Below are 55803 nucleotides of genomic sequence, written 5' to 3'. Positions count from 1 at the left end.
GCTGTTCCTGACGCACGGCCACGTCTTTGGCGCCGGCATGCACAACAGCGTCGACCACGTGCCCGCGCTGCCCGAGGGCTCCGCGCTCGTCTACGGCCACACGCACGTCAAGGTCAACGAGGAAAGCACCGCGCACCCGGGTCTGTGGCTCTTCAATCCCGGCAGCGTGAGCATCCCCAAGGACGGCACGCACAGCTATGGTATCTACGAGGGCGGCGCGTTCCGCCATGTGATCATGGAGGAGGACTAACCATGGCCGAGCACATGGCTCAGCAAAATGCCGAAGGTTCGCGCGACCTGTCCACGCTGGTCGATGCATCGGCCGAGTTACAACATCTGGTACAGACTATCTGGCGCCTGCGTCAGCCCGACGGCTGCCCGTGGGACCGCGAGCAGACGCACCAGAGCATTGGCAAGAACATGATCGAGGAGGCCTACGAGGCGCTCGACTGCATCGAGGCGGATGACGCGGCCCATCTTCGCGAGGAGCTGGGCGATGTGCTCATGCAAGTCGTGCTGCATGCGCAGATCGCGGCGGACGCCGGCGAGTTTACGCTGGCCGACGTGGCGCGCGATATCGACGCCAAGCTCATTCGCCGCCATCCGCACGTGTTTGGCGATGTGGATGCCGACAACTCCGATGAGGTGCTCAAGATTTGGGACGAGGTCAAACTTGCCGAGAAGGCCGCCAAGGACCAGGCCGTGGCGGCGGGCGATGCTGCGCCCGAGGGCCTGCTCGACGGCGTGCCCACGCATCTGCCGGCGCTGATGCAGGCTCAGAAGGTTTCGCGCAAGGCGGCTGCCGTGGGCTTTGAGTGGGAGACCGTCCAAGATGTGTGGGACGAGGTCGCCGAGGAACGTGCCGAGTTTGAGGCCGAGGAGCCCGGCTCGCCCGAGCGCGAGATGGAGTTTGGCGACCTGCTCTTTGCCCTGGTCAACGTTGCGCGCAAAGAGGGCATCGACGCCGAGAGCGCCCTGCGCGCGAGCACGGCCAAGTTCCGCCGCCGTTGGGCCGCAATGGAGCAGATGGCGGCCGATGCCCATGTTGATCTTGCCGAGCTTTCGACCCACGGGCTCAACGACCTGTGGGATGCCGCAAAGGCAGAGGAGTAGGACACGGTGTTGGTCGGCGGGGCGTAAGGGCGGCGCCCCGTCGACTTGCCCGTTGGCGACCACGCGCGCTCGAGTAATGGATTTGTCCTACGGCTCGTCCGGCTGGTCCGCCCGCGTGCTATAACTAAAGGACTTAGCGCAAACAAACCTCAACCGCACAAGGCGCACATGGATCAGATTTACGACAACAGGCACTATTCCGCCGGTTCGCGCGAACCGTCACCTCGCCGTGCGCATTCGGTGCAGCTTGGCGGGTCTGGTTATGCTGGCGCTGATCGCTCCAGGTATAGCTCGCCGGCGACTTCGCATCCCAATGCTCAGCCAAATAGTTCCTCGGACAGTCCGGTGCGCCCATCGCGTTCCAAGCATACGTCGCGCCCTTCGACCCAGGCGTCCGACAAGCCGCGCCGTCCCTCAAGCCGTCTTTCGGGCTCGGACTTTATGCACTACGCCAACGATAACGCGGTGGTCAAGGCAATCTATGATTTTACCCACGGTCCCCAGCGAGGGCTGTTTGTTGGCATTGTCGTCGCCCTGGCGCTCGTGAGCCTGTACTTCCCCGTGCGCGACCTGTATGTGGCAAAACGCTCGAGCGACATCTTGGCCAAGCAGGTCGAGATTCGCGAGCAATATAATGACGACCTGCAAAAAAGCGTCGACAAGCTGCTCTCGGAGGAGGGCATTAAGGACGCGGCGACCGAGGACCTGGGTCTGGTGATGCCCGGCGAGAAGAGGATTGAAGTGCAGGGCCTGGACGACGATTCCGATGCCTCGTCGAGCCAGAAGTCGTCGAACGCCAAGAAGGCCAGCGAAGTTGCCAAGGAAATCGAAGAGGTCGGCAAGGACGCGCCGTGGTACATCCAGACGCTCGACATGCTGTTTGGATTTAACGGCGTCGAGGGCCAGACAGTCGTGTCCAATGGCGAGTAGCGCCCGGAGGGGGGCCGCAATGACGAATTGCAAACGATATAAGGTGGCGGCGATTGACCTGGGAACGGTGTCGTCGCGACTGGTGCTGGCCCAGGTCGAGGACGGGGCGATCGTGGAATCGTCCAAGCATACCGAGATTACCGACTTGGGCGAGGGCGTGGACGCAACGGGGCGCTTTTGCGAGGCGGCCGTTGGGCGCGTGCTCGCTGCGTGCCGAATGTTTGTGGACGAGGCCCGTGCCTTTGGGGCCGCGTGCATCTGCACCACGTGCACGAGCGCCGCGCGCGATGCGTCCAATGCCGCGCTGCTGCTGGACGGCCTGCGCGAGCTGGGGCTCGAGCCGCAGGTGATTCCGGGCGAGGTCGAGGCGCGCCTGACGTTTTTTGGCGTGGCGCACGACTTTGCCGGCGAGCGCATCATTGTTGCCGATTCGGGTGGCGGATCCACGGAGCTCGCGACGGGCGTCTATGCGCCGGAGCGTGGGGTCTTTGCGCTGGAGGGAACGCGCTCGCTGGACATCGGTTGTCGCCGCGTGACGGAGCGGTTTTTCTCGGCGCTGCCGCCAACGGGCAGCGAGCTTGCCGCCGCTGGCGCGTGGGCAAACGAGCAGTTTGCGGGCTACTTTAAGAGCTTGCCGGTCGACTTTGAGCGAGCCGAGCGCCTGGTCGCGGTGGGTGGCACCGTCACCACGCTCGTTGCGCTCGTTCACGAGCTGGAGCCGTATGATTCGAGTTTTGTGCACCTGCGTGAGCTTTCGCTGGACCAGGTTTCGGCCGCTATCGAGCGCATGTCCTCGCTGGATGTCGCGGGCATCGCCGCGTTGCCAGGCGTGCAACCCAAGCGTGCGGGCGTGATCCTGGCTGGTGCTGTGGTGATTCGCGAGCTCATGCGAGCCGGCGGCTACGACGCGCTCACTGTAAGCGAGAACAGCCTGCTCGCCGGAATGGCCGCCACCATCAACGAGGTTCTCGACGGCGCGACCCCCACCATCGCCTGGACCCCCAGCCTCAGCGTCCTTTAACCATCCCCTCATAAGTTGCGGTGAAATAGTTCCTAAATGGGCTGATAAACTGCCAAAACAGGAACTATTCCACCGCAACTTCTTAGAGGCTTGACGGTGTCCAGAAGAAGCGAGCCCGCATCCCTTGGGGATACGGGCTCGAAAGCTCCATATGGTAGGGGCGGTGGGACTCGAACCCACAATCCTTGCGGCGAGAGATTTTAAGTCTCCTGCGTATGCCAATTCCGCCACGCCCCCGTAAGACTAGAAGTCTAGCACAAGCCGTCCGTTACGCGTTGACGGCCATCGAGTGTTGGCCCGACTTCTCGAGGAACTCTTGGAACTTTGCCTCGTCGCCCTTGTTTTGGTACTGCAGGGCCAGCAGGTACTCCAGTCGGCAGCGCTTGACCGGGTCGTTGCCGACATCCTCGAGCATGCGCTCCAGCTCGGGAATGTCGTTGTGGCGCTTGAGGATCATCGTGTCGTACATCAGCTGGCATTCGTGCGCGACTGCCTCGGCTTGGCCACCCTCAAAGCCCTTGATCTCGTGCAGCAGCTCCTTGGACTTTTTGCGGTCCTCCTGGCCAACGTAGTAGTTAAAGGCCTTGATCACCAGATCGACGCGCTGCATCTTGGGCAGGTTGAGCCCCAGCAGCAGGTCAAACATCTCGTCGGCGCGCTCGTGGTCCTCGCGCAGCAGATAGGAGTTCAGGCGCAGGTAGTCGCGGTTGTAGCGCGGGTACAGCATGCTGGTGAGTTTGCCGTCGAGCAAACGATCGAACTCGTCCCACTGTTTGGCGGCCATGAGCCGCTGCAGGCGTTTAAACGTGGTGCGTTTTTTGATGCTAAAGAGCAGCGACACGGCGATACAGATGACAACGACGACGGTCCAGAGTGTGCGGGAATCGGGCATATTGAGCTCCTCGGTCGCTCGTAAAACAAGCGGTATGACAAAACGTACTAGATGTATTATACGCAGCGTGCAAGCAAACTGGCACAAAAGTGCATCGAGGCCGAGCGCCATCGCTCGCTGCGGTACACTTACCTAAAGTAAACCATGAAGGGAGACATTACCTATGAAGAAGATCGTTTTGGCTTGCGGTGCTGGCGCTGCTACTTCCACGCTCGTTGCCCAGAAGGTCGCCACCATGCTCGACGCCAACGGTTACGCCGGCAAGTATGAGATCGTGCAGTGCGCCATTTCCGAGGCCAAGGACGCTTGCGACGAGGGCGCCGACCTGCTGATCGCCACCACCGTTGCCCCCGAGGGCCTCACCTGCCCGTACGTGAGCGGCGTGCCCTTTATGACCGGCATGAACCGCGTCGCTGCCGAGAAGGCCGTTCTCGACGTCATGGCTCAGTAGACGCTGCCTGTATGAACGAGCAGAACGCCAACCCGGTCGAGCTCTTTGGCATGCGCGTTGCCCATGTGGGCATTAACGCCACCGACCCGGCAGACGCCCTGGAGATCGCGGAGCTGTTCTCGACGATGATGGGCCTGCCCGTCAGCGAGACCCCGATTTCGTACTTTAACGACTCGCTGGTCGAGATCATGAAGCAGAACGGTCGTGGCGCCAAGGGCCACATAGGCTTTGCCGTCAACGACATCGATGCTGCCGAGAAGTGGTTTGCCGAGCACGGGCTCGAGGTCAACGAGGAGTCGCGCGTGCTGCTGCCCGACGGCGGCACCAAGCTTGTGTACTTTAAGCGCGAGTTCGCCGGCTTCGCCGTGCACCTGTGTCGCGAGTAGCGCGCAAGCTGCTATAACGAAAAAAGGGATAGGGCCGCATGGCCCTATCCCTTTTTTATGCCGAGGGGTCGACCTTTTGAGGGGACATGAAATCGGGGTCTAATACTTTTCCCGAGAAGTGAACGAGCAGAATTGGACCCCCGAAGCATCGACACTTTGAGGGTACCGTTTCCTGCGGTTTTGATGCTGGAATCCTGCGACTTTCCCGTCGAAAAATGTGGATGCTTCAGGGGTCCAAATACGCTCGTTCACTTCTCTGGAAAAGTATTAGACCTCGATTCACGAGGGGGCTTCCTACCGTGGCAGGCGAATCGTAAAGCGGCTGCCGACGCCCTCGACCGAGGTCACGCCAATGGCACCGCCATGGCTATCGACAATCCACTTAGCAATGGCAAGCCCCAGGCCCGAGCCCTGCGCGCCGGCATCGCGTGCGTTGTCGGCGCGGTAGAACCGTTCAAACACGTGAGCTGCGGACTCCTGGTTCATACCGATACCCTCGTCCTCAACACTTATGTCGATCGCGCCCGTGCCCGTATCGGGAGTTATGGCAAACGTGACGGTCGTTCCCGCGTTCGAATACTTGGCGGCGTTCTGCACGATCACGCGCAGAGCCTGCTTCACAAGCGCCACGTCGACAGGTGCGTCGCAGCGCGGATCGTTGGCAAATGCAGCGTCAAAAGCCAGCCGATACGTGTGCGCGGCGTCGATCATCTGCGATTCCCCGCACACCTCGCCGGCCAGTGCGGCCAGGTTGGTATGCGCACGCCGCAGGACCGTGCGCCCGGCATCGCCGCGTGCCAAAAACAGCAGCTGCTCCACAAGCTCCTGCATATGCTCGCTTTCGGCCTTGAGGGACGCGATGGATTCCGCCAGCACGTCCGGGTCGTCTTTGCCCCAGCGGTCGAGCATGTTTACGTAGCCCTGAATCACCGCGATGGGCGTGCGCAGCTCGTGGCTTGCATCGTTGACAAAGCGCATCTGCTGCAGCTTGGCCTCTTGCATCTGGCGCAGTAGCCGGTTGAGCGCGACCTCGATGCTTGCCAGGTCGGCGTCGCCGGTGGTGACGCTCGGCGAGTCGACACTCGCGCGCTCGATGGCCTGCTCCAGTGTTTCCATCTTGCCGCCGGAGAGTTGCATGCGGCCGAGTTCGTCCACGCGCAGGGCCAAGTCGTTGAGCGGTGCCATGGTGCGGCGTACGCGCCTCGCGCCGCCGAGCATGTTGAGCACGCTGATGACCTGCCAACCCACAACGACAAAGTAGAGAGGCCATAGCGCGACGAGGTCCTGCGCGAGAGGGAAAGTCTTGGTGGTACGCGCAAGCTCGACGGTATAGGTGAGCGTTGTCAGGTCCCAGTCGCGCGCGGGCTTCAGCGACATGCCGTGAACGGCGGCGCTGGGGATCCATCCTGCGGTAAACGCGCCTTCGGGCAGCGTCTGGTTGTATCCATAGACGAGGATCGCCGCCGCAATCACCATCAGCAGCAGATCGAGCCAGACGTAGCTCATCAGGCGGCGCCATATATAGCTCCAGTTGATGGCGCGGGCGATGGAGGTGACACGCTTGGCCTCGGCGTTACGCACGGCAGACATAGCCCACCCCGCGCACGGTCTGGATGATGCGGGCGCCGCCGGCGTCCTCGATCTTGGCACGCAGGTGCGCGATGTGCACGTCGACGTTGTTGGTGTCGCCCACGTATTCGTAGCCCAGCGCCTCGTGCGCGATGCGCTCGCGTGTGAGCACGGTTTCGGCATGTGTCATAAGCAGGGCGAGAACGTCGAACTCGCGGGCCGTGAGCGCGATGGGCGAGCCGCCGACCGTGACTTCGCGGCGGTCGGGGTCGAGCACGACCGAGCCCACGGTGAGCGCGGCGGGGGAGGGCGAGGCAGCGGTCTGGGCCGTGTCGCTGGCCGGGGGTATCGCAGCGGCGTTCTCGGCCGTGCCACCCGCCATACCCGCCCCGGCGCCGGCGCCGCCAACGCCCGAAGCCGCCCGCACGGCCTCCGCGCGCTTCAGCGCCACGCGAATCCGTGCGAACAGCTCCTCAATCGCAAACGGCTTGGTCAGGTAATCGTCGGCACCGGCATCGAGGCCGGCCACCTTGTCCATCACGGCATCGCGCGCGGTGACCATAATCACCGGCACATCCTTGTGCTTGCGGACACGCCGCAAGACCTCCATGCCGTTGAGCTGCGGCAACAGCACATCGAGCAGAATCAGATCGTAGTCGCGCTCCAGCGCTAGGTCCACGGCGGTGCGGCCGTCGGCGGCGTGCTCCACCTGGTAGCCCTCGTGCTCCAGCTCGAGCGTCACAAAGCGGGCGATTTTCTCCTCGTCCTCTACGATCAGGATCCGTGCCATGCGTGTCCCCGTCTGCGATTACTTGTCGTCGTTCAGGTTTTGCTTGATGTCGTCCGCGGCGTCGGCGGCGTGATTCATAAGGTTGTTGATGCTGCCGGGCACGTCGCCGTCGCTATCGATGCGGTAGCGCATGCCAAAGAACAGGCCAATCAGCATGAGCCATATCGTGGCGCCCCAGGCAAACAGGGCGACGATGGGGATCAGAATAGGGATGTTGAGGATGATGGCGTCGCGGCGCGTGGCGATAAACTTGGTGTCCAGGCTCAGGCGGAAGAGCTTTTTGAGGTACTCCCACACGCTGTCCATCTTCTTGGAAAAGTCAGTCTTTTCGCTCGACTTCTCGTAGGCTGCCTGCGCGGCGACCATCTCGGCCGAGGGTTCATCGACCGGCTCGGATTCGGTGGCGGCGTGCGCCGATGTGGTCTGGGTCTTGCCTTGCGACTCGAGCCAAATGATGGCATCCAGAACGTTGCCGTCGGTGGCGTCGAGCGCGGCCTTGGCATCGGTGTAGCTCACGTTGCACTTGGTGCGGATGGTTTCAACTTTTTCGAGGTCGTCCATGACCTGTCCTTTCGTTCGATGGGCACGACGCCAGGCGATCTGCCCGGGCGCGAGCGTTGCGTTCGGCGATCTGCGTTGCGCGGCGCCGCCCCGCCCTTGGTCGAACTTTATAGTGCAGGTTATAGATTAAGCGATTCTTGAGCCAAGATTAATGTTGGATGAGTTTTTGGGTGGTGTGGGGGAGGAAGAGGTGCCCTTCTGGGTAGCTAGCAGCGAGGTCTAATACTTTTCCCGAGAAGTGAACGAGCTAAAACGGACCCCCGAAGCATCGACACTTTAGAGGTGCCGTTTCCTGCGGTTTCGATGCTGAAATCCTGCGATTTTGCCGACGAAAAATGTGGATGCTTCAGGGGTCCAAAAACAGACGTTCACTTCGCGGAAAAGTATTAGACCTCGATAGCGGGGGATGGAGTGCCGGTGCAAAACGGCGTTAAGGGTTGGTCGAGCAGGTGGTTTCTCCATTGATGTCCGCACGACATGTGACACTTACCCTGCCGCCCTGCTCTGCCGCGGCGGCATGTACCCAAACAACGGCCCTCTAAGGAGTCCGATATTGATGAGTGATAACACCAAGCATCTCGCAAAGAAGTGCGTCAAGGACGTGGGGCCGTGCCTCGCGCTGTGCGTGGTCGGCGCAGCGGTCGCGCTGTTGGCTGTTCTGGGACCATTCGACGTGCTCCGAAGTGCCGGTTCTCTGCACGTTTGCATGGCCCTTGCCGGCGCTATTATGACCGGCGGCGTGCTCGATCTGGTTTTTTGGGTGCTTGACCCGTTTGGATGGAAGAACGAGGGGTAAGCCCTAAGGGATGGAAGGGCTGGAACGATTGGCTTAGTGATCGTGCAGAATGTGGGCTAGCTACTTACGGGGAAGCGGTGATCCGATGACGGTCTATGTGACGGGCGATATTCACGGCGGCCTCGACATGCAAAAGCTGCGCGACTGGGATCTTGGGGATAGTCTGACGAGCGAAGACTATCTGCTTGTCGCCGGCGACTTTGGCTTTCCGTGGGATTTCTCTGCCGAGGAATGCGCCGACATCGCCTGGCTGGAATCGCGTCCCTATACCGTGCTGTTCGTCGACGGCAACCACGAGCGTTTCGATCACTGGGCGGAGCGTCCCATGGAGCTGTGGCACGGTGGGCTAACGCAACGCCTGTCGGACACCTCTCCCATACGGCGCCTGACGCGCGGCGAGGTTTTTGAGCTCGACGGCTCAACGATCTTTACCATGGGCGGCGCCACGAGCGTGGATAAGGAATACCGCATTCCCTATTCCAGCTGGTGGCCACAGGAGCTGCCGGACGAGCGCAACTTTGAGGAGGCGCGGACAAAGCTCGACAGCGTGGGCTGGAAGGTTGACTACGTGGTCACCCATACCTGCTCTACGCGCATGCTTTCGCCCACGCTCTATCCTGCGCCCGGCTGGAATTGCCCCGACGTCGACCGACTTACAGCATTTTTCGATGAGCTGGAAGACCGCTTGGATTACAAGCGTTGGTACTACGGGCATTTTCATCGGGATGCCAACCCTGCCGAGCGCCATACCGTGCTCTACGACTGCATCGTTCGCTTGGGCGACGAACTCCAGCCCTGGGACGTTGCGTAGGGGCGAGGTATTTGGCTACTCGGCCGTTACGGTGATGTTCTCGCGGTGCGCGCGGATGACATTCCAGCTAAAGTGCTCGACCAACTGCTCGGCAGAGCGCGACGTGGTGTCCGGCGCGATGCCCGTTTGCCCGGCGAGCCATCCCATCAGTGCCTCGGGCGTGCCAAAGCGTGCGCGTAGCTCGCCCAGGTCCAGATCGCGGTCGCGCTTGGAAAGGCGGCGGCCGTCCGGCGACATGAGCAGCGGAATGTGCGCGTAATGCGGCGTGGGAAGTCCCAGCAGATGTTGCAGGTAGATTTGGCGGGGCGTGGAGCCCAGCAGGTCGCATCCGCGCACGACCTCGGTGACGCCCATGGCAGCGTCGTCGACCACCACGGCTAGCTGGTAGGCAAAAACGCCGTCGCTGCGGCGCACCAAAAAGTCGCCGCACTCGGTGGCGAGTGCCTCGCATTGGGCGCCGTACGTACGGTCCACGAATTCGATCACGTCGCCGGCGAGGTCATCGACGGTAGGCACGCGCAGACGCGTGGCCGGGGCGCGCAGAACGCTGCGGCGGGCGATCTCTTCGACAGAAAGGTTTCGACAGGCGCCGCGGTAGATGGGCGTGCCGTCGCTGGCATGCGGCGCGCTCGCGGCGTGGAGTTCGGCACGCGTACAAAAGCAGGGATAGGTGAGGTCGACGTCATTCAGCCGGCGCAAGGCGCTTTCGTACAGGTCCAGACGATCGTGCTGGTAGTAGGGGCCTTCGTCCCACTCAAGCCCTAGCCAGGCCAGGTCGTCAATCAATTGAGCGGCAAGTTCCGGGCGCTTGCAGCGATCGTCCAGGTCCTCGATGCGCAACACGATGCTGCCGCCCTGGCTGCGGGCCGAAAGCCACGAGCACAGGCAGCTGAACACGTTGCCCAGGTGCATGCGGCCCGAGGGCGACGGGGCAAAACGGCCTACGACAGGTACGGGAACGGAGGCGGGCGGCGTTGTTGGCGCGTTCGCGGCGGGCGTTGCTATGTTGCGTGCGTTGATATCCATGCGGACGAGTATAGCGCGGGGCGCGATGGGGAGGCGTCACTGTGGTCCGCAAGTTGTCGAGGCCCCGCATTGCGTATGGTGGGCCGCAGGCTCGATGCTTTGATTCCTGTCGATCAGCTCAGTACCTTAGACAACAGAAACCCCGGCAGCTCTTCGCAACTGCCGGGGTTTCCGCGGAAAAGGGGGACATGATCCTCGAGCGAACGGCAAAGGGGCAAACCAGTTTCGCTCAACTGCTTTATGCCCCTCGGCTGACGGCTCAATCAGCGCGTGCCGCGCCCACACAAAGCTGCTACACCTGTGACGGAGCTGTGAAGTGGTATCTATTGCTGGCGCGGGCCATGCCAAGGGTGTCCCTCATGACTAGTCATTTAAGAACGTCCCCAATGACTACCCAATGATTAGCTGCTGGCGGCAGGCATGACTTTCATCCCGTTTGGCGCTCCGGTCGCCTAGATGTTCGTCATGTGTACCCGCAAACGTGGGACAATGGCGCTGTTGGTTTTACAGACAAAGGATGTGCCTATGAACGCCCCCGTTGCCAATGCTTGTCGGCAGCGCTGCCCGTTTGCGCGATTTGCTTCCATTTGCGCACTCGTCGCGTGCGTGCTGCTGCTGTTGCCCGCCGTTGCACGTGCCGACGGGTATTCCATGACCCAAACCTATATCGGTGCCACGGTTGAAGCCGATGGGTCGCTGACCGTTGTCGAGGGACGCCAGTTTGATTTCGACGACGACATCAACGGCGTGTATTGGGATATCAATACGGGCACCAACCAACAGGGTGGTACGGCGGGTGTCGATGTGCTGAGCGTCGAGGAAGATGATGCCGCGTTTAGCAGGGTTGACTATGCAAACAAAGGCGACAACGGCGTCTATACGGTTGAGCAGTCCGACGGCGGCGTAAAGATCAAGGTGTTCAGCCCCCACGAGAGCGGCGACAGCGCGATCTATTACGTGAGCTACACCATGACCGGTGCGGTTATGAACTGGTCCGATACCGCCGAGCTCTACTGGAAGTTTGTGGGCGACGGCTGGTCTGCGGACTCCGATGACGTCGAGATGGAAGTTTACTTCGCAAATGCCGCTGCCGGAACGGCGGCCGTCAAGGGCGATAACTTCCGTGCGTGGGGCCACGGTCCGCTCACGGGCGGCGTGTCGCTCGACGCGGACGAGCCCATGGTCACCTATACCATACCCTGCGTGCATCAGGGCGAATTCGCCGAGGCGCGCATCGCCTTCCCCAGCGATTGGGTGCCGCAGCTCGCCGCCTCGGGCAAGGAACGCATGTCGACAATTCTGAGCGAGGAGAAGGCGTGGGCCGAGGAGGCCAACGCCCGCCGCGCTCACGCCCGCATGATCGCCAATGCACTTGCCGTGGTTAGCGTTGTCGCGGCGGTGGCCTTTACCGGCACAATCGTCGTGCTCAAGTTGCGCAAGCGCAAGCCCAAACCGCTGTTCCAGGACGAATACTTCCGCGACGTGCCCTCGGCCGACCATCCCGCCGTGCTTTCGGCCCTCATGAGCTGGAACGAGGTGCCCGATCAGGCATATATCGCCACGCTCATGAAGCTCACCGACGATCGCGTGATCAAGTTAGAGGAGGCAATCGCGACCAAGGGCAAGAAGGGCCTGCTCCGTCGCGAAAAAGAGGAGCAGACGTATCGTGTGACGGTGAGCGATGCGGGCTGGAAGTCGGCCAAGGGCATTGACCGCATGGTGCTCAAGGTCTTCTTTGCCGGTGCTAAGCCCGACGAGAACGGCGATCGCTCGCGCACGTTTGACGAGCTGCAACACTATGTTAAGCAGCACGCTACGCCCGTGGGCGACAAGCTCAAGGACTATCAGAGCACCGTTAAGGGCAAACTGGCCGATAGCGAGTACGTTGCCTCGGACGGCATTGTCGCAATGGTGTTTTGCCTGGTTCTTGGTACTCTGATCGCCTTTGTTCCCGTGGGATCCATCTTCTTTACCGACGGCGCACAGGTGAACATTGTCGCCGCGGTTATCTCGGTGCCGATTGTGCTGGTGGGTATTGGCGTGGGCCTTACGTTCCGCCGCCTTACGCCGGAGGGCGCCGAGGTGGCGGCTCGCTGCAAGGCGCTCAAGCATTGGCTCGAGGACTTCACGCGTCTAAAGGAAGCCGTCCCCGGCGATCTGGTGCTGTGGAATAAACTTCTGGTGATGGGTGCGGCGCTGGGCGTTTCCAAGGAAGTTCTGCGTCAGCTTGCCGAGGCCGTGCCGCCCGAGGTGCGCGAGGCCGACGGCTTCTACGACAATTACCCCTGCTACTGGTGGTACTACCATCACTACGGAAACCAGTCTCCGCTCGATTCGTTCGATGGCGTGTATCACGAGAGCATCCGTGAGCTGGCTTCGAGTTCCGATAGCTCGAGCGGCGGCGGCGGTGGTGGCTTCTCGGGCGGCGGGGGCGGCGGCGTCGGCGGAGGCGGCGGCGGAACGTTCTAGCGGTCCTAAATTATGGGATGGGCTTTTCTCGGCAGCCGTCGGGGAAAGCCCATCCCCTTTTTATGCGCCAAAATGCGCCGATCTTTTACTTTTGCCCACCGCTATTTGCAGACTCCTCTATAGGGTGATGCCAGCGAGGGTTTCGGTGACTCTTTTGTTCAAGACTGTCCCCGGCGACTAGTCATTTAAGAACGTCCCCAACGACTAGGTGTGGTTGCTGCCAAGGAGTGTCCCGGGGTGCCGGCACAAAGGGGACGTCCCTAACTGCCGGTTTTAGGCTGTCAGGTCGAGTTCGTAGAGGAAGCTTTCGCGCGGCATGTCGTGGCGGCGCTCTTCGCGGCTGGCGTGGTGCGTGGCCGTGCGCTTAAAGCCGTGCAGCTCGTAGAACTTCCACGAGCAGTTGGAGTCGGTATACAGGTGCGCTCTCGACGCTCCGCGCGAGGACAGGTGCGAGACCGCGGCATCGAGCAGAACCGAGCCAACGCCCAGGCCGTGGACATCGCGATCCACGGCAAGCAACGTGACCTCGTTGTCATGCGGCAGCGGGCTGCTCTCGAGCAGGCGGTTGTTGGTCCGAATGGTGGCGCGCACAAACGAGAGATACTCGGCACAGGCATCGGGCTCCAGCTCACGCATCTGCGACAGCAATGCGCGTTCGGTATCCATCCAATGCTCCTTAACGGTGGCGCCGCTGCTTTGCCCCGCACGTGCGAGTGCAATGCCGCGCGCCTGGCCGTCGATTACGGCGACCTGCGAAAACGTCGATGATGAAAGGCAATAGGCAAGATCGCACGCGGCCTCAAGGCGGTTGTACTTTTCGTTATCCGAATTGTTATGCCAAAGCTGCTGCAAGATCAGCGCGATGGCGTCGAAGTCTTCGGTATCAAACGGTCGGTAGAGAACCCGCGAGACCATAGTGCCTCTTTCTATTGCGGATGCATATCGAGCACAGTTCTACCATGCCGTTGGCATCTAATTATGGTGCCCCTGTGTTCCATCAACTCACCGTGTCTAGTGGCGCTCCTGCAACCCCCGCTCGCAAGCTTTTTCTGCACATGCGCCCGTTACGGGGTGCATCGATGCGCTCGATGCGCTACATTGAATCAGTATTTTCAATGCCGCTGCGCGAGCGCTGCAGATCGACGTATCACCGACTCACAGAGCACGGCGGCGTACCAGACAGGAGGACTGCATGGGATCTGATGTGAAGATCGCACGCGCGTTGATCTCGGTTACCGATAAGACGGGCGTCGTCGATTTCGCACGGACGCTGGTTGACGACTTTGGCGTCGAGATCATCTCTACGGGCGGCACGGCTCGTGCCATCGAGGACGCGGGCGTTCCCGTAACCCCCATCGAGGAGTTCACGGGCTATCCCGAGATGATGGACGGCCGCGTCAAGACGCTGCACCCCAAGGTTCACGGCGCGCTGCTGGCTCGCCGCGATTCCGAGCAGCACATGCAGGAGGCAGCTCAGCACGGCATTAAGCTGATCGACCTGGTCGTCGTCAACCTGTACGAGTTCGAGAAGACCGTCGCCAACCCCGAGGTCACCTTCGCGGATGCCATCGAGCACATCGATATCGGTGGCCCCTCCATGCTTCGCTCTGCCGCCAAGAACGCCGCGAGCGTTACCGTCATCTCCGACCCGGCCGACTATGATGCCGTCCTGGCCGAGATGCGCGAGACCGGTGGCTGCACCACGCTTTCCACCCGTCGTCGCCTGCAGGTGAAGGTCTACCAGACCACCGCCGCCTACGACACGGCTATCTCCCGTTGGCTTGCTGCCCAGGCAAGCGACGTGGCGGACACCTCTGCCAAACTCGAGGTCTCGCTGGAGAAGGTCGACGACCTGCGCTATGGCGAGAATCCTCAGCAGAAGGCTACGGTCTACCGCTTTGCCGATGGCTGCGAGAACTCCGCGAGCTCGCAGTTCCCGCTCGTGGGCTCCGAGCAGATTCAGGGCAAGCCGCTCAGCTACAACAACTATTTGGACGCCGATGCCGCTTGGAACCTGGTTCGCGAGTTCGACGAGCCTGCCTGCGTGATCCTCAAGCATCAGAACCCCTGCGGCTCCGCCGTTGCCGAGGATATCACGGCTGCCTACGACCGCGCCTTTGCCTGCGATCCCAAGAGCGCTTTCGGCGGCATCATCGCCTGCAACCGCGAGGTTCCCTTTGAGCTGGTTGAGCACTTTGCCGATCAGAACAAGCAGTTCGTCGAGGTCATCATCGCCCCGAGCTACACCGCCGAGGCGCTCGAGCGCATGGCCAAGCGCCCCAACCTGCGCGTGCTGGCTACCGGCGGCGTGGACCACGGCGCCAAGGTGGAGCTGCGCTCCATCGACGGCGGCATGCTGGTGCAGGAGGTCGACCACGTGATCGAGGACCCCGCGACCTTTACGTTCCCCACCGACCGCAAGCCCACCGATGCCGAGATGGCCGAGCTTGAGTTTGCCTGGAAGGTCTGCAAGGGCGTCAAGTCCAACGCCATCCTGGTCTCCAAGGGTAAGGCCGGCATTGGCATGGGCCCGGGCCAGCCCAACCGCGTTGACTCCGCACTGCTTGCCTGCGAGCGCGCCGAGGACTTCTGCGAGCGCGAGGGCGTGGAGAAGGGCGGCTTTGCCTGCGCAAGCGACGCGTTCTTCCCGTTCCGCGACAACGTCGACGTGCTTGCTGAGCACGGCGTGACCTGCATCATCCAGCCCGGCGGCTCCAAGCGCGACGACGAGAGCATCCAGGCCTGCAACGAGCATGGCATCGCAATGGTCTTCACGGGCGCCCGCCACTTCCGCCACTAATGATCGTTGCGCGGTTTTACCAAACCGCGTAACTGCTCGACGCTGCGCCGGCCCCAAGCACCTCATCTCGCCGCTCAAACCGTCGCTCGCGTACAGAAGTACGCGTCGCTCCTCTTTCGCGGCGACCTGAGGCACTTGGGTCCGGCTCGCTGGCTTATGCTCCACCAGCGGTATTTGCTCGCCCCGAGCTAAAGCTATCTATTGCCGTCCGTGCCGGTTGGTGCGGGCGGCTTTTTTGGGTATAACGGTGCGGTGTATGTTTTTGAGAAAGGTTGGATATGGCCGTTGTGGATGATGCCGAGCTGTTTGGCAATGCCGAGGACCAGCGTGCGTACGAGGACTTTTGCGCCAATCAGGAGGCGGTCGAGAAGTTTACGCTCGACAAGCCCGCGCTTGTCTGCCGTTGGCGCATGTCCAACAAAAAGGTGCCCATGCTCAACCGCCACATTCGTGCGCTGTCCGAGCGCCTGGTGCAGGGCGAGCCGCTCACCCATAACATGCTCAGCTGGGCCAAGCAGCACGTTGAGTGGTCGCTTGCCGAGGGCGATTACACCGCGCGCGACGGCGTGCTCATGCTGGTGATCGACGTTAACGGCAATGCCGCCATGACGGTGGGGGAGTACGAGCCGCTGGCCGATACTTCGGCCAAGGCGCTGCGTGCCCGCTCCGCCGAGGCCCGCTCCGAGGCCGACGAAACCGGCGTGGCGCCCGAGCTGCTCGCCGCCGTCAACAACGGCGAGCTGGTCTTTGTGGCACCGGCGGACGAGTGCCTGTGTGGCACGGCGACGCTTATCGAGCAGCTGGCCCAGACCAAGGGCATCCCGGTCACGCGCGTGGACATTCCCGCGCAGCTCAAGGGCGCGCTGTTCCTGGTGAGTGACGAGCACGGCGTGGTTCCTGCCGCCGAGACGGACGCCGCCGAGTCCGACGCCGCTACGGTTGCCTTCTTTGCCGAAGGCTACGAAAAGCTCCGTGCCTGCCGCTTCTAACCTCAAGGCGGGGTGGGCTTACTGAAGCGAGCGAGCGCGTTCGATGGCGTAGGCGAGCGACAGCTGCTCCATCTCCGGGGCGCATTTGTAGCTCAGTCCGGTGAGAGCTGTCACCTTATCGAGGCGGTACCGAATCGTGTTCGGGTGCTGGCTCGTCTGCTTGGCGGTTCGCTCGATACGTCGGTCGTTCTCGATGAATGCGGCGAGCGTGGATTCCAGTTCGCTGCCATGCTCACTGTCGTGCTCGCGTATCGGCGAGAGAATCGCCTCCGAGAACGATCGCATCTCCGGGGTTTCCGCAAAAGGCATCACGGTTTTCAGGATGCCGAGCTGCGTATAGCGGACGGGACCCTCGGCTCGTTGACAAGATAGGCGCTGTGCGTAAATCGCCTGTGAGATCGCCTGCGCCACCGCCTCGTCTCCAAACAGAATATCGCTGATGCCGAGCCCTTCCGCTCCGCCATCGATACCGCTAACCTCGACGAGCTCCGTGAGCGCCTGCACGATTCGCTCCACATCGAGCGTCTGCTCCGAGTCGCTTGTCGCTACGAATAGCAGACCTCCGTCATAGGGTGCCAGCATGTTGTGGCATCCGGCGAGGGTCGATTTTGAACAGAGACGTTCGATTTGCAAAAACGTACGCGGGTCGAGGGGCTCTGCAAACGATGCGAACAGGGCGACCGCTTCGTCCAGAAAGGCATATTCAGCGAGTCGGTGGCGGAGTTGATTCTGGGTAACGCTTCCGTGATCCTTGAGCGCAGCCGTCGCATCGTCCGTCAGAACCTTGCTGTTCTGGAAAAGTGGGTCGAGAGCGAGCCGCACCTGTCGTTCGTCAAGCCCGAGGCGGGTAGCACCGCACTTGTGTATTACGACTACGATATCGACTCCAGGACGTTCTGCACCGACATGATTAAGAAGTCCGGCGCGCTCGTCACCCCGGGCGATTGCTTCGAGGAGCCCAAGAGCATGCGTATCGGCTATGCATACTCCGATAACACCGACGACCTGCAGAAGGGCCTGGATGCCATCTCTGCGTACATGCGTACACTCGAGTAGAGGCTCAAGGTCGAAGTGATGGGGCCGATCGGTTTAGGACCGGTCGGCCCCTATTTTCTCTCAAGGCTACCGAACGCTTTTGTCACATTAGGTGCCCACGGGGTCGTATCGCTGCGACGCCGTGGGCATAATGGTGTGGAAGGTGCAAGTTGCGCGAAATGGGAGGACACATGGCGCTGATCTATGTCGTTGAGGACGACGAGCGCATTCGTCGTGAGCTTGTCGACATCCTTGCCCGCGCCGGGTTTGAAATCGAGGCCTGCGAATCGTTTGAGCATGTCTCGCGCGATATCCTTGCCGCCGCGCCCGACCTGGTGTTGCTCGACCTCACGCTTCCCGTCAAGGACGGCCAACATATCTGCCACGAGGTTCGCCGCGAATCCGAGGTTCCTATCATCGTCCTCACGTCGCGCACGACCGAGATCGACGAGGTCATGGCCATGACGCTTGGCGCGGACGACTTTGTTCCCAAGCCTTACAGCGCCCGTGTGCTCGTGGCGCACATCAATGCGTTGCTGCGCCGCACCGCGGCGGCGGGCGATCGCAGCACGCTCGTCCACAAGGGGCTGGAGCTCGACCTCGCCCGCTCCATGGTCACCAATACGGCAACCGGCGACAGTACCGAGCTCACCAAAAACGAGCTGCGTATCCTCTCGCTGCTCTTGGGCCGCGCGGGCAAGATTGTCTCGCGCTCGGCTATCATGCAGGACCTGTGGGACTCCGACGCCTTCGTGGACGACAATACGCTCACCGTCAATATCAACCGCCTGCGCACCACGCTCGAAAAAATCGGCATCAAGGGGTATTTGACGACGCATCGCGGCCAAGGCTATTCGGTCTAGGGGCCGGTTATGTCGTTTGCCAAGTTCTTTAAAGATGCACTGCTTCCCGTTGCCGTGTGGACCTGCGGCGTGCTGCTGAGCTGTTTTGTACTGACGGTCGCCGGCGCCCCGGCATCCATCGTGGTCGTGGCGGTCGGTGTGTCCTTTATCTTTGGCATGCTGGGCATCGTGATCGAGTACGTGCGCCGTCGTCGTTTTCTGTGCCAGCTGGAGCGCGCGGCAGAGGAGCTGGGGAGCCCCGCATGGGTGCAGGAGATGGTGCAATGCCCGACCTATGCCGAGGGCGAGCTCGAATATGAGGTCTTGCGCCGGGTGGGCAAAGCCGCTTGCGACGAGGTGGCGGAAGGCCGGCGCCAGACCGATGACTACCGCGACTATATCGAGAGCTGGGTCCACGAGGCCAAGCTGCCCCTGGCGGCGGCTCATCTGATTTTGGAAAACCTGGACGGCAGCGAAGACGACCTGTCGCGCGTGGATGACCTGGGTCGCGAGCTGGCTCGCGTGGAGCGCTATATCGATCAGGCGCTGTACTATGCGCGCTCGGAAGTCGTAGAGCGCGACTACCTGATTCGCCGCTGGGGTCTCAAGAGCTTGGTGACGGGCGCGATTAAAGCCAACGCGCGCGAGCTCATTGCGGCGCACGTGGCTCCGGTGTGCGAGAACCTCGACTTTGAGGTGTTCACCGACGAGAAATGGCTCGAGTTTATTCTGGGCCAGCTCATTCAGAACAGCATTAAATATGCGCGTGAGGACGGCGCGAAGATTGTGTTTTCGGGTGCGTTGCTGGACGAGGGCCTGGCAAGCGAGCGCATCGAGCTTACCGTCGCGGACAACGGCTGCGGCGTGAGCGCGGCTGACCTGCCGCGCGTGTTCGAGAAGGGCTTTACCGGCGATAACGGCCGCACCACCAAGAGCGCAACGGGCATCGGCCTCTACCTGGTGGCGCGCCTGTGTTCCAAGATGGGCATCGACGTCACCGCGGCATCCGACTCCGGCGAAGGCTTTGTTGTAACATTCGCTTTCTCGACCAACAAGTTCCAATACTTCGAGTAGTGCACGCGGCAGAAGTCCGCCCAAACAAAAACGTGCCGCCCCGAACAAAACGTGCCGCCCCGTTTGGGGCGGCACGCCATTTTTTATCAGAGAACTCGTTGAAGTAAGGCTGCGAAGGCCGCGGGGCCGGGAGGGGTTTCCTAAGGGCACATCCCGCAGCCGCAACGCGGCGAGGACGTGCCCTTAGGAAACCCCGCAGGCCCCGCGGCCGGTGGGAGCAACGCTACTTCACGACCAGAATGTCGCAGTCGGTGTTGCGCAGCAGGAATGTCGAAATCGAACCCAGGAGCGCATACTTGATCGAGGAAAGGCCACGAGCGCCGCAGAGCACCAGGTCGGGCTTGACCACGTCGAGCATCTCGTCCTTGAGCGTCTCGCGAATACGGCCGGCGCGAATCATGACTTCGACCTCGGGAATGTTGGGATTAGCCTTGGCCTCTTCGAGCTGCTTGGCGATGGAGTTCTTAAAGGCCTCCTCCAGGCCGTTGACCAGATCGACCGGATAGGAACCGGCGCTCTCGAGCGCCGTGGAATCGATGACGTGACCGATGATCAGCTTGGCGCCATTGTTTGCGGCGACCTTGATAGCGCGTGTGAGCACAAAATCCTGCTGCTCAGTACCGTCGAGTGAAACAAATACCTTGGTATAGCCCTCGTTCATGGTTTCCTCCTTGGTCTATCGCACGGGCGCGGGGCTCGTGCATCGGACGACGTGTTGGCCGCCGGACACTTTAGCTTGTTGCAGTTATACCCAAGGATTTCGGTTTGACCGCTCGCAATTCTGTGAACGGGCGAGATTTTTGGTAAGGGTGGGCGCGGCCGCGGCCGAACGGTTGATAATGGGACATCGCCCGCAACCGTCCGCAGAACAACTATCGGCGGGTGACAAACGAGGGGGTCCCTTTGGATATCATCGAGCTTCTAAAATCTGCCTTCATGGGCCTGGTCGAGGGCATCACCGAATGGCTGCCCGTTTCGTCGACGGGCCACATGATCTTGGTGGACGAGTTCGTCAAGATGAATGTGAGCGAGACATTCTGGAATATGTTCCTGGTCGTGATTCAGCTTGGCGCCATTTTGGCCGTCTGCGTTCTGTTCTTCTACGACTTAAATCCGTTCTCGCCCAGCAAGGGCAAGGAGGGTCGTCGCGACACCTGGGTGCTGTGGGGCAAGATTGTGCTTGGCTGTATTCCCGCCGCGGCGATCGGTCTGCCGCTCAACGACTGGATGGAGGAGCATTTCTATAACGCTCCCGTCGTGGCGCTGGCGCTCATCGTGTACGGCGTGTTGTTTATCGTGATTGAGAACTGGCGTGCGAGTAAGCGCGAGAACGCCGCTCTTGCCGATTCGTTTGGTTCGCGTGCTGTGGTGGCGGGCGGGCGTCCCGCCGGTGCACACTTCGCGGCGCCTGCGGCGGATATTACCGAAGACAATGACGATGACGAGGATTTGGACTTTGGATCCATCGCCACGCTCGAGGACCTGAGCTGGAAGACCGCATTGGGTATCGGTTGCTTCCAGGTGCTTTCGCTGATTCCGGGCACATCACGCTCCGGCTCTACCATTATCGGCGGCCTGCTGCTGGGCTGCACGCGCTCGGTGGCGTCCAAGTTCACGTTTTTCCTGGCCATTCCCGTTATGTTTGGCGCGAGCGCGCTCAAGCTGGTCAAGTACTTCGTTAAGGGCGGTACGTTTGGCACCAACGAGATTGCCATTCTGGGCGTGGGCTGCGTCGTGGCCTTTGTGGTTTCGCTTATTGCCATCAAGTGGCTCATGGGCTTCGTTCGCCGTCACGACTTTAAGTGCTTTGGCGTCTACCGCATTATTCTGGGCATCGTGGTGCTCGCGTACTTCTTTGTTCTGGAGCCTATGCTCGGCCTGTAACTTGGTTGACGCTGCGCGGCGGCCAGAGCGCTGCGCACGGAGTCGTGGTGTGATTTGCATCGGTGTCCGCGCGGCTCGGTATACTGGTACGGCTCAAACTATGGCGTCGCCCGCAGGCGCGCCGTCCGTCAGATGAGGAGTCGCCCATGACCCAGCCCTTGCCCTGGGAAAAGAACGCCGCGGTACCCGTGCCGCCCGCGCCGGAACCCGTGCCGCTCGATGCATACACCGCCCCCGCTGCGCCGGAGCCCGAGCTCGTTCCGCTCGACATCTACGACGCTCCCGCGCCGGCACCCAAGCCCGTCAAGCCGCTCGTCGACATCGACAGCCTTAATCCCGCCCAGCGCGAGGCCGTCCTGACCACCGAGGGCCCGTTGCTGGTCCTCGCCGGCGCAGGCTCGGGCAAGACTCGCGTCCTGACCTTCCGCATCGCGCATATGCTCGGCGACCTGGGTGTTAAGCCTTGGCAGGTTCTTGCCATCACGTTTACCAACAAAGCCGCGGCCGAGATGCGCGAGCGTCTGACGGCGCTCATTCCCAGCGGTACCCGCGGCATGTGGGTGTGCACCTTCCACGCCATGTGCGTGCGCATGCTGCGCGAGGACGCCGACCTGCTGGGTTACACCGGTCAGTTCACCATCTACGATGACGATGACTCAAAGCGCATGGTGCGTGACATTATGCAGGCGCTCGGCATCGAGCAAAAGCAGTTCCCCATCAACATGATTCGCAGCAAGATCAGTTCGGCCAAAAACGCCATGATCGGCCCCGAGGACATGCTCAAATCCGCCGATAGCCCCAACGACAAAAAGGCCGCGCAGGTCTACCTGGAGCTGGAGCGCCGCCTGCGCGCCGCCAACGCGATGGACTTCGACGATTTGCTCGTGCGCACACTCGAACTGCTGCGTACCCGCCCCGAGGTGCTCGACAAGTACCAGGAACGCTTCCGCTACATTAGCGTCGACGAGTATCAGGACACCAACCACGTCCAGTACGAAATCGCCAACCTTCTGGCCGCCAAGTACCAAAACCTCATGGTTGTGGGCGACGATGACCAGTCCATTTACAGCTGGCGTGGCGCCGACATCACCAACATCTTGGACTTTGAGCAGGACTTTAAAAACTGCAAGACCGTTAAGCTCGAGCAGAACTACCGCTCTACGGGCCATATCCTAAACGCCGCCAACGCCGTGGTGCGCCACAACTCGCAGCGCAAGGACAAGCGCCTGTTTACGGCCGAGGGCGATGGCGAGAAGATTCAGGCCTTCCAGGCGAGCGACGAGCGCGACGAGGGCCGCTGGATTGCCGGTGAGATCGAGAAACTGCATGCCAAAGGCACGAGTTACGACGACATCGCCGTGTTTTATCGCACCAACGCCCAGTCGCGTATTCTCGAAGATATGTTTCTGCGCGCGGGCGTGCCCTACAAGATCGTGGGCGGCACTCGATTCTTCGACCGTGCCGAGATTCGCGACGTCATGGCCTACCTCAAGATGATCGTGAACCCGGCCGACGAGATGAGCGTCAAGCGCGTCATCAACACACCGCGCCGCGGCATTGGCTCCACCTCAATCCAAAAGATCGAGCAGCTGGCACGCGACAACCGTTGCTCGTTCTTCCAGGCTTGCGAGATCGCGTGCGCCGAAACCGGCATGTTTAGCGCCAAGGTACGCAACGGCCTGTCGAGCTTTGTCTCACTGGTACGCGAGGGCCGCCGTATGGACGGCGAGCTCAAGGACGTTGTCGAGATGATCGTCGATAAGACGGGCCTGCTGCAGGCGTTTCGCGCCGAGGGCACCATGGAATCTGAGAGCCGCGCCGAGAACATCCAGGAATTTCTGGGCGTTGCGGCGGAATTTGAGGAGACGCACGAGGATATCGAGGGTACGCTCGAGAGCCTAGAAGAGCTGCGCGCAGCCGGTGTTGCCGACGTGCCTGCCGGCGCCGAGCCCGAGCCCGTCGTGGTGAGCGCGCCTGCGCCCGAACCGGGGCCATCTGTCCCGGCATCCTCGTTTGAGGCGCTCGTCGGCGCCCGTGACGCCGCGGGCTCCAATCCGCTCGATGGCTTGGCCGCTCCGGCGCTGTCTCCGCAGGATGCCCTGGCAGCCGCCATCGCAGGCAACGCGTATGCCGCGCCGACGGAGCTGTCGGCGGGTGCCGTGCATGCCGGCGAGATCGAGCGTACCTACGGTCCGCTCACCTGTAAGGCGCTGCCGGCACTCATGGAGTGGCTGGCCTTGCGCTCCGACTTGGATTCCCTGGCCGGCGAGACACATGCCATTACCATGATGACCATCCACTCCGCCAAGGGCCTGGAGTTTCCGGCGGTGTTCGTGGCCGGCATGGAGGAGGGTATCTTTCCGCACGTGCACGACTTTGGCGGCAGCGATGACCCGGGCAAGCTCGAGGAGGAGCGTCGCCTGGCCTACGTCGCCATCACGCGTGCCCGCAAGCGCCTGTTCTTGACCTATGCGGCCACGCGTCGCACCTACGGTTCGACCTCCGCCAACCCGCGTTCGCGCTTTCTCAACGAGATTCCGTTTGAGGATATCGAGTTTAGCGGTATCGGTTCTGCCGGTTTTGAGGGCACGGGCTGGGAGAAGCGCGGCGACCGTCGCGGCACCTTTGGCTCGGGCATGGGTTCGGATATGTATGGCGGCAAGGTGTTTGGTTCGCATACGCGCTCGACCGGCGGTTCCGGTTCGCGCGGCGGATCGAGCTTCGACGATTTCTTTGGCGACAGCAGCTACGGGACCGAGCGCCACCGTGGGGTCTCGCCCGACGCCGGTCGCGTTGCCTCGACCTTTGGCTCGGGCGCACCGCGAGCCAAAAAGCCGTCGTCCAAGGTGTCCCCAACAGTGGAGCGCAAGGTCGATCGCGCCAGCGCGTCGCAGGACTTTGCCGCGGGCGATACCGTGAGTCATAAGACCTTTGGCACGGGTACCGTGATCTCGGTCGCTGGAGACATGATCGAGGTCCAATTCGAAAAGACCGGCCAGACCAAAAAGCTTATGAAGGGCTTTGCTCCAATCGTTAAGCTGAATGCCTAACTGCGAGGTTGACCGGGCGCGCCGGGGGCTTTGGTCGCCTGCTCGGACAGTCCTGCTCGCACGGAGAGCACATTAAGTGCTCTCCGGCTCGTGCGGAACTCGCGATCGACCAAAGCCCCCGGCGCGCCCTCTTCCTTGTGGCGTTTTAGCTTGTAGCTTGCGAACGTTGCTCTGCTCGTTCGTTTTTTGATCTGGAGAGCCGGGTGGGCTGATAGATAGATACGAGTAGGGGCTCTTCCGTACATGGTCGGGAGAGCCCCTTGTTGCGTTTTGGTTGTTGGCGCGACCTAGAGGTGGCTGATAATCAGTTCCATCTTGCCTTCGAGGTCGATGGAGCTGACGGTGCTGGGTGCCAGCAGGTGACTTCCCTTGTGGACGGGGTCGCCGCAGACGGTGCCTTCGCCGTCGATGACCGACAGGCACATGAAGGGCCAGCGCTGCTCCAAGGTCTTGCTGCCGTCGACGCGTACGCGATCGACGGTGTAGCAGGAGCAAGACTCGAGCTCGGTTACGCCGTTCACCTCGGGCGCGACCACCGTGCCGTCGGTCGGAGCCTGAGCATCAAAGTCGATGCAGTCGAGGCTCTGCTCAATGTGCAGCGGACGCAGTTTGCCGTCGGTGCCGGGACGGTCGTAGTCGTACAGGCGATATGTCACGTCGCTTGACTGCTGCGTCTCCAAAATGAGCGTGCCGGTCTTGATGGCGTGTACGGTACCGGAATCAATCTGGAAAAAGTCGCCCTTGTGGATCGGCAGCACGTTGAGCATGTCGTCCCAACGGCCCCCCTCGATCATCTGTGCGGCCTCGGCGCGGTCATGCGCGCGCTGACCGACGATGATCGTGGCGCCGGGCTCGCAGTCCAGCACATACCAGCACTCGGTTTTGCCCAGGCTGCCGTTCTCATGCTTGGCGGCGTACTCGTCGTTGGGATGAATCTGGATCGAAAGGTCGTCCTTGGCGTCCAGAATCTTAACGAGCAGCGGGAACTCCTTGCCCTCGCACCTGCCAAAGAGCTCGCGGTGCTCGGCCCACAGCCACGACAGCGTGTGGCCGGCATACGGGCCCTCCGCAATCTGGCAGTCGCCGTTGGGGTGGGCCGAGATGGCCCAACACTCGCCGATGGGTCCATCGGGAATGTCGTAGCCAAATACGGTTTCGAGCTGGCGGCCGCCCCAGATCTTCTCGTGGAAGATCGGCGTCAGTTTAATCAAATCGGACATATTCATACCCCATTGTGTTGCGCGGGCGTTGCACAAACAGCTCAAAACGAGCGCCCGCATGACTACAAAAACTTATGCCAACGTTACGTTGTGCAACTCAAAGCGGTCGCCAACGTTGCGCGAGACCGAATACTCAAAGGCCGCGCCGCTGTCCAAAAAGCCAATCTGGTTGAGCTCGAGCAGGGGAGAGCCAGGTTTGGTGTCCAGGCGCTCGGCTTCTTCCTCGGTTGCTGCCACGGCGCGAATGGTACGGTGGAAGCTCGAGATCTTCAGCCCACATTGCTCGCGGACAAAGCGGTAGACCGATCCGTACAGGTCCTTCTTTTTAAGGCCCGGAATCAGCTCGAGGGGCATGTAGGTGTACTCGATAACGATGGGCTTCTCATCGGCCTGACGCACGCGCACGATGTGATAGGCAAAGTCATCCTCGGCAATTCCCAGCTGGGCTGCGATGTCCGCTGGTGGATTAACAATCGAGAAATCGTAGACCACCGAGGTCACCTTCTCCCCGCGGTGCTCATACGAAAAGCCCTGGGCACGGTCGTTTTTGCCCTGGAAAAACGCTTGGCCGGGAAGCCCCGCCGTGTCCTTAACGTAGGTACCCGATCCACGACGGCTGGTAACAAGACCTTCCTCGGTGATTTGCTCGATAGCTCGTTTGACGGTGATTTTGGAAACGCTATAGAGCTCGCAGAACTCAACGACGGTGGGAAGCTTGTCGCCTGGTTTAAGAGCGCCATCCTCAATACTTCGACGAATATCTGCAGCTATCGCCTCGTATTTGGGAATCATGGAACCTCCTTTCCAACTTGATTGAGTATAAAAGAAAGTATACTCAACACCTAAGTATCCCTATTGAGTCATTGAAAAGTTCGATAGATATATTACTAAAAGTCGCTTTGCGCTAAAAATAAAAGCGCTCTAAATAAATATACATTCGCATAATGTCGTGTTGAGAAATCTAATCGGTCCGAGGACGGGGCCGAACCGATTTAGCACCCAGCGAACCGAATCCTGTATTCTGCATTTCCTCAGATAAAACCTACCAAAACAAACCTGTCCCTTTTTGGTAGGTTTTTGCCTTGGGAGCGGTACCATACAGACAATGTTTAAACGAGAAAGGCGGGCCCCTATGGAACCTAAGCAGTACTACATCGGCATCGACGTCGGCGGCACTTCGGTTAAGGAGGGCCTGTTCGACGGGGATGGCAACCTGCTTGCGAAGGTCAGCGTGCCCACGCCTCCCATCGTTGACGCTGCGGGCTTTGCCGCGGTGACCGAGGCTATCGACCAGGTGGTCGCCAAGGCACAGATTCCGCGCGCCTTTGTGGCGGGCATTGGCCTTGCTGTTCCGTGCCCCATTCCGGCAGCGGGCGATGCCAAGGTCAAGGCAAACATTGCCATTAACCTGCCCGAGTTGAAGATCGCCATTCAGGAGCACTGCCCCGATGCGGTCGTTAAGTACGAGAACGATGCCAACGCCGCTGCCATGGGCGAGGCTTGGCTCGGTTCTGCCAAGGACGTGCAGAATGTGGTGATGGTCACCATCGGTACCGGCGTGGGCGGCGGCGTTATCGTCAACGGCGATGTGGTGTCGGGTGTTGTGGGCGCCGGCGGCGAGATTGGCCATATGTGCCTGAATCCGGCTGAGGAGTGCACTTGCGGCTGCGGCGGCCATGGCCACCTGGAGCAGTATTCCAGCGCCACCGGAGTGGTGAGCAACTACCTTGCCGAGTGCAAGAAGGCGGGCGTCGAGCCCATCGAGCTCACCGGCCCCTCCGATTCCAAGGACGTGTTCCAAGCCTGCCGCGAGGGTGATAAGCTCGCGCTGGCCGCGGCCGATACCATGGCCGACTATCTCGGCCGCGCCCTGGCGCTTATTGCCAACGTGGTCGATCCCGAGATGTTCCTGATCGGCGGCGGCGCCTCCGCCTCGGCCGATGTCTACCTCGATAAGGTTCGCGAGTACTTCCAGCGCTACGCGCTATCCGCCTCGCGCGAGACGCCCATTAAGGTTGCTTCGCTCGGAAACGACGCCGGCATCATCGGTTCTGCCTACGTAGCCCTGCGCGCTGCCGGCAAATAGCTGGTGCAAGGGGGCCAGGTTACTTTGCACCAACATGGTGCAAAAGGGACAGCCTTGGCCCCCATACCTGCCACAAAATATGCCGTGGCCCTTCCGTCCCCAAAGGCCAGCTGCCAGCGTGCTACCATAGCTACGTCTAAGTACACATACCAAGTGGAGGATACCCATGGCAAACGTTCTTGTCTTTGGTCACCAGAACCCCGATAACGACGCCATCATGAGCGCCGTCGTTCTGTCTCAGCTGCTCAACCAGGTTGAGTATGCCGGCAACACCTATGAGGTCTGCGCTCTTGGTCAGCTTCCGGCAGAGTCCGCCAAGCTGCTCGCAGACGCCGGCATTGCCGAGCCCCGCGTGATTGAGTCCGTCGAGGCCGGCCAGCTTGTCGTTCTCACCGACCACAACGAGTCCGCCCAGTCCGTCGCCGGCCTTAAGGACGCCACGGTCTTTGGCGTCGTTGACCATCACCGCATCGGCGACTTTGAGACCGCCGGCCCGCTGCACTACATCTGCCTGCCCTGGGGTTCCAGCTGCACCATCGTCACTAAGCTCGCCGGCGTGCTCGGCGTTGAGCTTTCCGACGTTCAGGCCAAGCTGCTGCTCTCGGCCATGATGACCGACACGCTCATGCTCAAGAGCCCCACCACCACCGATGTCGACCGCGCCGTCGCCGCCAAGCTCGGCGAGCAGGTGGGTGTCGACCCGGTCAAGTTTGGCATGGAGGTCTTCCTCACTCGTCCGTCCGGCTCCTTCACCGCAGCCGAGATGGTCGGCAACGACATCAAGATGTTCGAGCCCGCCGGCAAGAAGCTGCTCATCGGCCAGTACGAGACCGTCGACAAGAGCCGTGCGCTCGGCATGATTGACGAGATCCGCGAGGCCATGCGCGCCTACGCCGCCGAGAAGGGTGCCGACGGCATCGTCCTGTGCATCACCGACATCATGGAGGAGGGCTCGCAGGTCCTGCTCGAGGGCGAGACCGAGGCCGCTCAGAAGGGCTTAGGCATTGCCGACGAGCACGACGGCGTCTGGATGCCGGGCGTCCTCTCCCGTAAGAAGCAGGTCGCTGCCCCCATCATGGCCGCCTGCTAGGTTTTGTAGCCTGCTACGACCGGACCGCGGACGCCCCGCGCTCCGGTCGTTTTTTGTGCGCGGGACCGCGTCCTCTATTGGACAGGGGCGCCCGTACCGTTGGGCAAATAATGTTCAACCTGTGGTTCCGCTTTTCGGCCACGCCTTCGTGCTTGTCGTGCAGGGTAGGCTAGATGCAAGCGTAATACGTTGGAGCGCGGTGCCGCCACTTGGGCGGGCCGTGCTTTTTTAAGACGGGAGCTTTCCCGTGAAAGGAGCCGCCCATGGCAGCAACTGAGCAGCTGTTCAACGTTCGTGAGCGCAAGCGCTTTGAACGTCATGACATCTGGGAGCGCATCGCCGAGAACGGCACGATTTCCGCCGCCGTCATGGTCATCGCCGCCATCGCCGCCGTTATCTGCGCCAACACCGATGTTTACGAGGCTATCCATCACTTTTTGGAGACCCCGCTGTATGTGGGTCTGGGCAACCTTACGGCTGGCCTCACCGTCGAGCTTTTCGTCAACGACTTTCTCATGGCGATCTTCTTTTTGTTGGTGGGCATTGAGCTTAAGTACGAGATGACGGTCGGCGAGCTCAAGAATCCGCGTCAGGCCATGCTTCCCATGCTGGCAGCCGTGGGCGGCGTCGTCGTTCCCGCCTGCATCTACCTGATCTTTAACCATGCCGGCGCCCGCAACGGTTGGGCCATCCCCATGGCAACCGATATTGCCTTTGCGCTGGGCGTGCTGTCGCTTTTGGGCAATCGCGTGCCCAACGGCGTGCGCGTGTTCTTCTCGACGCTCGCCATCGCCGACGACCTCATCTCCATCGCCGCCATTGCCATTTTCTACGGCCAGAGCCCCAGTCCGTTTTGGCTGGGTGCCGCTGCAGTTGTGACCTGCGCACTTGTGTGGCTCAACAAAACTCAGCATTATCGCCTTGCCCCGTACTCGGTGCTTGGTCTGCTGCTGTGGTTTTGCATGTTTAAGAGCGGCGTGCACGCCACGCTTGCCGGTGTCATCCTGGCCTTCACCATCCCGGCCAAGTGCGGTGTTAAGCTCGATAGCCTTACCGATTGGCTTGGCGAGTACCTGCCGTTGCTCGACGACCGTTACGACGACGAGGCGCACATCCTGGGCCAGCACGACTTTACCCTTTCGACTACCAAGGTCGAGCGTGTCATGCACCGTGTGACCCCGCCGCTCATCCGCATGGAGCGCCTGATCTCCACGCCGGTCAACTTTGTGATCCTGCCGATCTTTGCGTTTGTCAACGCGCAGGTTCGCCTTGTGGGCGTGGACATGAGCGTGCTGCTTACCGACCCGGTGACTCTCGGCGTGTACTTTGGCATGCTGCTGGGTAAGCCGATCGGTATCTTTGGCGTGACGTTTGCCCTGGTCAAGCTTAAGGCTTGCGAGCTGCCTCATAACGTTAACTGGCATATGATCGCCGGCGTGGGCATTTTGGGTGGCATCGGCTTTACCATGTCGATCCTCATCAGCGGCCTCGCCTTCCCGACGGCCCAGTTCGAGGTTCTGGCCGCCAAGGCCGCCATTCTTGCCGGTTCTGTTACCGCGGCCGTGCTGGGCATGATCTACATGAGCGTGGTCTGCAAGCACCCTTCGCCCAAGGACGAGTAGGAGCGCGAAAACCGGGGCCGGACATGCCCCGGATGCCCTCGTGTGAAAAAATGCCGTTTGTGAGCACTGTCACAAACGGCATTTCATTTATTTGCCATTTTTATTCCACGGTGCCGTAGACGGCACCCCAGCCGTGGGCGGCAAGGGCCGAGTTAAGCTGGTCGCAAAGCGATTGGCGGTCGTAGTGGCCGGGCGGCAAAAGATTCACGATTTCCATGAGATCGGGCGCCAGGTCCAAGATCTCCGCCTGAACGATTAGATCCAGGCGGTCAATGGCCTTACGGTCATAAAACAAGCCGTCGACCAGACGCTGCAGGTCTCCGAACTCCTCGGCTTGAAAAGAGCCGTATTCCATACTGCCTCCTTGGATGTGCCATGCGGCTATACGGGTCATACGGTGGATATCGTAATTCATTGCGATGGACTTAATCTATCACGGCTTCATACCGTTGCGGCGGTAGCGGTCTATACTTAGACAAACTGCAACGTCCCGCTTTGCGAAAGGTCGCACCCATGCAGACGATCTACCAGAAGATGGAAACCACCGAACTCGATGCCGCCATCGAGGCGCTCAAAGCCGAGGTTGCCGAGGTCAAGGCCAAGGGCCTGGCGCTCGACATGGCGCGCGGCAAGCCGTCGCCCTCCCAGGTGGACATCTCGCGCCCCATGCTCAATATCCTCAATGCCGACGCCGATCTGCACGACGGTAACGTCGACTGCTCCAACTACGGCTGCTTTGAGGGCATTCCCTCGGCACGCAAGCTGGCGGGGGAGTTCCTGGGTTGCCCCGCCGATCAGACGCTCGTACTGGGTTCGTCGAGCCTTTTGATCGAGCACGATATCGCCGGTATGTTCTGGCGCTGCGGCTCGTGCGGCAGCGAGCCTTGGGAGGCTTATGAGGCCGCGCACGACGGTAAGAAGGTCAAGTTCCTGTGCCCGGTTCCCGGCTACGACCGTCATTTTGGCATCACCGCCGACCTGGGTATCGAGAACGTCCCCGTCGCGATGACCGGCAGCGGCCCCGACATGGACGAGGTAGAGCGCCTGGTTGCCGCCGACGACTCCATCAAGGGCATCTGGTGCGTGCCCAAGTATTCCAACCCCACGGGCATCACCTTTAGCGAGGACACCGTGCGCCGCTTGGTCGAGATGCCCACGGCCGCGCCCGATTTTCGCATCTTTTGGGACAACGCCTACTGCGTGCACGACCTGTACGACGAGACCGACGAGCTCGCCAACATCTTCGATCTTGCCCGCGCGGCGGGTACCGAGGACCGCGTGGTGGCATTCGCCTCGACGTCCAAGATCACCTTCCCGGGCGCGGGCATCGGCTTTATCGGTGCGAGTCCCGCGGTCATCGCGGAGTTCTCCAAGCGCCTGAAGGCCGGTCTTATCAGCGCCGACAAGCTCAACCAGCTACGCCACGTGCGCTTCCTTCCCACCATCGAGGCGGTCAAGGAGCACATGAAAAAGCATGCCGAGTTCTTGCGTCCGCGCTTTGAGGCCGTCGAGCGCAAGCTCACTGAGGGCCTGGGCGATACGGGTTGCGCTACTTGGACGCATCCCCGCGGCGGCTACTTTGTGAGCTTTGATGGCCCCGAGGGCTCGGCCCAAAAGGTCGCCGCGCTTTGCGCCGACCTGGGTGTCAAGCTCACGCCGGCAGGTGCCACCTGGCCTTATGGCAAGGATCCGCGCGACACCAACATCCGCATCGCGCCGAGTTATCCCACGGTCGAGGACCTGGAGGCCGCACTCGACGTGCTGGTGCTGGCCGTCAAGCTCGTCGCTGCCGAGCTTGCTCGTGCCGAGCGCGCCTAACGCGTAGGGCCCCGCAAATCCGCATCCAGTACTATCCGCACTCTCGATACGCAAAGGAGCGTATACATGGATTTGGGTATTTCCACCAACCCCACGCCGGAGCTCTACACCATCAGGGTGACCGGTGAGATTGATATCTCTAACGCCGACAGCTTGCGTAACGCCATCGACTTGGCGCTCGAGCAGCCAACCGAGGCCGTTGAGCTCGACTTTGCCCAGGTGAGCTATATCGACTCGACAGGTATTGGCGTACTTGTGGGCGCCGCGCACCACGCAGCCGATCACGACAAGCGGTTTGGCTGCGTCAACGTGCAGCCCCCGGTGATGCGCGTGGTTCAGTTGCTGGGTGTCGACCAGGAGATTTCAATTACGGCGGCATAAGCCCTGCCCCAAAAAGGGCGTGCCGTTTGGTATATGTTTGTGATGCGCTCGGATGTTTTGACGTCCGGGCGCTATACTTGACCGAATGAATAGACGAGTTCCGGCCGAATGGCGCGGTGCGGGCTCGACTCACATCGAGCCTTGGAGGTATGTGTGTTTGGTATTGGAGAGGGTGAGCTCGCGATCATCGTGGTCTTCGGCTTTTTGCTGTTTGGCCCGGATAAGCTCCCGCAGATGGGCCGCACGATCGGCCGTGCCATCCGTCAGTTCCGCGAGACGCAGGAAAAGATGACGGCTGTTGTTCAGTCCGAGATTATCGATCCGGTAAGCGAGGCCGCTTCGGCTCCGGTCAAGCCCAAGAAGGCTGCCGTCGATGACGATTCCGATGCGGACGAGGATGCCGTCGAGACGGCCGCGCCCGCAAAGAAGGAGACCTTTGCCGAGCGCCGTGCCCGCCTTGCCGCCGAGAAGGCCGCGAGTGAGGGTGCTGCCGAGGACGAAGGTGCTGCTGGTGAGGCTGAGGGCCCCGAGTCTGCCGCTGCCGCCGTCGAGCCCGAGCCTGTTGCAGAACCGGAGCCCGAGCCCGAGCCGGCAGAGCCCACGACGGCTGACCTCTACGCCCGTCGTCCCCGCAAGCGCAAGGCCGTCGTCGACCAGCTCGCTCGCGAGCTCGAGGCCGAGGACGACGCCGCTGCCGCCCATGCCCCGAAGGGAGGCGATGAGTAATGCCTATCGGACCTGCGCGCATGCCGCTCTTCGATCATCTGGGTGAGCTCCGTCGTCGCCTGACCATCGTGGTCGTGTCAGTCTTTGCCGCCGCCATCGTGCTGTATTTCGCCACGCCCGTGGTGCTCGACATCCTGGAAGACCCCATCCGCTCCTTTGTGCCGGACGGTAAGTTCTACATCACCACCACGCTCGGCGGCTTTGGTCTGCGCTTTTCGCTGGCTCTCAAGATGGCCGTTGTCATGTGCACGCCTATGATCATTTGGCAGATTCTGGCGTTTTTCCTGCCGGCGCTTCGCCCCAACGAGCGCAAGTGGGTTGTGCCCACGGTGCTCGCCTCGACGGTGCTGTTCTTCCTGGGCGCAATCTTTTGCTACTTCATCATCATCCCTGCGGGCTTTGAGTGGCTCATCGGCGAAACCTCGGCCGTCGCTACGGCGCTGCCCGATCTGGAGAACTACGTCAACATGGAGCTGCTCTTTATGATCGGCTTTGGCGTGGCGTTTGAGCTGCCGCTCATCATCTTCTACCTGTCTGTCTTCCATATCGTGTCCTATGCGGCCTTCCGCGGTGCCTGGCGTTACGTATACGTTGGCCTGCTTGCGGGCTCGGCTGTGATTACGCCCGACGGCTCGCCCGTTACACTGGGTCTCATGTATGGCGCCCTGCTCTCGCTCTACGAGATTTCGCTCGCCATCGCCCGCGTGGTCATTACCGCGCGCGATGGCAAGGAAGGCTTGTTTGTGAGCCGTCTGGATCTGTTCTCGAACGACGACGAGGACGACGACGAGGAGTAAATCCGTATGCACGAGGTTGGCATTGTCAACGGCATACTCGATACAGTGATTCGCGCGGCGCGTGGGGCGGGGGCCTCGCGCGCTGTTTTGGTAACGCTGCGCATTGGGGATATGACCGAAGTTGTGCGTGAGGCGCTCGACTTTGCGTGGGAGACGTTTCGCGACGAGGACATGCTCACGCGCGGCTGCGAGCTTGCCGTGGAGGAAGTCCATCCACAAAGCGAGTGCCTGGACTGCCGCGAGGTCTTTGAGCACGACCGCTTCCATTGCCGCTGTCCTCAGTGTGGCGGCACCAACGTGCGCCTGCTGCATGGCCGCGAGCTCGACATCGCCAGCATCGAGATCGAAACCCCCGACAATTAACCAGCCTGCCATTTGGGGACGGGGTATAAATGGTGGAAGTAAGGAGTGCCGAGTATGGCCGAGAAAACTATTGATATCGCATCGCCAATTCTGTCGCGCAATGAGCGCCTGGCAGATCAGCTGCGCCAGCGATTCAAAGAGACAGGCACCTATGTGATCAATGTGCTGTCGAGTCCCGGCTCTGGTAAGACCACCACGATTCTGGGCACCAACGAGCGCCTGCGCGACAAAGCCGGCCTGCGCTGTGCCGTCATCGAGGGCGATATCGCCTCGGATGTCGACGCCATCACCATGAAGGAAGCCGGCATGCCCGCCATTCAGATCAACACGGGCGGTCTGTGCCACCTCGAGGGCAACATGATCATGGAGGCCGTTGATGCGTTTGACCAGGCAGTGGGCCTTCAAAACATCGATGTTATCTTTATCGAAAACGTGGGCAATCTGGTCTGTCCGGTCGACTTTGACCTGGGCGAGAACCTGTCCATCATGATTCTCTCGGTGCCCGAGGGCGACGACAAGCCCATTAAGTACCCGGGCATCTTCCAGCACGCTGGCGCACAGCTGCTCAACAAGGTCGATGTGGCCCCGGCTTTCGATTTTGACATGGATAGGTATACTAAGACACTCGATGACCTCAATCCGCAAGCGCCGCGGTTTGCCGTGAGCGCACGCAAGGGCGAGGGCATGGATGCCTGGTGCGATTGGCTCATCGGGCAGATCGAACAAACAAGGGCGTAAGTCGGCCGTCGTACGTGCGGGCGCAGCCGCAGACACACGAGATAGGAGCCTCTTTTGAAGCTCATCATCGCCGAGAAAAACGACGCCGCGCGTCAGATCGCCGAGCGTCTTTCCACGGGTAAGCCCAAAAAGGACAAGGTGTACAACACCCCCATCTACCGTTTTGAGTGGAAGGGCGAGGAGTGCGTGACAATCGGCCTTGCCGGTCACATCCTTGCGCCCGATTTTTGCGACAGCGTGCTGTTCGATAAAAAGCTGGGTTGGTATTCGGTCACCGAGGACGGCGAGATGCTGCCGGCCGACATGCCCGATGGCCTGGCGCGTCCGCCCTATGACACCAAGCGCAAACCGTTCCTTGCCGACGGTATCTCCATCAAAGGCTGGAAGCTCGAGAGCCTGCCCTACCTTACCTGGGCGCCTGTTATCAAGCTGCCGGCCGAGAAAGAACTCATTCGCTCGCTCAAGAACCTTGCCAAGAAGTCCGACAGCGTCATCATCGCCACGGACTTCGATCGCGAGGGCGAGCTGATTGGTTCGGACGCCCTCAACAAGGTGCGCGAGGTTGCGCCCGACTTACCGGTTGCCCGCGCCCAGTATTCTTCGTTTACCAAGGCCGAGATCACGCAGGCCTTTGATAACCTCGTCTCGCTCGACCAGAACCTGGCCGATGCCGGCGAGAGCCGTCAGCACATCGACCTCATTTGGGGTGCGGTGCTCACGCGCTACCTGACGCTCGCCAAGTTTGGCGGCTTTGGCAACGTGCGTTCTGCCGGCCGCGTGCAGACCCCGACGCTCGCCTTGGTGGTCGAGCGCGAGCGCGAGCGCATGGCGTTTGTGCCCGAGGACTACTGGCAGATTCGCGGCATGGCTGCCGCGCAGGCTGCTGCCGAGGACGACCGCTTTAAGATCGCGCACAAGACGGCGCGCTTTACCGACAAGGATGCTGCTGAGATGGCGTACGGTCACGTGGACGGTGCCAAGACGGCAACCGTCGCCGCGGTGACCAAGCGCTCGCGCAAGCAGCAGCCGCCCACGCCGTTTGCGACCACCTCGCTGCAGGCTGCCGCTGCGGCCGAGGGCATCTCGCCCGCACGCACCATGCGCATCGCCGAGTCCCTCTACATGGCGGGTCTTATCAGCTATCCGCGTGTCGACAACACCGTGTACCCCGCGACGCTCGATCTGGGCGCCGTGGTGAGCGATCTGGCAAAGATCAACCCGGCGCTGGCGCCCGTATGCAAAAAGGTGCTCGCCGGTCCCATGAAGCCCACGCGCGGCAAGGTCGAGACCACCGACCACCCGCCTATCTACCCCACGGGCGAGGGCGATCCGTCCATGCTCGACGGTGGCCAGCGCAAGCTCTACGACCTCATCGCTCGCCGCTTCCTGGCGACGCTTATGGGCCCCGCCACCATCGAGAACACCAAGCTCGAGCTCGACGTGAACGGCGAGCCGTTCGTGGCTTCGGGCGATGTGCTCGTGACCCCGGGTTTCCGCGAGGCATACCCGTACGGACTCAAGCGCGACGAGCAGATGCCGCCGCTGGAGCAGGGCGACACGGTGGACGTATTCGACATTAAGCTCGAGGCCAAGCAGACCGAGCCGCCCGCACGCTACAGCCAGGGCAAGCTCGTGCAGGAGATGGAAAAGCGTGGCCTGGGCACCAAGTCCACGCGCGCGAGCATCATCGAGCGCCTGTACGCCGTGCGCTACCTCAAAAACGATCCCGTGGAGCCGAGTCAGCTGGGTATCGCCATCATCGATGCACTGTCGCAGTTTGCCCCGCGCATCACGAGCCCCGATATGACCAGCGAGCTCGACGACGACATGACCCGCGTGGAGCGCGGCGAAGATACCGAAGAGCATGTCGTGACGCACTCGCGCGCGCTGCTGGCCGGCGTGCTCGATGAGCTGCTCAAGCATACGCAGGAGCTGGGCGACGCCATCAGCGATGCCGTCACGGCCGATGCGCGCGTGGGCGCCTGCCCCAAGTGCGGCAAGGACCTCGTTATGAAGACGAGCGCCAAGACCCGCGGCAGCTTTATCGGCTGCATGGGCTGGCCCGACTGCGACGTGACCTATCCGGTGCCGAGCGGCGTCAAGGTGAGCCCGCTCGAGGGCGAGGCGGCCGTGTGCCCCGAGTGCGGCGCGCCGCGCATTAAGTGCCAGCCGTTCCGCCAGAAGGCTTTCGAGATTTGCGTGAACCCCACGTGCCCCACCAACTACGAACCCGACCTTAAGGTGGGCGAGTGCAAGGTGTGTGCCGAGGCCGGACGCCATGGCGACCTGATCGCGCACAAGAGCGAGAAGAGTGGCAAGCGCTTTATCCGCTGCACCAACTATGACGATTGCGGCGTGAGCTATCCGCTGCCGGCGCGTGGCAAACTCGAGGCGACGGGCGAGACCTGTCCCGAGTGCGGCGCTCCCATCGTGGTGGTCAACACGGCGCGCGGTCCGTGGCGCATCTGCGTCAACATGGACTGCCCGACCAAGGAGAAGAAGCCCGCCCGCGGCCGCAAGACGACGACCAAGGCGAGTACGGCGAAGAAGACCACGGCGAAGAAGACGACTGCCAAGAAGGCTGCCGCGAAAAAGACGACCACAAAGAAGGCGGCCGCCAGCAAGTAGCGGCGCAGCCGAAACATTGCCCAAAACAAAAACGGGCGAGGGTCCCATGATCCTCGCCCGTTTTTTTGCTCGGCAGTTCGGCAGTTAGGGACGTTCCTTTTCTGCCGGCAGTTTAGGAACGTCCCTAACTGCCAGCTCGGGAACGACAAAACGCTAGTTCACCTCGACGGGTTTGGCGCTGGGATAGCGGTCCTCAAAGTCCAAGCGATACTTGTTGCTGCTGGTTCCTGGCTCGTTGTCGCGTGCCAGCGGCGCCACGATTTCGTCCTTATGGTCCGAGGGCTTTGCGTACTTTAGACTGATCTCCCAGGCATCGCAGATCGCGTCGATGCGGTGATCAAGGTCGTCATACAGGGCAATGATGTCTTTCCAGGAGTGGTAGTTCTTGGAGCTCATGGGGACGTCCAGGTCCTCGACGATATCGCAATACTGCTCGATGGTCTCCTCCGTGCGCTCGGCGACGTCGGCGAGATTTTGACGGGTGGTGCGATCTTCTTCCAGATAGCTACCATTGAAGGCCTGCGCGCAGGCGCGGACCTGGCTATCGAGGTCCTCGAGCAGGTCGTAGTATTCGCTCAGGCGACGGTAGAGGTTCTGCTCGGAGAGGGTTGCTTCGCCGCCAGCCTCGTCCTCGTCGTCATCGTCATCGTCGTAAAGGCTATTGGGGTCGCCGAGAGGCTTGAGGTCATCATCGTCAACATCGTGGTGCAGCTTGGCAACCTCGGCAGTCGTCTGCGTGGCGGAGTTATCGAACGGTTTGATCACAAAGAAGATGACCAGGGCGATGATGATTGCCACCAGCGCAACGATAACGGCGACAAGCGCCCCGGTGCCGCTCTTTTTGGGAGCGGGGGTCTGTGGCGAAGCAGGCGCGTATGCAGACGCCGGTCGCTGTTGGGTTGAGGTACCCGTGACGGGCATACGCTGTGTCGTTTCGACCGCTGCGGGGGCAGCAGCGGGGTCGGGGCGATAAGCGAGGGGATCGTCCGCCTTGGCTTGCGGCGTATCGAGGGAGCCGGTCTGCTCAAACGCGGGTTGGCCATTGCCCGCGGCTATCTGTTCAACGGGCGCACCGCACGAGGTGCAGAACTTGGCATCATCTGCAAGAAGCTTGCCGCACGAGGCGCAATACCGAGACATTGCCACTCCTTTCGCCACATTTCAATACAATACGACGATTATACCCAGCGTCCAAAATTCCCCATCATAAGTTGCGGTGAAATAGGGGCTGTTTGGCGGTCTTAGAGCTTCAGTCAGTCCCTATTTCACCGCAACTTTGGAAAGGCACCTTTAGTCATTGGGGACGTTCTTAAACGACCAGTCAATTAAGAACGTCCCCAATGACTAGGTTGGATTTGGGGTGCGCCTGCCCCTGGGGTATCATGATTTGGTTGATATATCTGCATTTACGCGCCTTGTAGGAAGGGGCTGCGCCCATGGCTTTTGAGCCCGCTCAACATAGCTTTATCACGCTCGAGGGCGTCGATGGTGCCGGTAAGTCCACGCAGGCGCGCCTGCTGGCCCGTGCGCTCGAGCTCGCTGGCTACCAGGTCGTGACCCTGCGTGAGCCGGGTGGTACCGCCATTAGTGAAAAGATCCGTGCCCTGCTGCTCGACCCCGCCAATACGGCGATGGGGGATACCTGCGAGCTGCTGCTCTACGAGGCCGCACGCGCCCAGCTGGTGCACGAGGTCATAGCTCCCGCCCTTGCGGCCGGCAAAGTGGTCCTGTGTGACCGCTTCTATGATTCCACGACCTGCTACCAGGCGTTTGCCGACGGCCTCGATCGCCAGATGGTGCGCGACGCCAACAACCTTGCTGTCGCGGGGACGCACCCGGCGCTCACGCTCGTCTATCACATCACGCCCGAGCAGGCGGCGCTGCGCATGTCCGCCCGTGGTGCGGTCGACCGCATGGAGGCCAAGGGCATGGCGTTCCAGGAGCGCGTTTACCAGGGATTTAGTGCCATTGCCGCCGAGGAGCCAGATCGCGTGAAGCTCATCGACGCCACCGCTTCCATCGAGGACGTCTTCGCGCAGACGGTCGAGCAGGTTCGCGCGTACGGTCTCGACATTTCCCAGGACGCCGTCACCGCCACGCTTGCCCAGGAGGCCGAGTAACATGGCCCCCGCTCAGGCAAGCCTGCTGGCCAAGCTCGACACCCAAGAGCGCGTACGCGATTTTTTGACCAACGCCGTCGCCAGCGGCCGCGCATCGCACGCCTACCTGTTTTTGGGCGCTCCCGGTGCCGGCAAGCTCGATGCCGCCTGGGCGCTCGCCCAAGCCTTCCTGTGCGAGCAGGACGGCTGCGGCTCATGCGATAGCTGTGTGCGTGTCGCCCGCCATACGCACCCCGACGTGCACTATTACACGCCCGAGAGCGCCACGGGCTACCTCATCGCCCAGACCCGCGAGCTGCTCGACGACGTGCCGCTGGCGCCCATCCGTGCCAAGGCCAAGGTCTACATCATCGACCGTGCCGAGCAGCTGCGCGCCAACACCGCCAACGCACTGCTCAAGACGCTCGAGGAGCCGCCCGAGGGCGTTATGTTTATCTTGCTGGGCACCTCGGCAGACGTGATGTTGCCCACCATCGTGAGCCGCTGCCAGTGCGTGCCGTTTCGGCTGGTATCGCCCGCCGTGGCCACGAAGGCCGTGAGCCGCGCGACAGGCCAGGATCTCGCACGCTGTCGCATGGCGGTCGCCGTGGCGGGGAGCCCCACGCGCGGCATCGAGTTCCTCAAGAGCGCCGAGCGTCAGGATGCTCGCCGCCAGATGGTCCGCGCCATCGATTCGCTCATCGCCGCCGACGAGGCCGATGTACTCAGCCGCGCCAAGTCGCTCATCGTCGCCGTTAAGGCTCCGCTCGCCGAGGTCAAGTCCACGCAGGAAAAGGTGCTCGAGCAAAACGCCGATTATCTGTCGCGTGGAGCATTGAAGCAGCTTGAGGACCGCAACAAGCGCGAACTCAACGCGCGCGAGCGTTCGGGTATCATGGAAGCGCTGGCGAGCGCGCGGACGCTCATGCGCGACGTGCTGCTGACGCTTCAGGATGAGGCGGCAGACATTGTGAACGAGGACGTGCGCGACACAATCGGGCGGCTTGCCGCCGCGACGAATGTTGCGGGTGCCACCCGGGCGCTCGAGGCGGTCGCGACCGCCGAGCGCAACATTGCCAGAAACGTTACTCCCCAGCTGGCCATCGAGGTCATGCTGTTCGATATCAGGAAGGCACTGAAATGCCGTTAGTCGTACCCGTTAAGTTTACCTACGCCTCGCGCGACCTGTGGTTTGACCCGCAGGATCTGGATATCCTCGAGGCCGATTATGCCATTTGCTCCACCGAGCGCGGAACCGAGATCGGCCTGGTCACGGCCGATCCCTTCGAGGTGCCGCAAGACGAGATCGGTCAGCCGCTCAAGCCCGTGCTGCGTGTGGCGAGCGATATCGACCTGCAGCTTGCCGACGACCTGGCCATCCAGGGCGATGAGGCCATGGTCGATTTCCGCCGTCTGGTCAAAGATCTCGACCTCGAGATGAAGCCGGTGGGTGTCGAATACCTGTTTGGCGGCGAGAAAGCCGTGTTCTACTTTGCGGCCGAGGAGCGCGTCGATTTTCGTCAGCTCGTCAAGGACCTGTCCTCGACGCTGCACATTCGCGTTGACATGCGCCAGATTGGCGTGCGCGACGAGACCCGCTTGGTGGGCGGCTATGCCCAATGCGGACAGGAGCTCTGCTGCACGCGCTTTGGCGGACAGTTTGAGCCCGTCTCGATTCGCATGGCAAAAGAGCAGGACCTGCCGCTCAATTCGTCTAAGATCAGCGGCGTGTGCGGCCGCCTGATGTGCTGCCTGCGCTATGAGTTCGAGGCGTACAAGGACTTTAAGAGCCGTGCGCCCAAAAAGAAGACGCTCATCGATACGCCGCTCGGCAAGGCGCGTATCCAGGAATATGACACGCCGCGTGAGCAGCTGGTGCTGCGCCTGGAGAACGGTAAAGTCTTTAAGGTCAACCTGGCCGATATGACGTGCTCGGAGGGCTGCAAAAAGAAGGCCGCCGAGCAGGGCTGCAGCTGCCGCCCCGACTGCGTGACGCGCGATGTGCTCGAGCGCATCGAGTCGCCCGAGATGCGCCTGGCGCTCATGGAGCTCGATCGCGAGAACGGCGTCGACGTGGGCGATGGCCTGTCGAGTGCCGACCGTCTGGCCGGCACGTCGATGCCCAAGCGCCGTCGTCGCGATGCCGAATCCGATGCTTGTGCCGGTCAGGGCCAGGGCGAGGGTCGTGGCCGCGGAAAGGGCCGCGGCAAGGCCGAGGCTTCCGAGGCCGAGGAGGCGGCCGGCGGCCGTCGTCGCCGCAAGCGCGCGGCGTCCGTCGACAACGGCGAGACCACGGGCAAGAACGCCTCTCGCGAGCGCGAGGCTCAGCAGCCCCAGCAGCAAAACCGCGGCGGCGGCATGAACCCCACGCGCCGTCGTCGCCGCCACCTGTCGAGCGAGGAGCGCGAGGATGCCTTCCGCGCCGCAGCCGCTCGCGAGGCCGGTGCCGCTCCCAAGGGCGCCTCGGCCTCCGACGCGCCTGCCGACAAGGCTGGCAGGCCACGTGGCGAGGAGGAGCGCGCGCCGCGTCCGCGCCGTCGCCATTCCTCGGGCACGCAGCAGAAACCCTCGGTTCCTTCTGTGGCCGATCAGGTTTCGGATGGTGAAGTCAAGGTCACGCGCCGTCGCCCCGGCGATGGCGGAGGAGCTGCCGCCAAGGCTTCGCGCGGCGGTGCTCGCGACGAGCGCGAACCGCGTGAGGATCGCAGTGGCGAGGGTTCGGCCGACCAGAGTCAGAAGCGCCGCCGCCGTCGCCGTTCTCGCAAGCCGCGCCAGGATGGTGGCGAAGGCTCGACCCACACCTCGTCCGCACCGCAACCGCCTGCCGGAGAATAGCGCCCGCAAGCGGATTCGACTTGTCTGACCCCAAGTGCAACGGGGTATCATGGCACTGAATCGACAACCCTCCCTTCGCCCAAGCGTAGGGAGGGTTTTGTCATAAATAACTGTCTGAATGGTTTGAGCCGCTTACGGAGTGCCGGCATCTTGCCGTTTGCGGATGAATTGCTACCGTTTGCCGAGCGCGCGGCGCATGAGGCACTCGAGGTTCTTTCGCCCACGCGATGCGCCGGTTGCGAGCGTGCCGGTGCGCTTATTTGTCGGGAGTGCCTGGCGTCGCTCACGCTTGTCGATCCGCGCCACAGCTGCACGAGGTGCGGCGCTCCGTTTGGAGACCTGCTGTGTACCGAGTGCTCGGTCGAGGGTGCGTCTTCGGCGGTGGCTAAGGCCCTCGATCGCTGCCTGGCGTGCGCTGTCTATGCACATCCGTTGCCGCGCATCATCAAGGCATACAAGGATGCGGGAGAGCGCCGTCTGGCACCGTATCTGGCAGAGCTGCTCTACGACACCGCCTTGCATGCCCAGGCAGCAGCCCCCGACCGTTACAGCGGCGTGCTGTCCGGTGTCGACGCGGTGGTATTTGTGCCCGCGACTGCGGCGGCGTTTCGGCGGCGTGGATTTGATCACATGGAAGCAATCGCGCGCTCGTTTTGCGATCTTTCGGGCGTGCCATTGCTGGACGCCTTGGTCAAATACGGTCATGGCGACCAGCGCGAACTCGGTCGCGCCGAGCGCCGGGAACATGCCCGGGACATGTACGAGACGGTCGAGGATGTACGTGGCTGCCGTCTGCTGCTCATCGACGATGTCATTACCACGGGCGCGACAATGGCAGCGGCCTCGGCGGAGCTTAAGCGCGCCGGCGCCAAAGCCGTCGATGGCCTCGCTATCGCACGCGTTTGGTAGGGGTGGTTTTGTGGCAGTGAAGATTGCGCGGCGCGTCGAGCCGGCAGGCGAGCAACTGGCAGCCTCTGTGATCCTGACCGGCGCCTCGGCGCTGCGCATGATGCGCGCCGAGCGCCGGCATATGGGTCACATCAGTTGGAGGGACTTCCATCCCGATGAAGAGCGCCGTGTGCTGCCCGCCTCGACCTGCGAAATCTGTACTCGCGGTGCGAATGACGACCTAACCTTAAACTTTAGCTTGAACTTAGCTATAATGCGCTACGTTCCCGCCAGGCTGTGGTTGCGGACGGGCAATGCGCCCATCCAAGTCCAAGACAGACGCGGTCAAAGGGATCCACGTAAGCGACCGCGTGCGCGCGGCGCGATCATGGCGCGTCCTAGATGTAAGCCGTACCGTCCGTTCTACTTTCTTTGGGGCAATACCGCCTCGCGGGCGAGCGGGCCAGTCGTGAAGGTGGCTGCGGCCTCCCGAGCAAACGCCCCGGTGCGCAAGTGTGGGGTCAAATACCAGGTCAGCTGGTGGGAACAACCCGATATTCCGTGCAGGGCACGGATCGTATACGATACAGAAAGCAGGGTAGCGGACATGGTGAGGGGCAGCTTGATGCATGCGACTCGGTTGGGTGCTGGGACCGCGGTGGTCATTGCCGTTTTGGGCCTGAGTGGGTGCGCGTTCAATCCACTGTCCACGTTCACGACGCCCACGATCGACCAGATCGAGCGCGAGACCGTTACCCCCACGGTATCGGACGATGCCCTGGTCACGCCGGGAACCCTGACGGTCGCCCTCGATACTTCCGATGCCCCGCAAGCCATGCAGGATGCTGACGGAAACCTCACGGGCTATGCGGTCGATGCCGCTCGTGCCCTCGCATGCCGCATGGGTCTCAAGGTCGCCTTTGTCGATGCGTCCTCGGCCGATTCCGCGCTCAGCGATAAAAAGGCCGATATCTTCATTGGCGACGTCAGCTCTACGGACGGCGATATCAGCTCGCTTGGCACCTGTCTGTACGACGCCCCCGCCGTATTCGGCAAGAGCAGTGACGGCGAGTCGTTGAGCGTTTCCACCGAAACGCTTAACACCGCTACCCTGGGCGTTCAGACCTTCTCGGCCTCGCAGGAAGCGCTCGCCAAGCAGGGCATCACGGCCAACCAAAAGACCTTCTCCAACATCAACGAGTGCTTCGAGGCGCTCGAGTCGGGCGAGGTCGATTACGTGATCTGTGATTCCACGGCCGGTGGTTACCTCGCGCGCCTGATGAGCCAGATCTCCTGTGTCGGCACGCTCGAGACGCCCTCCACGCTTGGCGTCGCAGGCCTTAGCTCTAACGATGAGCTGTGCCGTGCCGTGGGCGATGCCCTCGACGACATCACGGTCGACGGCACGCTCGAGGCGGTCCACTGCGTCTGGTACGGCCAAATGCCCTATGACCTTACCGCCAAGACTGTTTCGGGGGCCAATGTGCAGGCATCCGAATCCACGTCCAATGAGACCGAGTCCTCCGATGGCGACACCTCCGATAACAACGGCGACAGCCCGTCGTCTAGCCAGGAGGGCGCCATCACCGACGATGACATCAACAAGCTCAATAGCTAGTTATTGGTAGGGGTGGCGCCTGCCATACATTGAACAAGGCGCTTCTTCACGGTTTCAACACGCATGGCCGGGTCTCCCCCATAGGGGAGCCCGGCTTTTCAATTTTGATAAAACCAGCAGCTCAAGGGCAATTTCCAGGAGAAAAACCAACTCCGCCGACGCCCTCATATAGCGCACTTTGCCGCGGAAAAGTGCGAGACTTCGGTATGCGGTATCAAGCAGTCGTTATTCGGGCCTTTGGGAATTCGGGTGATTAAATGCACGGCAATGGGTACATAGCCAGTACAGTAAGTCCCCGAGGCAGATTGGAGCCACGTATGGATATCAAGGTTTCTGGACGCAAGACGACGGTAACCGATGCTCTGCGTGCGCATGTGGACGAGAAGATCGGCGAGGCGCTCAAGGTTTTCGATATCGAGCCCATGACAGTCGACGTCGTGCTTCGTTATGAGAAGAACCCCTCGAACCCCAACCCGGCAATCGTCGAGGTCACGGTTCGTGCCCGCGGCTCTGTGATTCGCGTCGCCGAGCACGGCGCAGATATGTATGCCGCCATCGATCTCTCCGCCGATAAGGTCACCCGCCAGCTGCGCAAGTTCAAGACCAAGGTTGTGGACAACCGCCAGGGCGGTGCCAGCGCCGCGGATGTCGCACCGGTCGAGCGCGTCGAGGATCTGGCCGACCTGCTGCTGCCCGAGGAGGACGACGACCTGCTCGTCCGCGAGAAGGTCATCGATGTCACCCCGATGACTGAGGAGCAGGCGCTGGTGCAGACCGATCTGCTCGGCCACGACTTCTACGTGTTCGAGAACGCGACGACTGGCCTCATCAATGTGGTGTATCACCGTAAGAATGGTGGATATGGCATCATCAAGCCCCGCATCGAAACACTTGACGAGTAAAATACGTTAACTTGCATGAGTTAACGGTTGGCGGCCATCCCATGCGGGTGGCCGCCTTTTTTACGTAAGGAGTCGCTTTGATGGACAAGGCCGCATCCGCCGGTCATTCGGACCGTTGCCGTATCGTCGTCGATACCTGCTGCGACTTTAACCCCGAGGTCGCCGCGAACCTCGATGTCGATATCTTGGGCTTCCCTTTCATTATCGATGGCGAGGAGCGCACGGACGACATCTGGTCGAGCATGAGCCCTAAGGAGTTCTACGACCGCATGCGCGCCGGTGCCCGCGTGTCCACCTCGGCTGTGTCGCTCGGTCGCTATATCGAGTTCTTTACCGAGTGCGCCAAAGAGGGCACGCCCACGGTTTACCTGTGCTTTACCTCGGCGCTGTCGTCGAGCTACAACTCCGCGTGCCAGGCGGCAGATGCCGTGCGCGCCGAGTATCCCAACTTTGAGCTCTACGTGGTCGACAACGCTCTGCCCTGCGCGACCGGCGAGCTCCTGGCGCTTGAGGCCGTGCGCCAGCGTTCGGCGGGACTGACTGCCAAGCAGCTGGTCGATTGGGCAAACGAGGCCAAGACCTACGTGCACGGCTACTTTACGCTCGAGAGCTTCGATGCGCTGGCTGCCGGCGGCCGCATTCCGCCCGCGGCGGCGCAGCTCACGGCAAAGCTCGACGTCAAGCCCGAGCTCTCCTACGACCTTGCCGGCTCGCTGTCGCTGATTGGCGTCAACCGCGGCCGCAAGAAGGCGCTCAAGTCCATCCTCAAGTCGTTCCGCGAGAACTACGTGCCCGATCGCACCATGCCCATCGCCATCATGACGGCCGATGCCGAAAAGGACGGTGACTGGCTCGAAGCCGCCATCCGCAAGGAGGAGGGCTGCGCCGACGTCACGATCATTCGCAGCTCCGTGGGCCCCACCATCGGCTCGCACGTGGGCCCCGGCATGGTGGCCTGCGCGTTTTGGGGCAAGAACCGCACCGACAAGGCGTCGCTTTCCGACCGCATCGCCCGCCGCGTGCGCGGCCAGTAGACAAGCGCTGCGTCCGTAATTGCCCTCGACTCACAGCCCAAACGCTGGCAACGAGTATTCAACCTGGTAATAACACCCAACCCAAAAGGAAAGGTTTCATGGCAAACAAGCTCTCTGTCGCATTTATCGGCACCGGAATCATGGGTGCCCCTATCGCCGGCCACATTCTGGACGCTGGCTATCCCGTCACGGTCAACAACCGCACCAAGTCCAAGGCTGCAGCGCTTGTTGAGCGCGGTGCCGTCTGGGCCGATACGCCGGCAGATGCCGCGGCGAACGCCGATGTCGTCTTTACCATGGTGGGCTATCCCTCCGAGGTCGAGGAGCTCTACCTGGCGGGCGACGGTCTGCTCGCGTGCACTAAGCCCGGTGCGGTCCTAATCGACCTCACCACGAGCTCGCCCGAGCTGGCGCGCGACATTGCCGAGGCCGCCCAGGTTTCCGGCCGCATGGCGTTTGACTGCCCCGTCACCGGCGGCGAGTCGGGTGCTATCGCCGGCACGCTTACGGCTATCGTGGGCGCTACCGAGAACGACATTGCCCCGGTCCGCGATATCCTTTCCACCTTTGCGGCAACCATCTGCTGCTTCGATGGCGCCGGCAAGGGCCAGGCTGCCAAGCTTGCCAACCAGGTGTCGCTGGGCGCCTGCATGGTTGGCATGGCCGATGCGCTGGCGTTTGCCGAGCTGAGCGGCCTTGATATGGAGAAGACCCGTCAGATGATCCTGGGCGGCACCGGCAAGTCCGGTGCCATGGAGAGCTTGGCGCCCAAGGCGCTCGACGGCGACTACAAGCCCGGTTTTATGGTGGAGCACTTCATCAAGGACCTGCGCTTGGCGCTCGCCTATGCCGACGACCGCGAGCTTGCACTGCCCGGCGCCGACGTGGCCTTTACGCTCTATGACATGCTCGACGCCATCGGTGGTGCCAAGCTGGGTACCCAGGCCATCAATGTCCTCTATAAGGAGGAGGCCGACGCCATTGCCGCCGGTCTGGACTGGTCGCAGTATCGTCCCGAGGAGCATGGTGCTCACGAGGAAGGCTGTGGTTGCGGCGAGCATGGCGACGACCACGAGTGCGGTTGTGGCCACCACCATGGCGAGGACCACGAGTGCTGCGGCGGCCACGGCCATGACGACGGCCACGAGTGCTGCTGCGGCCACCATCACGAGGAGTAGCGCCCATGAGCTGGACGTTCGTGGTGCTTGCACTAGTGCTCTTTCTCTTTGCGATCTACATTGGCTTTTTGTGCGGCCAGTGGGCGTGCGAAAAGCGCGTCGTCACCAAGCGCGACTACTGGATTGCCAACTTTGCAGGAGCGGCGGCAGTCGTCCTGCTGACCTGGGTGTTCTCGCTGTTCCCGCTGGTGCAGTTTGCGCCGATCGGCTGGCTTGGCGGCTTTATCGCCGGCCTTAAGATGAGCTTTGGCGAGTCCGTTGGTCCGTGGCGCAAGCACGATGAGGTCTTTAACGTCAACCAGGCTCATCGCGCCGCCGCCGACGCAGGAGACGCCGAGGAGCGCCGCCGCGCGCGTCGCAATGGCGCGGCTGACCGACAGCTCATCTCGGTCACCGATGACAGCAAGGGTGCTGGCAGGCACACTAAGAAATAGTAAGAAGAGGTAACTATGGCAGAAAACAAAGACGAACAGCTCACCGACGAGGAGCTGGCACAGCTTCAGCTGGCAGAGGAGAACGAGAACACCGTCGACCGCTTGGTCCAGGAGCTCGGCTGCCCCACGCGCCGTATCCGCCAGTTTGCCGCCCGCGTGCTGCACCTGCTTGCCGAGCGCGACCCGCAGCGCGTCGTGCCCTGCGTGCCCGCGCTGATCGAGGCGCTCGACCGGCCCGAGGCTCAGACTCGCTGGGAGGCCCTCGATGCCCTGGCGGCGCTCGCCACCACCTGCCCCGACCAGCTGGGCGATGCCTTTGAGGGCGCCGAGACCGCACTGTTTGACGAGATTTCCTCCACGCTGCGCTATGCCGCCTTCCGCCTGCTGTGCGTGTGGGGTGCCACGAGCGTCGAGCGTTCGCGCGAGGCTTGGCCCATCCTGGACGAGGCCATCCAGTGCTACCACGGTGACCTCGAGTATCGCGATATGCTCGGCTGCCTGTACGAGTTTGGCAAAGGCGAGATCGATGCCGAGATCGCCGAGAAGCTTGCGCTGCGCCTTAAGTTCGATGCCGAGAACGGCAAGGGCAGCTATCTCAAGGCCCGTTCGAGCGAGATTTGCGAAATGCTTGTTAAACGTTTTGGCCTGGATCTCTCCAAAAAGAAGAAGCGTGCTAGCGTTAAAAAATCTGATGACGCCGAAGACGAGGAGTAACAGATTATGGCGCACGATGTAGTCCTGATTCCCGGTGACGGTATCGGTCCCGAGATTACGCAGGCCATGTGCCGCGTGGTCGAGGCCGCCGGTGTCCAGATCAATTGGAACGTCCAGGAGGCCGGTGCCGGCGTCATGGACGAGTTTGGCACGCCGCTGCCCCAGCATGTGCTCGATGCCGTCGCCCAGACCAAAGTTGCCATCAAGGGCCCCATCACCACGCCGGTCGGTACGGGGTTCCGCAGCGTCAACGTTGCCCTGCGTAAGTACTTCGATCTGTACGCCTGCGTGCGCCCCTGCCTGTCGCAACCGGGCGATGGCTCGCGCTTCCGCGATGTCGACCTGGTTATCGTGCGCGAGAACACCGAGGACCTCTACGCTGGTATTGAGTTCGACGAAGGCGCTGCCGAGGTCGAGGAGCTTTCACAGCTTGTCGAGCGCTCGGGTCAGAAAACCTTCGCCGCGGATTCCGCCATCTCGATCAAGCCCATCTCCATCGCCAAGAGCCGCCGTATTGTGGAGTACGCCTTTGAGTATGCTCGCCGCTGCGGCCGCAAAAAGGTGACGGCAGTGCATAAGGCCAACATCATGAAGGCGACTGACGGCCTGTTCCTGCGCGTGGCTCGCGAGGTGGCTGCCAACTATCCCGATATCGAGTTCAACGACAAGATCGTCGACGCCACCTGCATGGGTCTGGTTCAGAACCCCAACGACTTCGATGTTCTGGTCCTGCCCAATTTGTATGGCGATATCGTCAGTGACTTGTGCGCCGGTCTTGTGGGCGGCCTTGGCATGGCCCCCGGCTCCAATATCGGAGCCGACTGTGCCATCTTTGAGGCAACGCACGGCTCCGCGCCCGATATCGCTGGCCAGGATATCGCTAACCCCACGGCCGAGATTCTGTCTGCCGCCATGATGCTCGATCATCTGGGCGAGAATGAAGCTGCCAATCGCATTCGCGCCGCCGTATCTGCCACGCTCGACGAGGGCGAGCAGGTTACCGGTGACGTGCGTCGTGCCCAGACCGGCTCCATTGAGGGCGCCGTGGGCACGCAGGCCTTTGCCGATGCCGTTATCGCGCATCTTGCCTAAGGGGATACGGCTTTCAAACGCCTAAGCGGTACTTAAGTGTTTGCGGATAACCTGAGAATGAATACGCCCGGCGCTCTGTCGGGCGTATTCTATTGAGGACTATGTTTCTTAACAAGGAGTAACTGATATGGGTCTGATTCAAAAGAAGGACGAAAAGGACGAGATCGACGGCATCCAGATCATCGAGCGCGGCGAAGGCCCCGACGGTGACGAGGACGAGAAGATCGATTTGGTCGCAGGTACGTCTGCCGAGCACATTGCTGCCGGCACGACCGCCGAGGAGGAGGACGCCCGCCTGGAGGCTCAGATTGCCGCGGATGCCGCCGACGAGAACCTCATGCCTGAGGAGCAGGACGAGGACGATGACTCCGACGTGGACGACAGCGCATCCAAGCATAAGAAGACGATGATTGCCGCCTTTGTGGTCGCCATCGTGATCGCTGCTGTGGTCGGCTTCTTTATCGGCAACGGTGGTTTTGGCGGCAAGGGCGTTGGCTCGGCGACCCTCACCGAGGACCAGCTCGATTCGACCGTGGCAAGCTACAGCTACAACGGCAAGAAGAGCGACATCACCGCGCGCGAGGCCATCGAGAGCCAGTACAGCCTTGATACCGTCAAGGATAGCGATGGCAACTACACCGCTCCCTCTGCCGACGTCATCCTGTCCTACGTGCGCAACAAGATCCTGCTCGACGCCGCCGAGGACGAGGGCATCACCGTCTCTTCTAAGGAGATGAAGAAGTACGCCGAGGATTCTATCGGCACTTCGGACTACAAGACCATGGCCACGCAGTATGGCGTGTCCAAGGACCAGGCCAAGCAGATCGTCCGCCAGTCCGCGACGCTGCAGAAGCTCTACAAGAAGAAGGTGGGCGATAGCTCCGCAAGCATGCCGATCGCTCCGACCGAGCCTTCTGACGGCAACGAGGACACCGCGAGCAAGGACTACGCCGATTACATCATCAACCTTGCCGGTGACGAGTGGGATAGCAAGAAGGGCACCTGGAAGGACGCCGATAGCACCTACGCTAAGGCTTTTGCCGACGATGCCTTTACGGCCGATAGCGCTACCTATAAGCAGGCCATGACCGCCTATTACACCGCCTACCAGCAGTACTCTTCGCAGGCTTCGAGCGCCAGCTCCAAGTGGACCGAGTACGCCAACGGCCTCTACGCCAAGGCCAATATCAGCATCTACGGCCTGTTTGCGTAAAGATTGCCTGAGCCTTCGAGTACGAAGCCGAAATATCTGCTGAAGCCCCCTAGAACGGACATCGTTCTAGGGGGCTTTTTGCGTTGGAGGAAAGGGCGGGGAAGAGGGAGTAGGAGGGGTTTAATATACAAATTCTTGGAGACTTTATTCATGTAAAGTGAAAACGATTTCGGCCAAACTGGTAGTAACAATGTGGTACCACTGTTCATCTGGTAGTAACCAATTTTGATTCGAAATCGAATGGAAATTGCTAAGAATTAGTTTGTTAATGAAAGAAACGCAGCACTTCTACCTGCGTAAATTACCGTTTACGGGCCAAAAATAACCGTTTGGCAACGAAATAGTAATTTGAACGAAATGTGGTGGACGTTTGAATTGAGTGTGTGCTACCGTACATACCAGCAACCCCAAATAGGGACTGGGTTGTCTAAGTTTGCGCACCAATGCCGGCAAGCGGAGAAGCCGGTATGCACAAGGCGCGGACATGGAACTCGTTGGTGAACAACGAAAGAAAGGTTGGAGGAGATACCATATGATGAAGTACCTCCAGAAGCTCGGCAAAGCGCTGATGCTTCCCGTCGCGGCGCTTCCCGTCGCAGGTATTCTTATGGGCGTGGGCTACCTGCTCGCTCCCGCAGTCATGGGTGCTGCCGGTGACACTACCGGTTTTGCCTATACCGCCGGTTTCCTGCTCATCAAGGCAGGCGGTGCTCTTATCGATAACATGGCCTGGCTGTTCGCAGTCGGCGCCGCTGTCGGCCTTGCCGACGATCACGATGGCACCGCTGGCCTCGCTGGCCTCGTCGCCTTCCTGATGATTCAGCAGCTCCTGAACCCTGCCGTTGTTGGCACTATCCGTGGTATGGATGCCGACGCCCAGACCGCTTGGCTCGCCACTACCGAGGGCATCGCGTTCTCCAAGATCGCTGGTAACTCCTTCATCGGTATCCTGTCCGCCATCATCGGTGGCACCTGCTACAACAAGTTCAAGGACACCCGTCTTCCCGACTGGCTGGCCTTCTTCTCCGGCAAGCGTTGCGTCGCCATCATGACCGCCGTCATCTGCATCGTCGTCTCCGTCGTCCTGCTCTTTGCTTGGCCCCTCATCTTCGGTGCGCTCGTCGCTCTGGGCGAGGGTATCGCTGCTATGGGCGGCATCGGCGCTGGCATCTACGCCTTCCTCAACCGCCTGCTCATCCCGACTGGTCTGCACCATGCTCTGAACAACGTGTTCTGGTTCGACACCATCGGCCTTGGCGACCTGACCCACTTCTGGGCTGGCGAGACCTCTGCCGACGTCAAGTGGAGCCTCGGTATGTACATGTCTGGCTTCTTCCCCTGCATGATGTTCGGTATCCCGGGCGCTGCCCTGGCTATAGTTCAGACCGCTAAGAACAAGAAGGCTGCTATCGGCCTGGTTGTCTCCGCCGCCATCTGCGCCTTCGTCTGTGGCGTCACCGAGCCCTTCGAGTTCGGCTTCATGTTCCTGTGCTTCCCGCTCTACGTTGTGTACGCTGCCCTGTACGGCATCTTCACCATCATCACCTACTATGTTGGTTTCCGTGCTGGCTTCTGCTTCTCTGCTGGCGCTACCGACCTCCTGTTCTCCGCTAGCCTCCCGGCTGCTGCCAACACCTGGATGATCATCCCGCTGGGCATCGCTGCCTTCCTGGTCTTCTACCTCGTGTTCCGCTTCGCCATCACCAAGTTCAACCTCATGACCCCTGGTCGCGAGGATGAGGATGTCGAGGAAACCTCCGCTTCTGCCGCTGCTGGCGACGACAAGTTCGCCGCTCTGGCCGCCGCTGTTCTCGCTGCCGTTGGTGGCAAGGAGAACGTTAAGACCGTTGACTGCTGCGCTACTCGCCTTCGCTTCGAGCTCGGCGATTCCGCTCTGGTCGACGAGGCTGCCTGCAAGAAGGCTGGCGCTCTGGGCGTTATGAAGATGGACAAGGGTGCTACCCAGGTCATCATCGGTACGCAGGTCCAGGCTGTTGCCGAGGAGCTCAAGAAGCTTCTCTAAGCCTTAGAGACGTACGTGTCTTGCAAAGGGTCGTCCCGCTCCGCGGGGCGGCCCTTTTTGCTACCTCGATACTTGATGAGGCGGTGCGATTGGTATTACAGTACACGGGCAATTAACCGGTAAACAATATTGCAATGTGCTGGTTGACCTGCTGTTATTCCGTTAAAACTGCTATAGTACGTGGTGTCTGGTTACAACCAATTTCGAGTCATTTATCCGGCAGGTATCATCATGGCAATGGGAGCGCGCAAACAGCCTCTGTACGATCAGCTCGTCGATTTGCTGACCGATAAAATCGATCACGAACTTCGACCCGGCGACTATTTGCCGTCCGAGCGTGACCTGTCGGAACGCTACGGGCTATCGCGTACGACGGTTCGCCTTGCCCTGCAGGAGCTTGAGCGCCTGGGCCTGGTGGTTCGTCAGCGCGGCCGTGGAACCATGGTGTGCGACCGCTCTCTGCAAACGGCAAACCTCTCGCAAATCTATAGCTTTACCGAGCAGATGAAGGCGATCGGCCGTGTGCCCAAGACGACGATTCTTGAGTTTACCGAGGTCGAGGCTGACAAGAATATTGCCGTAGAGATGAACGCGCGTCTTGGCGAGCGTCTGTACAAGATCAAGCGCCTGCGTATTGCCGATTGTGTGCCGCTGATGATTGAGTGTACATATCTGCCGAGTCGCAAGTTCTTTGCGCTTAAGCGCCCCATGATCGAGAACAAATCGCTGTACGACATGATCGAGCAGGACTTTCACGAGAAAGTTCGCGTGGCAGAGGAAGAATTCTACGCGAGTATCGCCCGCCATTCCGACGCCCGTCTGCTCGAGATTGCCGAAGGCGCACCGGTTCTGGATTTGATTCGTACCACATATGACATGAACAACGAGGTTATCGAGTATACGCGTTCGGTTGCGCGCGCCGACCAGTTTAAATACAAGGTCTACCACAACCGCGCAGTCTAGAGTTATTGGAAATAAACGGCTTGGTGTGTTTTGCGGCGGGTGCAAAATGCGCCAAGTGGTAGAAGGCAACGAACAATCGCTCGGATTAACAATGCAGTGGTTTTTTGATCCGCCCTAAAACGCACTGCGGGTACGGGAGCATAGATGAGCACGTATGCTATCAAGGCCGACAAGTTCTTTTTGCCGGCGGGGCCGCAGCTGGGCGGCTACCTCATGGTCGAAGATGGCGTCTTTGGCGCTTGGCAGGCCGATGAGCCCGCTTGTGAGATCAAAGATTATTCGGGTACATGGATTGCGCCGGGCATGGTGGACACCCACATCCATGGCTTCTATAACCATTCGACTACCGATAACGATCCCGAGGGCATCGACATCAGCTCGACCGAGCTCGCTCGTCGCGGTACCACCAGCTGGCTGCCTACGACCTTTACCGACGGCGTGGAGCAGATCAAGGACGCCTGTGCCGCCATCGCTCAGGCGGACGAGGGCCGTGGCCCCGACTTCTGCGGTGCTCGCATTCAGGGCATCTACCTGGAGGGCCCTTTCTTTACCATGAAGCATGTGGGCGCCCAGAACCCTGCTTATCTGATCGACCCGTCCGAGAAAGTTTTTGACGAGTGGCAGGAGGCCGCCGGCGGTCGAATCGTCAAGAGCGCTATGGCGGCCGAGCGTGACGGCGCCGCCGCTTACGCCGCGGCTCTGAGCGCAAAGGACGTCGTGACCTGCATCGGCCACTCCGATGCCACCTACGATGAGTGCATCGCCGCCATCAACGCCGGTGCCAGCTGCTTTACGCATACCTATAACGGCCAGCGCGGACTGCATCACCGTGAGCCCGGTGTTGTGGGTGCT

General features: G+C 61.2%; 53 protein-coding genes and 1 tRNA gene (1 of these 54 only partly in view). 41 read left to right on the top strand and 13 right to left on the bottom strand.

Translation table 11 applies throughout. The features are described 5' to 3' along the window. The 4 genes from yfcE to ACTQZF_RS05205 form a co-directional block, all read left to right on the top strand. A protein-coding gene (gene yfcE, locus ACTQZF_RS05220) for a phosphodiesterase (RefSeq protein ID WP_154515089.1) crosses the window boundary here: on the top strand, positions 1-250 show its end. It extends 299 nt beyond the left edge of the window; only the last 250 of its 549 coding nucleotides appear in the window; its start codon lies off the left edge, out of view; its stop codon occupies positions 248-250. A 2-nt stretch (positions 251-252) separates the two neighbouring features. Then, positions 253-1113 (top strand): nucleoside triphosphate pyrophosphohydrolase, encoded by an 861-nt coding sequence (mazG, locus tag ACTQZF_RS05215; RefSeq protein ID WP_427795453.1) that lies wholly within the window; start codon positions 253-255, stop codon positions 1111-1113. Positions 1114-1281: 168 nt separating this feature from the next. Then, on the top strand, positions 1282-2043 hold the full coding sequence (locus ACTQZF_RS05210; protein WP_441545384.1) for a hypothetical protein: 762 nt from the start codon (positions 1282-1284) through the stop codon (positions 2041-2043). A 19-nt stretch (positions 2044-2062) separates the two neighbouring features. Next, positions 2063-3064 carry a Ppx/GppA phosphatase family protein gene (locus ACTQZF_RS05205; protein ID WP_427728497.1) on the top strand — a complete coding sequence of 334 codons (1002 nt, stop codon included), beginning with the start codon at positions 2063-2065 and terminating at the stop codon, positions 3062-3064. A 152-nt stretch (positions 3065-3216) separates the two neighbouring features. On the opposite strand, the gene ACTQZF_RS05200 is transcribed toward ACTQZF_RS05205, so the two are convergent. Further along, positions 3217-3301: transfer RNA gene (locus ACTQZF_RS05200), tRNA-Leu, on the bottom strand. A gap of 31 nt (positions 3302-3332) precedes the next feature. Then, a complete protein-coding gene (locus ACTQZF_RS05195; RefSeq protein WP_427718884.1) occupies positions 3333-3956 on the bottom strand; it encodes a hypothetical protein in 624 nt (207 codons plus the stop codon). Positions 3957-4119: 163 nt separating this feature from the next. On the opposite strand from ACTQZF_RS05195, the gene ACTQZF_RS05190 reads away from it, so the two are divergent. Both ACTQZF_RS05190 and ACTQZF_RS05185 read left to right on the top strand, forming a co-directional pair. Then, a complete protein-coding gene (locus ACTQZF_RS05190) occupies positions 4120-4407 on the top strand; it encodes a PTS sugar transporter subunit IIB (protein WP_055252380.1) in 288 nt (95 codons plus the stop codon). Between the two features lie 11 nt (positions 4408-4418). Beyond that, on the top strand, positions 4419-4793 hold the full coding sequence (locus ACTQZF_RS05185; RefSeq protein WP_427718886.1) for a VOC family protein: 375 nt from the start codon (positions 4419-4421) through the stop codon (positions 4791-4793). Between the two features lie 294 nt (positions 4794-5087). On the opposite strand, the gene ACTQZF_RS05180 is transcribed toward ACTQZF_RS05185, so the two are convergent. From ACTQZF_RS05180 to ACTQZF_RS05170, 3 genes are read right to left on the bottom strand one after another with little or no spacing between them, the layout of a single operon-like run. Further along, a complete protein-coding gene (locus ACTQZF_RS05180; RefSeq protein ID WP_441554719.1) occupies positions 5088-6383 on the bottom strand; it encodes a sensor histidine kinase in 1296 nt (431 codons plus the stop codon). Continuing rightward, positions 6367-7152 carry a response regulator transcription factor gene (locus ACTQZF_RS05175; RefSeq protein WP_441554718.1) on the bottom strand — a complete coding sequence of 262 codons (786 nt, stop codon included), beginning with the start codon at positions 7150-7152 and terminating at the stop codon, positions 6367-6369. Before ACTQZF_RS05175 ends, ACTQZF_RS05180 begins: the two co-directional genes overlap by 17 nt. An 18-nt stretch (positions 7153-7170) precedes the next feature. Further along, entirely contained in the window at positions 7171-7713 is a 543-nt protein-coding gene (locus tag ACTQZF_RS05170; protein WP_441554717.1) for a DUF4342 domain-containing protein, read from the bottom strand. Between the two features lie 556 nt (positions 7714-8269). Here ACTQZF_RS05170 and ACTQZF_RS05165 point away from each other — a divergent pair. Then, positions 8270-8509 (top strand): hypothetical protein, encoded by a 240-nt coding sequence (locus tag ACTQZF_RS05165; protein ID WP_441554716.1) that lies wholly within the window; start codon positions 8270-8272, stop codon positions 8507-8509. 85 nt (positions 8510-8594) lie between these two features. Next, on the top strand, positions 8595-9320 hold the full coding sequence (locus ACTQZF_RS05160) for a metallophosphoesterase (RefSeq protein WP_441554715.1): 726 nt from the start codon (positions 8595-8597) through the stop codon (positions 9318-9320). 15 nt (positions 9321-9335) lie between these two features. Here ACTQZF_RS05160 and gluQRS read toward each other — a convergent pair whose 3' ends face one another. Continuing rightward, positions 9336-10346, bottom strand: a complete 1011-nt coding sequence (gene gluQRS / locus ACTQZF_RS05155; protein WP_441554714.1) for a tRNA glutamyl-Q(34) synthetase GluQRS — start codon at positions 10344-10346, stop codon at positions 9336-9338. A 525-nt stretch (positions 10347-10871) separates the two neighbouring features. On the opposite strand from gluQRS, the gene ACTQZF_RS05150 reads away from it, so the two are divergent. Next, a complete protein-coding gene (locus tag ACTQZF_RS05150; protein ID WP_441554713.1) occupies positions 10872-12815 on the top strand; it encodes a DUF2207 family protein in 1944 nt (647 codons plus the stop codon). Between the two features lie 273 nt (positions 12816-13088). Here the strand turns inward: ACTQZF_RS05150 and ACTQZF_RS05145 are convergent, their stop codons facing one another. After that, a complete protein-coding gene (locus ACTQZF_RS05145; protein ID WP_441554712.1) occupies positions 13089-13730 on the bottom strand; it encodes a GNAT family N-acetyltransferase in 642 nt (213 codons plus the stop codon). Positions 13731-14007: 277 nt separating this feature from the next. Between ACTQZF_RS05145 and purH the strand changes: the two genes are divergently transcribed. Then, positions 14008-15615 carry a bifunctional phosphoribosylaminoimidazolecarboxamide formyltransferase/IMP cyclohydrolase gene (gene purH / locus ACTQZF_RS05140; RefSeq protein WP_427794233.1) on the top strand — a complete coding sequence of 536 codons (1608 nt, stop codon included), beginning with the start codon at positions 14008-14010 and terminating at the stop codon, positions 15613-15615. A gap of 278 nt (positions 15616-15893) precedes the next feature. Then, complete coding sequence (locus ACTQZF_RS05135) at positions 15894-16604, top strand: hypothetical protein (protein ID WP_441554711.1); 711 nt, start codon at positions 15894-15896, stop codon at positions 16602-16604. Positions 16605-16622: 18 nt separating this feature from the next. Here the strand turns inward: ACTQZF_RS05135 and ACTQZF_RS05130 are convergent, their stop codons facing one another. Further along, positions 16623-17186 carry a PucR family transcriptional regulator gene (locus tag ACTQZF_RS05130; protein ID WP_441554710.1) on the bottom strand — a complete coding sequence of 188 codons (564 nt, stop codon included), beginning with the start codon at positions 17184-17186 and terminating at the stop codon, positions 16623-16625. A gap of 132 nt (positions 17187-17318) precedes the next feature. Between ACTQZF_RS05130 and ACTQZF_RS05125 the strand changes: the two genes are divergently transcribed. The 3 genes from ACTQZF_RS05125 (at position 17319) to ACTQZF_RS05115 (ending at position 19555) form a co-directional block, all read left to right on the top strand. Next, positions 17319-17660: a hypothetical protein gene (locus ACTQZF_RS05125; RefSeq protein WP_229770595.1), complete on the top strand. Its 342-nt coding sequence runs from the start codon at positions 17319-17321 to the stop codon at positions 17658-17660. A gap of 170 nt (positions 17661-17830) precedes the next feature. Next, complete coding sequence (locus tag ACTQZF_RS05120; protein ID WP_427728526.1) at positions 17831-18502, top strand: response regulator transcription factor; 672 nt, start codon at positions 17831-17833, stop codon at positions 18500-18502. Positions 18503-18511: 9 nt separating this feature from the next. Then, on the top strand, positions 18512-19555 hold the full coding sequence (locus ACTQZF_RS05115; protein ID WP_441554709.1) for a sensor histidine kinase: 1044 nt from the start codon (positions 18512-18514) through the stop codon (positions 19553-19555). A gap of 223 nt (positions 19556-19778) precedes the next feature. Here the strand turns inward: ACTQZF_RS05115 and ACTQZF_RS05110 are convergent, their stop codons facing one another. After that, complete coding sequence (locus ACTQZF_RS05110; protein ID WP_154515052.1) at positions 19779-20216, bottom strand: universal stress protein; 438 nt, start codon at positions 20214-20216, stop codon at positions 19779-19781. Between the two features lie 242 nt (positions 20217-20458). Here ACTQZF_RS05110 and ACTQZF_RS05105 point away from each other — a divergent pair, with 242 nt between their 5' ends. Together ACTQZF_RS05105 and ACTQZF_RS05100 are read left to right on the top strand one after the other, a co-directional pair. Continuing rightward, positions 20459-21439 carry an undecaprenyl-diphosphate phosphatase gene (locus ACTQZF_RS05105; RefSeq protein ID WP_441031338.1) on the top strand — a complete coding sequence of 327 codons (981 nt, stop codon included), beginning with the start codon at positions 20459-20461 and terminating at the stop codon, positions 21437-21439. A gap of 146 nt (positions 21440-21585) precedes the next feature. Further along, on the top strand, positions 21586-24489 hold the full coding sequence (locus tag ACTQZF_RS05100) for an ATP-dependent helicase (RefSeq protein ID WP_441554708.1): 2904 nt from the start codon (positions 21586-21588) through the stop codon (positions 24487-24489). 287 nt (positions 24490-24776) lie between these two features. On the opposite strand, the gene ACTQZF_RS05095 is transcribed toward ACTQZF_RS05100, so the two are convergent. Beyond that, the gene (locus ACTQZF_RS05095; RefSeq protein WP_441554707.1) at positions 24777-25709 is read right to left on the bottom strand and encodes a type I phosphomannose isomerase catalytic subunit; all 933 of its coding nucleotides are present in this window, start codon (positions 25707-25709) and stop codon (positions 24777-24779) included. 72 nt (positions 25710-25781) lie between these two features. After that, on the bottom strand, positions 25782-26501 hold the full coding sequence (locus ACTQZF_RS05090) for a GntR family transcriptional regulator (RefSeq protein WP_154515044.1): 720 nt from the start codon (positions 26499-26501) through the stop codon (positions 25782-25784). Between the two features lie 340 nt (positions 26502-26841). On the opposite strand from ACTQZF_RS05090, the gene ACTQZF_RS05085 reads away from it, so the two are divergent. The 3 genes from ACTQZF_RS05085 (at position 26842) to nhaA (ending at position 30507) form a co-directional block, all read left to right on the top strand. Next, positions 26842-27795 carry an ROK family protein gene (locus ACTQZF_RS05085; protein ID WP_441554706.1) on the top strand — a complete coding sequence of 318 codons (954 nt, stop codon included), beginning with the start codon at positions 26842-26844 and terminating at the stop codon, positions 27793-27795. A 166-nt stretch (positions 27796-27961) separates the two neighbouring features. Further along, the gene (locus ACTQZF_RS05080) at positions 27962-28885 is read left to right on the top strand and encodes a manganese-dependent inorganic pyrophosphatase (protein WP_427718922.1); all 924 of its coding nucleotides are present in this window, start codon (positions 27962-27964) and stop codon (positions 28883-28885) included. Between the two features lie 263 nt (positions 28886-29148). Then, entirely contained in the window at positions 29149-30507 is a 1359-nt protein-coding gene (gene nhaA / locus ACTQZF_RS05075; protein ID WP_154515038.1) for a Na+/H+ antiporter NhaA, read from the top strand. A gap of 100 nt (positions 30508-30607) precedes the next feature. Here the strand turns inward: nhaA and ACTQZF_RS05070 are convergent, their stop codons facing one another. Then, positions 30608-30862 (bottom strand): hypothetical protein, encoded by a 255-nt coding sequence (locus ACTQZF_RS05070; protein ID WP_154515036.1) that lies wholly within the window; start codon positions 30860-30862, stop codon positions 30608-30610. A 158-nt stretch (positions 30863-31020) separates the two neighbouring features. Here ACTQZF_RS05070 and ACTQZF_RS05065 point away from each other — a divergent pair, with 158 nt between their 5' ends. The 7 genes from ACTQZF_RS05065 to ACTQZF_RS05035 all read left to right on the top strand — a co-directional run bounded on the left by ACTQZF_RS05065 (position 31021) and on the right by ACTQZF_RS05035 (position 37958). Then, positions 31021-32325: an aminotransferase class I/II-fold pyridoxal phosphate-dependent enzyme gene (locus ACTQZF_RS05065; RefSeq protein WP_441554705.1), complete on the top strand. Its 1305-nt coding sequence runs from the start codon at positions 31021-31023 to the stop codon at positions 32323-32325. 66 nt (positions 32326-32391) lie between these two features. Next, complete coding sequence (locus ACTQZF_RS05060) at positions 32392-32706, top strand: STAS domain-containing protein (protein WP_154515032.1); 315 nt, start codon at positions 32392-32394, stop codon at positions 32704-32706. A 153-nt stretch (positions 32707-32859) separates the two neighbouring features. After that, entirely contained in the window at positions 32860-33432 is a 573-nt protein-coding gene (locus ACTQZF_RS05055) for a twin-arginine translocase TatA/TatE family subunit (protein WP_441554704.1), read from the top strand. Then, positions 33432-34229: a twin-arginine translocase subunit TatC gene (gene tatC / locus ACTQZF_RS05050; protein ID WP_427718932.1), complete on the top strand. Its 798-nt coding sequence runs from the start codon at positions 33432-33434 to the stop codon at positions 34227-34229. Before ACTQZF_RS05055 ends, tatC begins: the two co-directional genes overlap by 1 nt. Positions 34230-34235: 6 nt before the next feature. Further along, a complete protein-coding gene (hypA, locus tag ACTQZF_RS05045; RefSeq protein ID WP_152068469.1) occupies positions 34236-34592 on the top strand; it encodes a hydrogenase maturation nickel metallochaperone HypA in 357 nt (118 codons plus the stop codon). A gap of 54 nt (positions 34593-34646) precedes the next feature. Next, positions 34647-35330 carry a hydrogenase nickel incorporation protein HypB gene (gene hypB, locus ACTQZF_RS05040; protein WP_152068470.1) on the top strand — a complete coding sequence of 228 codons (684 nt, stop codon included), beginning with the start codon at positions 34647-34649 and terminating at the stop codon, positions 35328-35330. A 54-nt stretch (positions 35331-35384) separates the two neighbouring features. Further along, positions 35385-37958 (top strand): DNA topoisomerase I, encoded by a 2574-nt coding sequence (locus tag ACTQZF_RS05035; protein WP_441554703.1) that lies wholly within the window; start codon positions 35385-35387, stop codon positions 37956-37958. 153 nt (positions 37959-38111) lie between these two features. On the opposite strand, the gene ACTQZF_RS05030 is transcribed toward ACTQZF_RS05035, so the two are convergent. Next, positions 38112-39098, bottom strand: a complete 987-nt coding sequence (locus ACTQZF_RS05030; RefSeq protein ID WP_441554702.1) for a zinc-ribbon domain-containing protein — start codon at positions 39096-39098, stop codon at positions 38112-38114. Between the two features lie 296 nt (positions 39099-39394). Between ACTQZF_RS05030 and tmk the strand changes: the two genes are divergently transcribed. From tmk to ACTQZF_RS04955, 15 genes are all read left to right on the top strand, one after another. After that, positions 39395-40078 carry a dTMP kinase gene (gene tmk, locus ACTQZF_RS05025; protein ID WP_427747986.1) on the top strand — a complete coding sequence of 228 codons (684 nt, stop codon included), beginning with the start codon at positions 39395-39397 and terminating at the stop codon, positions 40076-40078. A gap of 1 nt (position 40079) precedes the next feature. Then, positions 40080-41207: a DNA polymerase III subunit gene (locus tag ACTQZF_RS05020; RefSeq protein ID WP_441554701.1), complete on the top strand. Its 1128-nt coding sequence runs from the start codon at positions 40080-40082 to the stop codon at positions 41205-41207. Then, the gene (locus tag ACTQZF_RS05015; RefSeq protein WP_441554700.1) at positions 41198-42892 is read left to right on the top strand and encodes a PSP1 domain-containing protein; all 1695 of its coding nucleotides are present in this window, start codon (positions 41198-41200) and stop codon (positions 42890-42892) included. The genes ACTQZF_RS05020 and ACTQZF_RS05015 overlap by 10 nt, the downstream gene beginning before the upstream one ends. A gap of 150 nt (positions 42893-43042) precedes the next feature. Then, positions 43043-43801, top strand: a complete 759-nt coding sequence (locus ACTQZF_RS05010) for a ComF family protein (protein ID WP_441554699.1) — start codon at positions 43043-43045, stop codon at positions 43799-43801. 604 nt (positions 43802-44405) lie between these two features. Beyond that, on the top strand, positions 44406-45398 hold the full coding sequence (locus ACTQZF_RS05005; RefSeq protein WP_441554738.1) for a substrate-binding periplasmic protein: 993 nt from the start codon (positions 44406-44408) through the stop codon (positions 45396-45398). Positions 45399-45715: 317 nt separating this feature from the next. Next, positions 45716-46300, top strand: a complete 585-nt coding sequence (gene hpf / locus ACTQZF_RS05000; protein WP_055285508.1) for a ribosome hibernation-promoting factor, HPF/YfiA family — start codon at positions 45716-45718, stop codon at positions 46298-46300. 80 nt (positions 46301-46380) lie between these two features. Next, complete coding sequence (locus tag ACTQZF_RS04995) at positions 46381-47334, top strand: DegV family protein (RefSeq protein WP_427718953.1); 954 nt, start codon at positions 46381-46383, stop codon at positions 47332-47334. Positions 47335-47432: 98 nt separating this feature from the next. Then, positions 47433-48512: an NAD(P)-binding domain-containing protein gene (locus ACTQZF_RS04990; protein ID WP_427718955.1), complete on the top strand. Its 1080-nt coding sequence runs from the start codon at positions 47433-47435 to the stop codon at positions 48510-48512. 5 nt (positions 48513-48517) lie between these two features. Then, positions 48518-48946 carry a hypothetical protein gene (locus ACTQZF_RS04985; RefSeq protein ID WP_427728604.1) on the top strand — a complete coding sequence of 143 codons (429 nt, stop codon included), beginning with the start codon at positions 48518-48520 and terminating at the stop codon, positions 48944-48946. Between the two features lie 15 nt (positions 48947-48961). Further along, positions 48962-49660: a hypothetical protein gene (locus tag ACTQZF_RS04980; RefSeq protein ID WP_427718960.1), complete on the top strand. Its 699-nt coding sequence runs from the start codon at positions 48962-48964 to the stop codon at positions 49658-49660. A 6-nt stretch (positions 49661-49666) separates the two neighbouring features. Beyond that, positions 49667-50752: an isocitrate/isopropylmalate dehydrogenase family protein gene (locus tag ACTQZF_RS04975; RefSeq protein ID WP_441545399.1), complete on the top strand. Its 1086-nt coding sequence runs from the start codon at positions 49667-49669 to the stop codon at positions 50750-50752. Between the two features lie 127 nt (positions 50753-50879). Next, on the top strand, positions 50880-51965 hold the full coding sequence (locus ACTQZF_RS04970; RefSeq protein ID WP_427728600.1) for a hypothetical protein: 1086 nt from the start codon (positions 50880-50882) through the stop codon (positions 51963-51965). A 532-nt stretch (positions 51966-52497) separates the two neighbouring features. Then, on the top strand, positions 52498-53988 hold the full coding sequence (locus ACTQZF_RS04965) for a PTS transporter subunit EIIC (protein WP_441554698.1): 1491 nt from the start codon (positions 52498-52500) through the stop codon (positions 53986-53988). 231 nt (positions 53989-54219) lie between these two features. Continuing rightward, complete coding sequence (locus tag ACTQZF_RS04960; protein ID WP_427718969.1) at positions 54220-54951, top strand: GntR family transcriptional regulator; 732 nt, start codon at positions 54220-54222, stop codon at positions 54949-54951. Positions 54952-55095: 144 nt separating this feature from the next. Beyond that, positions 55096-55803: N-acetylglucosamine-6-phosphate deacetylase (locus ACTQZF_RS04955; protein WP_441554697.1), on the top strand; the 708-nt coding region annotated here is incomplete at its 3' end.

Origin of the sequence: Collinsella sp. LCP19S3_H3, from assembly GCF_052119145.1 — a bacterium.
Lineage (GTDB): Bacteria > Actinomycetota > Coriobacteriia > Coriobacteriales > Coriobacteriaceae > Collinsella.
This window is presented reverse-complemented; position numbering and strand designations above follow the sequence as displayed.

What these genes read in the sequence shown, in the direction of transcription:
- ACTQZF_RS04990 (WP_427718955.1), top strand. Translation starts at nt 47,433, where the DNA reads ATGGCAAACAAGCTCTCTGTCGCATTTATCGGCACCGGAATCATGGGT.
- ACTQZF_RS04975 (WP_441545399.1), top strand. Translation starts at nt 49,667, where the DNA reads ATGGCGCACGATGTAGTCCTGATTCCCGGTGACGGTATCGGTCCCGAG.
- ACTQZF_RS05020 (WP_441554701.1), top strand. Translation starts at nt 40,080, where the DNA reads ATGGCCCCCGCTCAGGCAAGCCTGCTGGCCAAGCTCGACACCCAAGAG.
- ACTQZF_RS05085 (WP_441554706.1), top strand. Translation starts at nt 26,842, where the DNA reads ATGGAACCTAAGCAGTACTACATCGGCATCGACGTCGGCGGCACTTCG.
- ACTQZF_RS05190 (WP_055252380.1), top strand. Translation starts at nt 4,120, where the DNA reads ATGAAGAAGATCGTTTTGGCTTGCGGTGCTGGCGCTGCTACTTCCACG.
- ACTQZF_RS05160 (WP_441554715.1), top strand. Translation starts at nt 8,595, where the DNA reads ATGACGGTCTATGTGACGGGCGATATTCACGGCGGCCTCGACATGCAA.
- ACTQZF_RS05195 (WP_427718884.1), bottom strand. Translation starts at nt 3,956, where the DNA reads ATGCCCGATTCCCGCACACTCTGGACCGTCGTCGTTGTCATCTGTATC.
- hypA (WP_152068469.1), top strand. Translation starts at nt 34,236, where the DNA reads ATGCACGAGGTTGGCATTGTCAACGGCATACTCGATACAGTGATTCGC.
- ACTQZF_RS04965 (WP_441554698.1), top strand. Translation starts at nt 52,498, where the DNA reads ATGATGAAGTACCTCCAGAAGCTCGGCAAAGCGCTGATGCTTCCCGTC.
- ACTQZF_RS05205 (WP_427728497.1), top strand. Translation starts at nt 2,063, where the DNA reads ATGACGAATTGCAAACGATATAAGGTGGCGGCGATTGACCTGGGAACG.
- tatC (WP_427718932.1), top strand. Translation starts at nt 33,432, where the DNA reads ATGCCTATCGGACCTGCGCGCATGCCGCTCTTCGATCATCTGGGTGAG.
- mazG (WP_427795453.1), top strand. Translation starts at nt 253, where the DNA reads ATGGCCGAGCACATGGCTCAGCAAAATGCCGAAGGTTCGCGCGACCTG.
- ACTQZF_RS05015 (WP_441554700.1), top strand. Translation starts at nt 41,198, where the DNA reads ATGCCGTTAGTCGTACCCGTTAAGTTTACCTACGCCTCGCGCGACCTG.
- ACTQZF_RS04960 (WP_427718969.1), top strand. Translation starts at nt 54,220, where the DNA reads ATGGCAATGGGAGCGCGCAAACAGCCTCTGTACGATCAGCTCGTCGAT.
- ACTQZF_RS05185 (WP_427718886.1), top strand. Translation starts at nt 4,419, where the DNA reads ATGAACGAGCAGAACGCCAACCCGGTCGAGCTCTTTGGCATGCGCGTT.
- ACTQZF_RS05060 (WP_154515032.1), top strand. Translation starts at nt 32,392, where the DNA reads ATGGATTTGGGTATTTCCACCAACCCCACGCCGGAGCTCTACACCATC.
- ACTQZF_RS05210 (WP_441545384.1), top strand. Translation starts at nt 1,282, where the DNA reads ATGGATCAGATTTACGACAACAGGCACTATTCCGCCGGTTCGCGCGAA.
- ACTQZF_RS05005 (WP_441554738.1), top strand. Translation starts at nt 44,406, where the DNA reads ATGCATGCGACTCGGTTGGGTGCTGGGACCGCGGTGGTCATTGCCGTT.
- ACTQZF_RS05095 (WP_441554707.1), bottom strand. Translation starts at nt 25,709, where the DNA reads ATGTCCGATTTGATTAAACTGACGCCGATCTTCCACGAGAAGATCTGG.
- tmk (WP_427747986.1), top strand. Translation starts at nt 39,395, where the DNA reads ATGGCTTTTGAGCCCGCTCAACATAGCTTTATCACGCTCGAGGGCGTC.
- hypB (WP_152068470.1), top strand. Translation starts at nt 34,647, where the DNA reads ATGGCCGAGAAAACTATTGATATCGCATCGCCAATTCTGTCGCGCAAT.
- ACTQZF_RS05135 (WP_441554711.1), top strand. Translation starts at nt 15,894, where the DNA reads ATGGCCGTTGTGGATGATGCCGAGCTGTTTGGCAATGCCGAGGACCAG.
- purH (WP_427794233.1), top strand. Translation starts at nt 14,008, where the DNA reads ATGGGATCTGATGTGAAGATCGCACGCGCGTTGATCTCGGTTACCGAT.
- ACTQZF_RS05130 (WP_441554710.1), bottom strand. Translation starts at nt 17,186, where the DNA reads ATGCTGGCACCCTATGACGGAGGTCTGCTATTCGTAGCGACAAGCGAC.
- ACTQZF_RS05150 (WP_441554713.1), top strand. Translation starts at nt 10,872, where the DNA reads ATGAACGCCCCCGTTGCCAATGCTTGTCGGCAGCGCTGCCCGTTTGCG.
- ACTQZF_RS05165 (WP_441554716.1), top strand. Translation starts at nt 8,270, where the DNA reads ATGAGTGATAACACCAAGCATCTCGCAAAGAAGTGCGTCAAGGACGTG.
- ACTQZF_RS05070 (WP_154515036.1), bottom strand. Translation starts at nt 30,862, where the DNA reads ATGGAATACGGCTCTTTTCAAGCCGAGGAGTTCGGAGACCTGCAGCGT.
- ACTQZF_RS04995 (WP_427718953.1), top strand. Translation starts at nt 46,381, where the DNA reads ATGGACAAGGCCGCATCCGCCGGTCATTCGGACCGTTGCCGTATCGTC.
- ACTQZF_RS05115 (WP_441554709.1), top strand. Translation starts at nt 18,512, where the DNA reads ATGTCGTTTGCCAAGTTCTTTAAAGATGCACTGCTTCCCGTTGCCGTG.
- ACTQZF_RS05180 (WP_441554719.1), bottom strand. Translation starts at nt 6,383, where the DNA reads ATGTCTGCCGTGCGTAACGCCGAGGCCAAGCGTGTCACCTCCATCGCC.
- ACTQZF_RS05100 (WP_441554708.1), top strand. Translation starts at nt 21,586, where the DNA reads ATGACCCAGCCCTTGCCCTGGGAAAAGAACGCCGCGGTACCCGTGCCG.
- ACTQZF_RS04980 (WP_427718960.1), top strand. Translation starts at nt 48,962, where the DNA reads ATGGCAGAAAACAAAGACGAACAGCTCACCGACGAGGAGCTGGCACAG.
- ACTQZF_RS05090 (WP_154515044.1), bottom strand. Translation starts at nt 26,501, where the DNA reads ATGATTCCCAAATACGAGGCGATAGCTGCAGATATTCGTCGAAGTATT.
- ACTQZF_RS05175 (WP_441554718.1), bottom strand. Translation starts at nt 7,152, where the DNA reads ATGGCACGGATCCTGATCGTAGAGGACGAGGAGAAAATCGCCCGCTTT.
- ACTQZF_RS04985 (WP_427728604.1), top strand. Translation starts at nt 48,518, where the DNA reads ATGAGCTGGACGTTCGTGGTGCTTGCACTAGTGCTCTTTCTCTTTGCG.
- ACTQZF_RS05145 (WP_441554712.1), bottom strand. Translation starts at nt 13,730, where the DNA reads ATGGTCTCGCGGGTTCTCTACCGACCGTTTGATACCGAAGACTTCGAC.
- hpf (WP_055285508.1), top strand. Translation starts at nt 45,716, where the DNA reads ATGGATATCAAGGTTTCTGGACGCAAGACGACGGTAACCGATGCTCTG.
- ACTQZF_RS05120 (WP_427728526.1), top strand. Translation starts at nt 17,831, where the DNA reads ATGGCGCTGATCTATGTCGTTGAGGACGACGAGCGCATTCGTCGTGAG.
- nhaA (WP_154515038.1), top strand. Translation starts at nt 29,149, where the DNA reads ATGGCAGCAACTGAGCAGCTGTTCAACGTTCGTGAGCGCAAGCGCTTT.
- ACTQZF_RS05080 (WP_427718922.1), top strand. Translation starts at nt 27,962, where the DNA reads ATGGCAAACGTTCTTGTCTTTGGTCACCAGAACCCCGATAACGACGCC.
- gluQRS (WP_441554714.1), bottom strand. Translation starts at nt 10,346, where the DNA reads ATGGATATCAACGCACGCAACATAGCAACGCCCGCCGCGAACGCGCCA.
- ACTQZF_RS05170 (WP_441554717.1), bottom strand. Translation starts at nt 7,713, where the DNA reads ATGGACGACCTCGAAAAAGTTGAAACCATCCGCACCAAGTGCAACGTG.
- ACTQZF_RS05030 (WP_441554702.1), bottom strand. Translation starts at nt 39,098, where the DNA reads ATGTCTCGGTATTGCGCCTCGTGCGGCAAGCTTCTTGCAGATGATGCC.
- ACTQZF_RS05110 (WP_154515052.1), bottom strand. Translation starts at nt 20,216, where the DNA reads ATGAACGAGGGCTATACCAAGGTATTTGTTTCACTCGACGGTACTGAG.
- ACTQZF_RS04970 (WP_427728600.1), top strand. Translation starts at nt 50,880, where the DNA reads ATGGGTCTGATTCAAAAGAAGGACGAAAAGGACGAGATCGACGGCATC.
- ACTQZF_RS05065 (WP_441554705.1), top strand. Translation starts at nt 31,021, where the DNA reads ATGCAGACGATCTACCAGAAGATGGAAACCACCGAACTCGATGCCGCC.